We start from the raw sequence: 57,671 nt of genomic DNA, 5'->3' as shown, positions 1-57,671 counted from the left end.
ATCACCTGGATCTCGATGTGGCGCGGATCGGTGATGAACTTCTCCACGAACACCCGGTCGTCGCCGAAGGACGAGGCGGCCTCGGACTTGGCGCGGGCGAAGCCCTCGGCGACCTCGTCGGAGGAATACGCGATGCGCATGCCCTTGCCGCCGCCGCCGGCCGACGCCTTGATCATCACCGGATAGCCGATCTCGTCCGCGATGGTAACGGCGTGCTCGGGGCTCTCGATCACACCGAGGAAGCCGGGCACCGTCGAGACCTTGGCGGCCGACGCCGCCTTCTTCGACTCGATCTTGTCGCCCATGGCGGCGATGGCATGCGGATTGGGACCGATAAACACGATGCCGGCGGCTTCCAGCGCCCGCGGGAACGCCTCGCGCTCGGAGAGGAAGCCGTAGCCGGGATGCACGGCCTGGGCGCCCGTCTGCTTGCAGGCGTCGATGATCTTGTCGATGAGCAGGTAGGACTGCGCCGCCGGGGCCGGACCGATATGCACGGCCTCGTCCGCCATGGCGACGTGGACGGCGTCGCGGTCGGCATCCGAGTAAACCGCCACGGTCTTGATGCCCATGCGGCGGGCGGTCTTGATGATGCGACAGGCGATCTCGCCTCGGTTCGCGATCAGGATCTTCTCGAACATCGGTCCGGCACTCTGGTCGGTCAGGAAAGGTCGGAGGCGCACGGGACGCCCAAGCTCGTTCCCGTTAAAGCAGTTCTCCGGCTTCGCAAAGCTGACCGCCCCCGTGTGACGGGGTTTCTTCCAAGTCCCGGCGCGATCCGGGACCGATCCGGCCCAGGGCGACGCTCGGAGCCGGTCGCGGGTGTTCAGGCCGCCTTGCGGAACGACACCGGGGCGGTCTCGGCGGCGGGGCGCCGGTTGGCGAACAGCGCGAAGGCGATGAGCGCTTCGTTGCAGGACTGGGCCTCGCGCACCACGGCCTGTGCGATCTGACCGGCGAGGAGCGTCGGACCGATGCCGTTGCGCAGGGAGGCGGCGAGCCAGTGGGCCGTGCCGGCATCGATGGTGCCCGTGGGGCGTTCGCCCCAGACGGTGAAATCGACGATGGCGGCGCTCAGGAACGTGCCGAAGGCAGGATCGATCTCCCGCACGGCCCGGTCCAGGGCGATGAGCATGTCGGCCTCGTCCCGGCTGGTCAGGCCGTCGGGTAGAACCTGCCGGGAGAGAGTCCGCACGTCCTCGACGGTGATACGGCCGGCGGCGACAATACGGTTGCAGAAAACCTGAAGCGAATGGTTGATCATGTCTTGATGCCTCCCCGGCTTCATCTGCGCCGGTCTGTGTCCGTGTCTATGGTTGGACTATGCGAGACGGGAGGCTTCAAGCGGTTAACGGCCAAATCTGAATCGATGTTCAGGTTAAAGCCGGATCACGAATGAGACTTATCGAAAGATGTCCAAGCCCGCCGGCTGTGCGAGCTGGGGCGGGTGCTCGATTCGGTCTCCAGTCGGCGTTCGATGGTGTGAAGGACGGCTATTCAGGTGTGCAGTTCTGCGTGACTGCGCCATGATAGCGAAGGAAGTAGGAGCCCCGCGCCGGGAGGCCGTTAGACGGTTCGAGGTTGGTCCCTCCACCGTCGTGCGGTGGCGCGAAGACTTCGTCCGGGAAGGATGCATATGGGCCAAGCCGACGGGCGGCGATCAGCGCTGGCACGCTATCGAGGCTCAGGTCGACCCGATCCAGCAGTTGTCCGCGGCCAAACCCGAACGGTTTCCACACACGTTGCGCGCCCGACTGGCCGAACGTAATAAGCTTGTCGCGGCGAGCAGCTTGGCCTCATTCTTCAAGCGCCACGCCTGCCCCTGTACGATCACCGGCCACCCCTGCACGGGCCGGGCGACGCCTCGTCCGGATTGCCGGATGTCACGAGGTTCCAGCCCGCACGTCCCTTCGAGATGTGGGCGAGGGAGGCGAACCGGCGGACGACGTGATAGGGCTCGTTGCAGGTGGTCGATGCGGTTGCGATCAGGCCGATGCGCTCGGTCAGTACGGCGAGCGCTGGCCGGAGCGTCAGGGGATCGAACGAGGTGACGGTGGCCGAGCGGCGCAGGGCGAAAGTGGCGAGGCGCTCGAAGTGGAAGTTCGCGTCCGGCCAGCCGCCGGAATGGCGCCACCACGCCGTGTGGATGCCGACCGGGCGCATGAAGGCGACCAGATGCAGGCGTCGGTCGCGGCTCATGGATGGCCCTCTCAGGGGTGCTTGTGGATGGGATCGACCCAGTAGACGGTCTCGGGACGCTCGGCCGCCGCGACGTCGGGCAGATTGACCACCACCGCCTCGTTGTCGGAGCGCACCAGCACGCAATGCAGCGGCTCGTCCGTCGAGGCGTTGATCTCCTGGTGCGGCACGTAAGGGGGCACGAAGATAAAATCGCCGGGTCCCGCTTCCGCCACGTATTCGAGCCGCTCGCCCCAGCGCATTCGGGCACGGCCGGAGACGACGTAGATTACGCTTTCCAGGGCGCCGTGATGGTGCACGCCGGTCTTGGCGTCGGGCTCGATCGCCACCGTGCCGGCCCAGATCCTCTGCGCGCCGACGCGGGCGGCGTTGACCGCCGCTTGCCGGAACATGCCGGGCGTCTGGGCGGTGTTCGGATCGAGCCGGTCGCCGGGGATCACCCGCACGCCATCGTGCTTCCAGCGTTCGCTCCCCGCGTCGTATCCGTGCGAAGAGTCATGATCGTGCGAAGGGTCATGATCATGGCCCCCGTGAGGGTGGGTGTGGCCGTCGCCGATATCATGCATCTCGCGTTCTCCCGCCGCATCATCGCACGGCCGCCGTCGCTTCAGAAAACGAGGGATCGAGGATCGCCTCCGCCTGGGGAGCTCGCGCCCGGGGGATCAGCCCGGCGCGGACGTAAAGATCGATGATACGCTGCTCGTCGGCGATCACCGCATCGTCGATGGGAACGGTGCGGTATTGCGCCCGCCCGAACCAGCGCAGGGGCACGGCTTCCGGTAGGCCGATCAGCTTCGACCAGACCTTGGCGTAGGGCGCCGGATCCGTCAGAGCCCAGGCCCGCGCCCGGGCGAGGCGGGCCGCGTAATCGGTCAGGAGCGCCCGCTTCGTCCCGAGCGCCGCCTCGCTCGCCACCGCGTAGCTCAGGCCCGGCGTGATGCCGTTGCCGTCGCGTACCACGCGGACGAGGCCGGCGAGTTCGGCCGTTGAGGTGTAGGGCTCCCAGGTCGCCCAGGCATCGACCGCCTCGGAGGCGAGGGCGAGCTTGGCGTCGGCGGGCGGCAGGAACCGGAATTGCACGCTGTCGGCCGGCAGCCCCGCCTCCTCCAGGGCGGCGAGCACGACCTGATGGCCGATGGAGCCGCGGTTGGTGGCGATGCGCTTGCCTTTCAGGTCCGCCACGGCGCCGACCGGCGAGTCCGACCGGACCAGGATCGCGAGGCCGTCCTGCCGGTTGCGGAAGGCGAGGAAGGCCTTCACGGGCACCCCGGCCGCCGCCGCGAAGGTGAAGGGCGCGTCGCCCACCCCGCCCGCATCGATGGCGCCGGCGTTGAGCGCCTCCAGCAGCGGCGCAGCGGCTGGAAACTCGCTCCATTCGAGCCGGTAGGGCAGCCCGTCGAGGACGCCGGCGGCCTCCATCAGGGCCCGCGCGTTGCCGCGCTGATCCCCGACGCGCAGCACCTCTTCGGCGCGGGCCGGCGCGAGGGCAAGGAACGCCAGAAGCCCCGTGAGGGCGAGAACGAGGCTGCGCATCAGGCGGCCTCCACGGTGGTGCGGCGGCGGGCGAGCAGATCCTTGAAGGCGGGCAGCAGTGTCCGCCCGTACTGCAGCGCGTCTTCCAGGGGATCGAAGCCGCGGATCAGGACGGTGCGCACCCCGAGGTCGTGGTAGTCGAGGAGCGCCTCGGCCACCTGCTCGGGTGTGCCGACGAGGGCCGTGGAATTGCCCGCGGCGCCGGTCTCGGCGGCGATCGCCGTGTAGAGGCGCTTGTCGAGACGGGGGCCCGAAGCCGCCGCCGCGAGCAATCGCCGCGAGCCCTCGTTTTGGGGCGGCGACGCCGATCCGAGCCCCCTCGCCGCGCGCAGGGCCCGGGTCCGCGCGAGGATGTCCTCCGCCCGTGCCCAGGCCCGCGCCTCGGTCTCGGCAAGGATCGGCCGCACCGAGAGGCTGAAACGGGGCGCCCGCCCGTGGCGCGCGGCCTCGGCGCGCACGCGCGCGATGAGTTCGCGCACCTGCTCCTGAGTCTCGCCCCAGAGGGCATAGGTATCGGCATGGCGCCCTGCCACCGCGAGGGCGGCGGCCGAAGCGCCTCCGAAATAAACCGGGATCTGCCCGGCCGGCTTCACCTCAGAGAATCCGCCCTCGACCCTGTAGTGGGCGCCGGCGTAGTCGAACGGTTCCTGCGAGGTTCAGGAGAGGCGCACGATGTCGAGGAACTCGCCGGTGCGGGCGTAGCGCGCGTCCTTGGTGAGGTGGTCTCCATCCTTGGCGAGGTCGCGATCTTCGCCGCCGCTGATCGCGTGGATCGCGACGCGCCCGCCCGTGATCTGGTCGAGGGTCGCGAACTGCCGCGCGGCGACGGTGGGCGCGACGAAGCCGGTGCGGTGGGCGATCATAAGGCCGATCCGCTCCGTCACGGCCGCGACCTGCGCGGCGATCAGCAGGGGATCGGGCGCTGTGGAATAAGCGGCGACGAGGACGCGGTCGAAGCCGCCCCACTCGTGGGCCTGGGCCAGCAGCCTGAGGTAGTCCCGGTCGATGACCGGCCCCTCCGGCCCGCGCGTCTCCGAGACCTCTCGGGGCGCGACGAAACCGATGAATTCGGTCGGCTCGGGGGGCAGCAAGCTCATGACACGCTCGTGAGTCGATGGATCGGAGACCGAGGGCGGCGCGGCCCGCAGGGATTGAGCGCTCCTGCGCCCGTGGAGAAGATTTTACGGCCCATGACCCGCCAGCCATCGCCGTCTCGCCGTGCGCACGTGGCGGGCAGCCCGCCACGTGCGGGCGTGCCGAATTCCGGTTCGACCCGCAGGGCGTTGATGAGGGCGAACCGCGCCTCCGCGTCCCAGCCCACCGCATCCGGGACGGTACGCGGCCAGGGCGCTCCGTCCCGGTGGATCAGCTCGTGCTGAAGCAGCGTTATCGCGTGGACGAGGCCCGTTGCCGGATCGCCCCGACCGACCGTGACGACGACGGCCGTGGCACGCGCGAGCGTCAAGCCGCCACCGAGCCGGCGCGGCATCGTCAGGGCCACGAGCCCGGTCTCGCGCAGGGCCGCGATATTCTCATGCGCGAGCCGGCCGCTGCGATCGTGCTCGGCGGCACGGGCGGTGCAACGCTCGGCGAGCGCGGCAGGGTTGGGCGGCGGAACGGCGAAGGTCATCTGAAATCGAGGGCTGCTGCCGCGAAGGTCGCGAGCAAGAGCCTCAGGGTCGGACTGGACCATTGGATCGTCAACGGAGCAGAATTCCAAAGATTCCAGGAACGAAAGGATATCTTTTACGATCTAAGGGGCTTTGTCAGAAAGAATATAATACACACGGCCGACGGTGCGTGATTAGTCCCTCCCTCGTCTCCGACGTCTTTCCGTCGAAGACGATGATGCCACGGGGGGCGATGGCAGGGGCTGATCCGGGGGGCGTCGATCCCCGCCAGCTCTCGGGCGGCATGGCCCGGCCCGCCGCCCTCGCCCGGGCACTCGTTAACGAACCGCGCCTCCTCTTCCTCGACGCCCCCCTGAGCAAGCTCGACGCGGTGACCCGGCTCGCGATGCAGGCCGAGACCTGTGGCTCTGGCAGGAGGCGCTGGTCATGGCCGAATGGGCGAACCTGTTGTCCGACCGGCCGACCGCGATCCGCGCCGACATGACGGTCGGGCTGTCCTATCTGCGCGACTGCAACGATCCCGAACTCGTACACCTGCGCCTCGAGATCCTCGGCATCCTCGGCCCGCCTGCACCAAAGGTCGTCATCTGCCCAACGGAACCCGGTATCTCCAACGCCGCTCGCTTATCCTGCCATCGTTACGTGACTCGAGGGGGAACATCTGCGGCAGCGCTTGTTACCCCCATGGGCGGGCGCTTGTGGGTATGCAGGAGGTTGCGAAGACCAGGGTCTTGGTTAAAGCACGTCGGGAAAACATTTCTTACTTACCGCCTCTCCCGGGGAATGTTCGTTCTTACAGGTATGATCATAGGGATAGTCCTTCCAAATAAATGCGCTCGACCATAATTTCTTCGGCGAAGACTTGAGTTTCAAACAATAATATCTGATTCCAGCAGCATGCTGCCAAAGATGCTCAGCCGGCTCAGGCTTGGGCGGACCCAGCTCAAGCCGGGATTGCACGATCATGTCGCAAACAGATGCGGGCTGGGGTGCCGGTCCGAGTGATCGCTACGAGGACCTCGCCGCGCGCTTCCGCCCGGTCTTCGCCGAAATCCGCGCCACCGCCGTGGCACGGGACGGTACGCGTCGCCTGCCGCATGCCGAGATCGGCTGGCTCAAGGAGGCGGGCTTCACCACCCTGCGCCTGGCCGAGGCGGCGGGCGGGCACGGGGCGAGCCTGCCCGAACTGTTCAACCTGCTGATCGAGCTGTCGCAGGGGGATTCCAACGTCACCAACGCGCTGCGTGCCCATTTCGGCTTCACCGAGGACGTGCTGTGCTCGGGCTGCCCCGAATGGCGGGCGCGCTGGACCGAGCGGATCGCCGCCGGCCAGACCATCGGCAGCGGTGTCTCCGAAACCGGCGAGGCCAAGGTCGGCCAATTCGACACCATCCTCCGCCGGCGCGGGGCCGCGCGGGTCGTCGACGGCAAAAAGTTCTACACCACCGGCTCGCTGTTCGCCGATTGGATCCACCTCTCGGCCCAGGACGAGGACGGTGCGCCCGTGGTCGCAGCGGTCTCGACCCGGGCGCCGGGCGTCGTCATCGACGACGACTGGGACGGGTTCGGGCAAGCGCTGACCGCGAGCGGCACCGCGCATTTCACCGGGGTCGTGGTCGAGCCCGAGTGGATCAAGCCGGACCCGGTGCGCTTCCCCTACGCCATGGCGTTCTTCCAGCTCGTGCATCTCGCCACGCTGGCTGGCATCGGCCGGGCGGCGGCCGAGGATGTTGCCCGGCTGGTGGCCGAGCGCAGGCGCGTCTACAGCCACGGCAATGCCGGGCGCACCGGCGACGACCCGCAGATCCAGGCGGTGGTCGGCCGTGTCCGGGGCAACGCATATGCGGCGGGTGCCATCGTGCTGAAGGCGGCCGAGGCGCTGCAGCGGGTGTTCGAGGCCCGCCGCGCCGGGGTCGACGCGACGGGCCCGGCGCGGCTCGCCGACGTGGAGGTCAACCAGGCGGTCACGGTGGTGACGAACCTCGTGCTCGAGGCCACCACCGGCCTGTTCGACGCGCTGGGCGCCTCGGCCGTCAAGGAAGGCCTGGGCCTCGACCGTTACTGGCGCAACGCCCGCACCATCGCCTCCCACAATCCGCGGATCTACCGCGACCGCATCGTCGGCGCCTTCGCGGTCAACGGCACGGCTCCGCCCCGCGAGTACCGCGTCGGCTCGGCCTGACGCGGAAGACGATACCGGCTCGCACTGCGACCCGTCGCTCCGCCCCCGGCCAAATCCCACACCAAGTCTGACGCTAAGTCTCGAGCCAGGAACCCAGCCCATGACGATCCGCCTGCGGCGCCGCCTCGCGTCCCCGTCCCGCCGCGCCCTCCTCGCCCTCGCCTGCGCGGTCCTCCTGCCGCTGGGCACGGCCCGGCGGAGCGAGGCCGCCGAGGTGACGGAGGTCCGCCTGGACTGGGCGACCTACAACCCGGTGAGCCTCGTCCTCAAGGACAAGGGCTTCCTCGAATCCGCCCTGAAGGCGCGTGGTATCGCCGTGCGGTGGACGCAGTCGCTCGGATCGAACAAGGCGCTGGAATTCCTCAACGGCGGAGCCATCGACTTCGGCTCCTCGGCCGGCGCGGCCGCCCTGCTGGCGCGCATCAACGGCAACCCCGTCAAGGCGATCTACGCCTACTCTCAGCCCGAATGGACGGCTCTCGTAACCGCCAAGGACAGCGGCATCCGAACGCCGGCGGACCTCAAGGGCAAGCGGATCGCGGTGACGCGGGGCACCGATCCGCACATCTTCCTCATCCGCGCCCTGCAGGGCGCCGGGCTCACCGAGAAGGACGCCAAGCTCGTCCTGCTCCAGCACGCCGACGGTCGCACCGCCCTGGAGCGCGGCGACGTCGATGCCTGGGCCGGCCTCGACCCGATGATGGCGGCCTCCGAGATCGAGGGCGGCACCCGTCTGTTCTTCCGGGACCCGGCCGCCAACACCTGGGGCGTCCTCGACGTGCGCGAGGATTTCGCCAAGGCGCATCCGGACCTCGTCCGCACGGTGATCGCCGCCTACGAGCAGGCGCGCACCTACGCGATCGCCAACCCGGAGGCCGTGACGCGCGCCCTCGTCGCCGCGACGAAGCTGCCGGAACCCGTGATCGCACGCCAGCTCGCCCGAACCGACCTGACCCGGCCCGAAATCGGTCGCGCCCAGGCCGACAGCATCCGGGCGGCGGGCCTCGCCCTGCAGCAGGCCGGGGTGATCCCGGCGGACACCGATGTGGCCGCGGCCGTCGACGGGCTAATCGACCCCCGCTTCGCCGCCGGGTCCGAACGGTGAGCGTCGGTACCGCCCCGCCGCTCCTCGTCTCCGAGGCGCGGAGCCGCAGGGCCCCCCGTTCGGCGCCCTGGCGCCGGGCTGGCTGGCGTGCGGGTGGGCGCCTCGTCCTCGGTGTCCTGATTCCCGTCGCCCTCGCCCTGGGCTGGGAGCTCGCGATCCGGTCCGGCCTCGCCCAGGGGCGGCTGCTACCGCCGCCGAGCCGGGTCCTCGGCACGCTCCTGGCGCTGGCGCAATCCGGTGATCTCGGGCTGCATGTCCAGGCGACGCTCCTGCGCGTCGCCCTCGGCTTCGCATCCGGTGCGACAGCCGGCATCCTCGTCGGGGCTCTGACCGGCACGCTGCCCCTCGGCCGCCACCTCCTTGATCCCAGCCTGCAGGCCCTGCGGGCGGTGCCGTCCCTCGCCTGGGTGCCGCTCTTCATCCTGTGGCTCGGCATCCTCGAAACGCCGAAGGTGGTGCTGATCGCCGTCGGGGTGTTCTTCCCGGTCTATATCGGAGTCTCGGGCGCCATCGCATCGGTGGATCGCAAGCTCGTGGAAGTCGGGCGCATCTTCCGCCTGTCGCGCCCGGCGCTCGCCGGCCGGATCCTCCTGCCGGCTGTCTTGCCTGGCACCGTCGTAGCGCTCCGCACCGGCCTCGGCCTCGGCTTCCTGTTCGTCGTCGCGGCCGAACTCATGGGCGCCTCGGAGGGGCTTGGCTACCTCCTCGTGGACGGTCAGCAATTCGGGAAGCCGGACCAGATCCTGGCGGCCATCCTGGCGTTTGCCGGTCTGGGCAAGCTCGCCGACGGTCTCCTCGTTCTGGCGACCCGCCCGCTGCTGCGCTGGCAGGATGTCAGCCGCGGCGTCCTTTAGAGTGTCTTTCTGGACCGACCACATGCTGACGATCCAGGACCTTTCGAAGACCTACGCGGACGGGACGCAGGCGCTCGCCGGCCTGACCCTGTCCCTCGCGCCGGGCGAGATCGTCGCCGTGGTCGGCGGCTCGGGCTGTGGCAAGACCACCCTCCTGCGCCTCGTCGCCGGCCTCGATACCGTGACGACGGGCTTGATCCGGCTCGATGGCGCGACCATCGACGGCCCGCATTCCGGCCTCGGCCTGGTCTTCCAGGAGCCGCGCCTGCTGCCCTGGCTCAGCATCGCCGAGAATGTCGGCTTTGGCCTCGCGCATCGGCCGGCGGCCGAGCGCCGAACCCGCGTCGCACGGGCCCTCGACCGCGTCGGCCTCACCGACCATGCGCGGCGCTGGCCGCGCGAACTCTCCGGCGGCCAGCAGCAGCGCGTCGCCATCGCCCGGGCCTTCGTGGCCGACCCCCAGGTTCTCCTCCTCGACGAGCCGTTCTCCGCCCTCGACGCCGTCACCCGCGAGGACCTGCATCGCCACCTCCTCACCCTCTGGGCCGAGACGCGGCCGACCATCGTCCTCGTCACCCACGACGTCGCCGAGGCCGCCGCCCTCGCGGACCGTGTCGTCGTCATGCGTCCCCATCCGGGCTGCATCCACGCGACGATCGCCATCGACGCGCCCCGGTCCGGGGATGCCGCGGGCCAGCTCCGGACGACGGGCGCCCTTCGTGCGCTGCTGGACCAATCGCTTGCCACGGTGACGCGGCGGCCTGCGCCGGCCCTCTGAGACCGACGCGCGGGCGGGCAAACCTCGCGGTGAGTCGGATGGGTCCGAGGGCGAAGTCATCCCCCACGCCGAGATATCGCAAGATGAAGGAAGGAATCACCCGTAAGTCGCACAAAATCGAAAAACCATTTCCTTGCGAGAGCTTTGGGTTAATTTGTAAATTACAACACAGGATCGTGATCCCACGGGCTCTTCACCGGCGATCATCGATCAAGTCCACGGACCGTCAGGTGCGCGGCACGAGACGAACCACCCCGCTACATCCATTCGGAGACGATCCATGACCGACGATAGGCCGCGTGGGGCAGCGCCCTCGCGCCGGACGATTCTGCGCGCCGGTCTCGGCGCCGCCGCGCTGGCGCCCCTCGGGATGAGGACGGCCCGGGCGGTGGAGCGGACCGTTCGCCTGAGCTACCAGCGCTCCTCGACCCTGCTCACGGTTCTGAAGGCGAAGGGCACCCTGGACGAGCGCCTGAAGCCCCTGGGTTTCGCGCCCTCCTGGCACCTGTTCACCAGCGTGATCGAGCCCATGAATGCCGGGGCCGTCGATCTCCACGCTGATGTCGCCGACGCGGTGCCGATCTTCACCCAAGCCGCCGATGCGCCCCTCACCTTCTATGCCCGCGAAGTCGGCGCCCCCTCGGCCGAGGCGATCATTGTGCCCGAGGGCTCGCCGATCCGCACCGTCGCCGACCTCAAGGGCCGTACGGTCGGCGTCTCGCGCGGGTCGGGTTGCCACTTCATTCTAGCCGCTGCCCTGAAGAAGGCGGGCCTTGGCTTCTCCGACATCAAGCCGGCCTATCTCCAGGCGCCGGAGGGTCTCGCCACCTTTGGCCAGGGCAGCCTCGATGCCTGGGTAATCTGGGATCCGTTCCTCGCCATCGCCCAGGCGAAGCGGCCGGTGCGGGTGCTGGCCGATGCCACGGGCCTGTCGAGCTACCACCGCTACTACCTCGTCAACGACCGCTTCGTGGCCGAGAACCCGCGCGTGGTCGGGGTCGTCTACGACGCGCTCCGCGAAGCGGGCCGCTGGGTCAAGGCGGAGCCCGATGCGGCGGTGGCGCTCCTCGCGCCGATCTGGGGCGACCTCGCCCCCGAGGTCGTCGCCACGGTGAACCGGCGCCGGACCTACGACGTCACCCCGGTGGTGCGGACCGAGCTCGGCGAGCAGCAGGCCATCGCCGACACCTTCCGCGAGGCGAAGCTGATTCCGCGCGATATCGACGCGACGGCGGTCCGGATCTGGCAACCGCCGGCCGAGCGGGGCTGAAGCGCATGACCCACCCGCTCCGCTTCGGAATCTGGGCCGCTGTCCACGGCTCGCGTGCCGCCCACCACGATCCGGACGAGCCGGACGACGCCAGTTGGGACCGTAACCGTGCCCTCGTGCTGGAGGCCGAAGCCCTCGGCTTCGATGCCGTGCTCGTCGCCCAGCACACGGCCAATCCCTACGACGATGAACGCGACCAACTCGAGGCCTGGACGGCTTGCGCCGCGCTCGCCGCCCTGACCCGGCGCATCGAGATCATCGCGGCGATCAAACCCGGGCTCTACCACCCCGTGGTGCTGGCCAAGATGGCCCTGCAGATCGAGCACATCGCGCGCGGACGCTTCGCCCTCAATCTCGTGAATGCCTGGAACCGGGCCGAATTCGAGCGGGCCGGTTTGCCGTTCCCCGCCCATGACGATCGCTACGCCTACGGCGCCGAGTGGATCGGCCTCGTCGACCGGCTGATGCGGGGCGAGCGCGTCACCCAGACCGGGCCGCATTTCCAGGTGACGGATTACCAGCTGCGCCCGGCCGGCAGCTTCCGGCCACGCCCGACGATCTATCTCGGCGGCGAATCCGAGCCGGCCCGCGCCCTCGCGGCGGAGCAGGCCGACGTCTGGTTCATCAACGGCCAGCCCCTCGACGACGTCGCGGCTCTGATCGCCGACGTCGCCGGACGGCCAGCCGCCAACGCGCCCCTGCGCTACGGCCTTTCGGCTTTCGTCATCGCCCGCGAGACCGATGCGGCGGCGAAAGACGAGCACGCGCGCCTGCTGGCCCTGGCCGACCGCGACGCGGGGTTGCGGGCCGACACCCGGGCGCGCACCGACGCGGCAAGCGTGATGTTCGCCAAGACCGACGCGGCGGCTTCCCGGCATGTCGGGACCAACGGCGGCACCGCCGCCGGCCTCGTGGGCAGCTACGACACCGTGGCGGCCCGTATCCGTGCCTTCCACGCCGCCGGAATCGAGCTGTTCATGCTGCAGTTCCAGCCGTTCGAGGCCGAGATGCGGCGCTTCGCCGAGCAGGTCCTGCCCCGGGTGCGCTGACGCTCAGGCGCGGGCGGCGAACCGATGGTGGGCCATCATACCCACCAGCATGGCGGCGACGAAGACCGCCACGGGCAGCGCGCCCGTCGACAGCGCCGCCACGGCTGGCCCGGGGCAGAGGCCCGACAGGCCCCAGCCGATCCCGAACAGGGCCGCGCCGCCGATCAGCGGCCGGTCGATCCGGCGGTTCGTCGGCAGGTCGAAGGCGGGCGCGAAGGCTGGGCGCGGCAGGCGCCGGGCCAGGGCGTAGCCGAGGCCGGCGACGCTCACAGCCCCGCCGAGGACGAAGGCGAGGGTCGGGTCCCATGCCTCTCGCCCGTCGAAGGCGCCGGTCACGTCGAGAAAGCCCTGGACCCGGGCCGGGTCGAGCATGCCCGAGAGCGACAGGCCGAGCCCGAAGGTCAGCCCAGCGGCAAGGGCGGCAAGGAGGCGAAGCGCGGTGGTCATACCAGCGCCCGCAGCAGGGCGACGGTGAGCATGCCGGACCCTAGGAAGGTCAGGACTGCCGCCAGCGAGCGCGGCGAGAGCCGGGCGAGGCCGGCAACGCCGTGGCCGCTGGTGCAGCCCGAGCCGAGGCGGGTGCCGAACCCGACGAGGAGGCCGGCAACCACGAGTATCGGCAGCCCGGCGACGAATCGCATCGTCGGCCAAGCGCCGGTGATGAGGGCGAAGACCGCCGGGCCGGCGATCAGGCCGGCGACGAAGGCGGTATCGACCCACCGGCGGAGGCCGCGATCCCGGCCGAGGCCGGCCACGAGCCCACTGATCCCGGCGATGCGCCCATTGAGGAGCATCAGGAGCGCCACTGACAGGCCGATCAGCGCGCCGCCTGCGAGGCCGGACGCATAAGTGTTCATGGGAATCGATCCTGCTCCATCACGGCGTGGCGCCCCCTAAGCGCGCCATCTCTCCCCGGGCCATGTTCCAGCGCCGCACCGTGAGATGTTCGAACGCCGCGATCGCGAGCGTCAGGCGAGGCCCTGCGAGAACCTGGTGCGACCGAACACGTTGTCGATACGGACAGGTCGCGACGGGATGGGTGTTCGCGCGTATGCCGGCAGGCACTGTGCAGCCGTCCTCTGAGGGCGCCTCCACCTCACGTTGGCCCGCTGACCTTCCGAACTGTTTTTGAAACCAGGCGTTTCGCATCCGACCCAACCGGGCGCGCGGCACCCCATCTGCGTCCTCCCCGGCATCGGACACTCGGAAGTCCTAGAATCGACCCGCTAGGGTCAGCCTTACCGCTGTCGGCTCGACCGGATGGAAGTGCCGGTCGGCGACGCCCTCCGCCGCCTCGCCGGGCAGACGCGAGGTGTAAAAGTAGGTGATCTGGTCGGCCCTGGCGTTGGTCATGTTGAGGACATCGAGGGACAGGCTGATCCCGTTCTCGAATTGATAGCCGACTCGGCCGTTCAGCAGCGCGGTCGGCTTGGAGCGGACGGAGTTGTCCTCGATCAGGGGTCGTGGCCCGAAGTAGCGAAAGCGCATCGAACCGAACCAGCCCAGGCCCTCGCCGAAGGTGAACCCAGCCGAGGCGATGGTGGTCGGGGCCTCGGGGACCCGGTTGCCGGCAGGGTCGCGGTCCGCGAACCGAGCGTTGGTCATCGTCAGGTCCCCCTCCAGGGAGAGCCAGGGCGTCACTGCGTAGCGGTTGGTCCACTCGACGCCGAAGCGCCGCGTGGGACGGCTCGGCTCGGTTGTACCGCTGTCGCCCTGGAACAGGTTCTCGGAGGCGAAATCGAGCTGGAACAGCGTCACTGCCGTCTCAAGGCCACTGAGGCTGCGGTTGCGCAGGCCGATCTCCGAGCCGGTCGAAGGCACGAGGAAGGGTGACCGGGAGATGTTGAACAGCGGGCTCGTCGGGTCGACGGTGGCGGTGACGCCGCGGGCATCGTTCGAGTGGAAGCCGCCGCCGTAGTTGACGAATAACTCGGTATCGAACCAGGGACCCAGCACGAGGCCGAGCTTCGGGTTGACGATGCTGTCGCGCGCCTTGCCGGAGTTTGCCGCCGTATCGGACACGACATCGGCGTAATAGGTATCCGCCCGGAAGCCGATGCTGGTGCGAAGCCAGTCGGTCCAGCGTAGCCGGTTCTCGTAGTAGAACGCCCCGCTCGCCTCCAGCACCCGGTCGTCGAGAACGGTCGAGCGGTATTGCCGGTTCGTGGTGTTGAACAGGCCCACCCGGATCGAGTCCGTGCGGGTCTGGACGCCGATCTCGTTCTCCATCGGCATCCCGAACAGGTCGCCCTGGAAAGTATGGCCGACCTCGCCGCCTCCGAGCACCCGGCTGTCACGCTGACGGAACTGATCGCCGCTAATGGGATCGTTGAGGAAGTAGGTGAAGTCGTTGAACAGGTTCATCCCGTAGCGGATGACGTAGGCGTTCGCCCGCGTGATCCCAGTCTCGCTGGTCTGGCTCCAACGTCCGGACAGCGAGAAGCGGCCGGTATCGCCGCCATCGGTCGGGTTCAGGGTGCCGAAGCGCCCGATGATGCCTTCGGAGACCGCGCGTTCGGGGATCTGATTGGTGGCGTTCCACTTCGCCCAATAGGCCATGCCGGTGAGCGAGAACCCGTCGAGCGCCGTGCCCTGGCTGTAGCGGACGACCCCGTTGAGCTTGGCCAACCGATCCGGCACGTCCCAGGGACCGTCATAGGTCTGAGCCTCGCCGGCCACGAGAAGAATACCTTGGCCGAGGGGCGCGGAGGCGATGGTCAAGGCCCGCTTGAAGCCGAATGAGCCGAACGAGACCAGCGCCAGATTCCGGTCGGTCTTGTCGAGATAGTCGATCCGCACCGAGCCGGCCGAGGCGAAGTCGCCGTCGCGGACGAAGTAAGGCCCCTTGTGAAACTCAACGGCGCCGCCGAGTTCGGGGATGAGGAAGTTCAGGTCGGCGTAGCCCTGTCCATGGGCATGGGTCCGCATGTTCACCGGCATGCCGTCCACCGAGATGGCAATGTCGGTGCCGTGGTCGAGGTTGAAGCCGCGCAGGAAGAACTGGTTGGCCTTCCCCTCCCCAGAATGTTGGGTGACGATGAGGCCCGGCACGCTCTCCAGCACCTCGCCGGGCCGGGTGATCGGCCGGCTGTTCAGGGCCGCGCCGGAGATGATCCCGGCGCTCGCCGCATCGACGTTCCGCAGGCTGCCGCCGATGCCGGTGACACCGCCGACGTACCCGGCGTTCGCCGTAGGGCCTGTCGCATTGGCGGCTGGCGCCTCCGCCGTCACCGAGAGTTCGGCGAGATCGGCTTCTGTTGGCTGAGAAGAGGCTCGTTGAACCTGAGCGCCGTAGGGCACGAGGCTGGCGCAGGATGCGAGCACAAGGGTTCGGTAGGCTGGCCGTGAACGAACGGGCGACATAGGACCTCGGGCGACGTCTGTGGCACGTCACCGCGAAAACGCCGGTGCGCCCGCGACACGCGAACGCCCCGACACCCACCAGGACACCCCGCCCGATGCGTTTCGCGTGTGACCACGACTGACGGCAGGTCTCCTGGCTCGCGGGTCACCGCCCTCTCATCGTCTTCCCAGGCCCGAAGACCCAGTGACGTGTTGATGATGGGCTCGCCGCTTACAGTTGCGGGGGCAGCCACGGCCTCGGGCAGGAGCCCTCACCGCGTTCCCTTTTGATCCTCCGGGGAGGAACCGTCAGGCACAAGGAGCCTCATCGGGTGACACAGCGTCAATGCGGGTTCAAGACTTTCCGGACGTGTGTGCTTGGAAGGTGACAAGTTCGGCCTCGGGCCTGCTCGCTCGGTGACCTGACCGATCTTTCGGACCAAGCCAAGAGAGACGCTATTGCAGGGTGGCGGCCATGAGTAGCCGGAAAGCCAGATCCGGGAGGTGGGAGGCGCAGGCGGCCGGGAGCGCAAGCAGGAGTACGGCCGGACGGGGCTTCTGGTGTTCTGGGATCGCCCCACTCGTGCGGACGATCAGAGGATCTGCCTGGGTAGATGCTTGTTAGCAGTTCTGACCCGGTCGTCTGCTCGTGGACGACGGGCGATCGGTAGCCGAGCGCCGAGTGGCGGAGCAGCGGATTGTAAAAGGTCTCAATGTAGCTGAAGCAGTGGTCCGAACGGTACCGCCAAGCGGCAACGTTCGCCGCACGGCGCTCGCCCGTAACACCGCGCCATCTTCAACGCGGCTGCCGTCTCGCCGAGGAACTCAAGTCGGTCTGGATCGATGTCGAGCTGCCCCACGAAAGAAGCCCGCCGAACCGCCTTCACATCTTCCCGATGCTGCTCGCCCGCGTGGCCGGTGTTTTAGCGCGTGATACCGTGGCGCTTGAAGAAGCGGGACAGGTTGCTCACCCCGACCCGCAGGCCACGTCCCGCCAGCCGGGCACGCAATCTGTGCCGGAACAGCCCGGGCTGCGCTTCGATGGCGTACGAGTGTTGAGCGCCGCGCATCGGCTCGGCCGACCGCGAAGGGCCGCGCGGGTTCCCGACGCGAGGCTCCCGCGTCGATGGCCGTGACGACGCGTTCACGCAGATCGACGGGCAGAGCAGATGGCATTCTGCCCTCCGAATCAGAAAGCTGCGGATCGAATCACATCGCCGTCCCCGTCGAAACCCCAGACGATCCAACCCGATCGGATCGCGGACTGGGGGGGGCATCCTCGGTCTCGGGCGGGGGCGTCGTGGAGCATCCGCCGAGAAACGTCTCGATATCGCGCCGACACACCACTCTCTCCCGCCAACAAACTTCCTGCGCTCGCACAGCTCAGCGCACCACGACCTTGGATCCGATGGGAACGCGGTCGTAGAGGTCGATCACGTCGGCATTGAGCATGCGGATGCAGCCGGAGGACACCGCCTGGCCGATCTTCTCCGGCTCGTTGGTCCCGTGGATCCGGAACAGTGTGTCCTTCTTGCCTTCCGCGAGGTAGAGGGCGCGCGCTCCGATAGGGCTTGTTGGACCGCCTTCGAGGCGCTTCGGCAGGTCCGGCCGACGCGCCAGCATCTCGGGCGGCGGATTCCAGTCCGGCCATTCACCCTTGCGATCGACTTCCGCCGTGCCGGCCCAGGCCATGCCGGCATGGCCGACGGCGACGGGATAGCGCACGGCCTTGCCGTCGGGCAGCACGAAGTACAGCCGGCGCTCCTTGGTGACCACGATGACGGTGCCGGGGGCCTCGCGGGTCGGATAGTCGACCGTGGCGCGGGCGATCTTGGGATCGACGACGGCGTCCGGCGCGAGCTTCATCCACGCCTTATCGCGGGCCTCGCCCGTGAGGGGCGCGGGCGCCGCGAGGGCCGTCTGCGTCACGGCCGGGGGCGTCACGCTCGCCGTCTGCGTGTTGCAGGCGGCGAGGGGCAGCGCCCCCGCGAGGGCGGCGAGAAGCAGGACGCGCATGGGACGGGCCTATGGGGATCGCCGCGTCGAAGCCGACGCGCGGTTTGAAGGCAAAGTTGGTTGCCGAGGTCTTGCGTAACCTAACCCGAGCGCGCATCCCGGCGTAGTGTATCGTGCCACGGCGTGGCGCATTTGCATCGTCTGTTGTCTCGACGCAACGATAAGGACGAGCATCGATTTGGGAGGACTGCGATGACGACGCTGTACGTGAGCCATCCGTCCGCCCTCGACCACGCCATGCCGGCGGGCCATCCCGAATGTCCCGACCGGATCCGGGCCGTGGAGCGGGTTCTGGAGGACGAGCGGTTTGCGGGCCTGGTGCGCGGGCTAGCCCCCCTCGCCGACCCCTCTGTCGCGACCCTGGTCCATCCGGTGCCCTACGTGCAGGCCCTCATTGAGGCGGCGCCGCGCGAGGGGTTCGTCCAGATCGACGGGGATACGCTCCTGTCACCGGGAACCATCGAGGCGGCCCTGCGCGGCGTCGGCGGCGCGGTCCATGCCGTCGATGCGGTGATGAAGGGCGAGTGCCGCAACGCCTTCGTGGCCATGCGGCCGCCGGGACACCACGCTGAGCGCATGCAGGCCATGGGCTTCTGCGTGTTCAACCACGCCGCCATCGCGGCCCGCCACGCCCGGGAGACCCACGGGGCCACCCGCGTCGCCCTGGTCGATTGGGACGTCCATCACGGCAACGGCTCTCAGGACATCTTCTGGGACGACGCGAGCGTGCTCTACGCCTCGACCCACGAGATGCCGCTCTATCCCGGTACGGGGGCGGCGTCGGAGCGCGGCAACCACGACACCATCGTCAACGTCCCCCTGCGGGCCGGCGACGGCAGCGAGCGGTTCCGCGAGGTGTTCGAGGCCGGTATCCTGCGCCGGCTCGAGGCCTTCGCGCCCGACCTCATCGTGATCTCGGCAGGCTTCGACGCCCATCGCCTCGATCCCCTGGCCCATATCCAGCTCGACGAAGCTGATTTCGGCTGGGCCACGCGCCGCGTGATGGAGGTGGCCGAGAAGCACGCGGGCGGGCGCGTCGTTTCGGTGCTGGAGGGGGGCTACAGTCTCAAGGGGCTGGGATTGTCCGTGTCCGCCCACATGGACGCGTTGATGGGGCGGTGAACGCCCGAAGAGGCGGCGATACGCGAGGCTGCCGGGCAGCCTCGCGCCTATCCTAGCCCTCCAGCCGCTCATCTCCCAAAAACTCGATCCCGAAGCCCGACAGGCCGACATAGGCTCGCGACGAGGTCGCGAGGTTGCGGATCGAGACCACGCCGAGGTCGCGCAGGATCTGGGCGCCGAGGCCGACCTCGCGCCAGGCCTGCACCCGCTGGGCCTCCGCACCCTCCTCGGCGTAGGACTGGAGAGGCACGCCCGCCGTCCCGTCGCGGAGGTAGACGAGGATGCCGCGCCCCTCGCGGGCGAAGCGGCGCATCACCGCCTCGATCTGCTTTCCGCCCTCGATGACGTCGGCGACCACGTTGGAGCGGTGCAGGCGCACCAGCACGTTCCGTCCGTCGCCGATGTCGCCGTGCACGAAGGCGAATTGCTGCACGGTTTCGAACGGCGTCGTGTAGGCGTAGCCCGTCATCGCCCCCGTCTCGGCCTGAACCGGGAAGGTCCCGACACGCTCCACGAGCTTTTCGCGCGACTGGCGAAAGGCGATGAGATCGGCGACCGAGACGCGCTTGAGGTTGTGCTGCTCGGCGAAGGCGGTGATCTGCGGCCCCTTCATCACCGTGCCGTCGTCGTTGGCGAGTTCGCAGATCACGCCCACGGGGGGCAAGCCGGCGAGCTTGCACAGGTCGACGGCGGCCTCCGTGTGGCCCGAGCGCATGAGCACGCCGCCGTCCTTGGCGATGAGGGGAAAGACGTGGCCCGGACGGACGAAGTCCGTCTCCCCCATGTTGCCGTTGGCGAGCGCCCGCACGGTGTTGCAGCGCTGCTCCGCCGAGATGCCGGTGGTGAGGCCGTGCTTGACGTCCACCGTCACGGTGAAGGCGGTGCCGAGCGGCGCGTCGTTGGCGGCCACCATGGGGTCTAGGCGCAGGCGCCGGGCTTCGGCCCGGGTGACGGGCGCGCAGACGATGCCGCAGGTGTTGCGGATGATGAACGCCATCTTCTCCGGCGTGCAGAGGGACGCCGCGACGACGAGATCGCCCTCGTTCTCGCGATCGTCGTCGTCGGTGACGACGACGATCTCGCCGCGGGCATAGGCTTCGATGGCCTGGATCACATGGGTGTGGGGCACGGGAATTCTCTCAAGCCTTGCGGAGCGGATGGCGGGCGGTGCGGAGACCGATTGTTTTGCATCATCTTTGCCCGAAAGCCGGAAACCGCCTTTCGGGACGATGCTTTATCTCCGTTCGCCCACCTGCCCCCGGTGGCGCAGATAGTGATCCGCGAGCACGCATGCCATCATGGCCTCGGCCACCGGCACGGCGCGGATGCCGACGCAGGGGTCGTGGCGGCCCTTGGTGACGAGATCGACGTCGCGGTTGTCTTGGGTCACGCTCATGCGCGGAGTCAGGATCGACGAGGTCGGCTTGACCGCGAAGCGGCAGATCACGGGTTGGCCGGTGGAGATGCCTCCCAGCACGCCGCCCGCGTGGTTCGCCAGGAAGGTGGGCGCGCCCGCATTGCCCGAACGCATCTCGTCGGCATTGTCCTCGCCGCGCAGGGCCGCCGAGGCGAAGCCGTCGCCGATCTCGACGCCCTTCACCGCATTAATCGACATCATCGCGGCGGCCAGATCCGCGTCGAGCTTGCCGTAGATCGGGGCGCCGAGGCCCGGCGGCACGCCCTCGGCCACCACCTCGATCACCGCGCCGATGGACGAGCCGTCTTTTCGGATGCCGTCGAGATAGGTCTCGTAGAAGGCGGCCATCGCGGCGTCGGGGCAGAAGAACGGGTTGTTGGCGACCTCATTCCAATCCCACCGGGCGCGATCGACGGCGTGCGGCCCCATCTGCACCAGGGCGGCCCGGATGGTGACGCCCTCCGGCAGGATCCGGCGGGCGATGGCGCCGGCCGCCACCCGCGCGGCGGTCTCGCGCGCCGAGGAGCGCCCGCCGCCGCGATAGTCCCGGATGCCGTACTTGGCGTCGTAGGCGTAGTCGGCGTGACCCGGGCGGTAACTGTCGCGGATCTCGGAATAGTCCTTCGAGCGCTGGTCGGTGTTCTCGATCTCGAGGGCGATGGGTGTGCCGGTGGTGAGCTGGCGCCCCTCCGTGCGGTCGTCCGAGAACACGCCCGAGAGGATGCGGACCTGATCCGGCTCGCGCCGCTGGGTGGTGAACCGCGACTGGCCGGGTTTCCGCCGGTCCAGTTCCGCCTGGATGTCGGCTGCCGCGATGGGAATTCCCGGGGGGCACCCATCGACGACGCAGCCGAGGGCGACCCCGTGGCTCTCGCCGAAGGTGGTGACGCGGAAGAGATGGCCGAAGGTGTTGTGGGACATGGTGCCCTCGCTCTAACGCGGGTTTTCGCGAGTCACAAATGCCGGCCCGTTCGATGCGGTCACCCGCTGGGGCGGGATCAATCGTCCGGCTGGGCCAGGACGCCGCCGGTCAAAGCCTCGCGCACGCCCGTGGTCGACGGGAAGGTGATCGGCAGGCCCTTCAATGACCGCACCGCGAGGTGCGCGAAGGCCTGCGCCTCGAGGTAGGCCGAGGACCAGCCGATGGCGTCGGCCGTCGTGATCTCGGCGCGCAGGTGGTAGTTCAGCAGGCGCACGAGCTCGCCGTTGCGCGCACCCCCGCCCGCCACGATCCAGCGGGCCGGGATCTCGGGGGCATGGTCGAGGGCCCGCGCCACGGCTCGCGCCGTGAAGGCGGTGAGCGTCGCCGCCCCGTCCTCCGTCGAGAGCTGGCCGGCGAGCTTGTGCGAGAACCAGTTCCGGTCGAGGGATTTCGGCGGCCTGCGGGCGAAGAACGGGTGGATGAGAAGCCACGCCAGCAGCGGTTCGTCGGGGCGTCCCCGTGCCGCCGTACGGCCGCCATCGTCGAGGGGGCGGCCCGTGCGCTCGCGCATCCAGTCGTCGATGAGGGCGTTGCCCGGCCCGGTGTCGAAGGCGATGACGTCGCCGTTCGAGGCGATGAGCGTCGCGTTGGCCACGCCACCGATATTGAGGATGCCGAGCGCGCCCTCGAAACCGGAGGCGCGGGCAAGCGCCTGATGGAACACCGGCACCAGAGGGGCGCCCTGCCCGCCCGCCGCGATGTCGGCGTGGCGCAGGTCCGACACCACGGGAATGCCGAGGCGGCGGCTGAGGGCGGCGCCGTCGCCGATCTGCACGCTCATGCGCTGGTCCGGCCGGTGCACCACGGTCTGGCCGTGGAACCCGATCACGTCGATGTCGGCCGGTGTCAGGCCGTTGTCGGCGAGGAAACTCTCCACGGCTTCCGCATGGGCGGCCGTGACGAAGGCTTCGGCTTCGGGCAGGCATCCCGGCCGGTCCTCACGCGCGATGACGGCCTCCGAATCGGCGAGCGCACGGCGAAGCAGATCGCGATCCTCGTCCGAGTAGCCGCGATAGCCCGTTGGGCCGAGGGGTTCGAGGTAGCCGTTGTGGCTCTGCACCACCCGGACGTCATGCCCGTCGGTCTCGATGAGGGCGACGTCGACGCCGTCGAGGGACGTGCCGCTCATCAGGCCGATCGCGCGCAGCATGGTCATGGTCGTGCCTTCCTCGGTCAGCCCTGCTAAGTGTCTCTCACGGAACTCCCGCGGCGCGGTCGGCTTCACGGCGAGAGCCCGGCGCGCCCGGGAGTTTCGTGAGGCCCTCCCAAGAGCCGGCGCAATGTCCGCGTGGTGCTATCACGCCGCGCCTCGCCCTGTCCCGATCCGCCCTCCTCTGACACCGGAACCGTCCATGTCCACCGCGTCCGACGCCTTCGCTCCGAAATCCGATTTCCTCCGGGTCCTGTCCGAACGCGGCTTCATCCATCAGGGCTCGGATCTGGCTGGTATCGACGCGGCGGCCCTGGAGGGGCGGCTCACCACCTATGTCGGGTACGATTGCACGGCGGCGTCGCTCCATGTCGGCCACCTCCTGTCGATCATGATGCTGCACTGGCTCCAGGCCACGGGCGGCACGCCCATCACCCTCATGGGCGGCGGCACGACCCGTGTCGGCGATCCGTCCGGCCGCGACGAATCGCGAAAGATCCTCACCCTGGAGCAGATCGAGGAGAACAAGGCCGGGATCCAGAAGACCTTCGCCCGGTTCCTCAGCTTCGAGGGCGGCGGCAACGCCGCCACCATGGTCGATAACGCCGAATGGCTGACCAAGCTCAACTACATCGAGATGCTGCGCGACATCGGCCGGCACTTCTCCGTCAACCGAATGATGTCCATGGACAGCGTCCGCATGCGGCTGGAGCGCGACCAGGAGCTGTCGTTCCTCGAATTCAACTACATGATCCTGCAATCCTACGACTTCGTCGAGCTGAACCGCCGATACGGTTGCGTGCTGCAGATGGGCGGCTCGGATCAGTGGGGCAACATCGTCAACGGCATCGATCTCGGGCGCCGCATGGGCACGCCCCAGCTCTACGGGCTCACCTGTCCGCTCCTCACCACGGCGTCGGGCGCCAAGATGGGCAAGACGGCGGCAGGCGCGGTTTGGCTCGATGCCGGCATGCTGTCGCCGTACGATTACTGGCAGTTTTGGCGCAACACCGAGGACGCCGATATCGGCCGGTTCCTTAAGCTGTTCACCCTGCTGCCGATGGAGGAGATCGCCCGGCTGTCGGCCCTCCAGGGCGCCGAGATCAATGAGGCGAAGAAGGTGCTGGCAAGCGAGGCCACGGCCCTGATGCATGGACGCGAGGCGGCGGACAGCGCCGCCGAGACCGCGCGGAAAACCTTCGTCGAGGGGAGCGTCGCCCAGGACCTGCCCACCGTGTTCGTCTCCGGCGACCTCCTCGAAGCCGGCCTCGGCGTGCTCTCGGCCTTCGGGCCCGATTACGCGAAGCTAGTGCCCTCCACGAGCGAGGCCCGGCGCCAGATCAAGGGCGGCGGCCTGCGGGTTAACGACGTGGCGCTGACCGACGAGCGCGCGGTCCTGCGGACGGGCGACGTGACGGCGGACGGCGTGATCAAGCTCTCCTTCGGCCGCAAGAAGCACGTGCTCCTGAAGGTCGGCTGAGGCCAGGAGATACCCCGGCCCGGTCGCCCCGGGCCGGTTCCTACCGCTCGGTCTCGCCCATGGGCGCGGCCCCCGCGATCCCGTCGTTGCCGCCCCCGGCGCTGAAGAGCTTGCGCAGGATGCCGGGCGCCAGGGCCGAGAGCGGGTTGACGCTGACATCGGGCTTGGACAGGCGTCCGGACACGCGGAAGTTGAGGGCGAACAGGCCCTCGTTGTGACCGCCGCCGAGGAGCTGGCCCAGGATCGGCAACTGCGAGACGACGTTGTTGAGGCCATAGAGCGGCACGAAGGTGCCGTTGATGTCCGTGCGCTCTTTGGCGGTGTCGAGGTAGCCGTTCAGGGTGAAGCCCATGGCGGCGTTGGAGATCGCCGCGTCGCTGAAATCGACCCGGGCGCCCGTGCGGACGAAGTTGGCGCGCAGGCGGTCGAAGGTCACGTCGTTGCCGGTGTTCTGTACGATCTGCTTGCGGCCGCGTGCGTCCACCACCTCGCTGCTCGCGGGGCCCTGCGCCATGATGCTCGACAGAGCCGGCTCGTTGCGCAGGACGAAGTTGCGGATCTGGACGACGCCCTGTTGCGGCCCATCGTTGAGGCCCGTGCTCATGACGAGCCGGCCGCCGTACATCCGCTTGTAGATGTCGGCGAAGCGCAGGGTGGCGCCGGCATCCTGGCTGTCCACCGTGAGGGCCGGCCCCTGCTCGGTGCGGCTGATCTGCGCGCTGAACGGCGCACCCCCGAAACGGCCCTGGATACGGCCGGTCCGCACGTCCTTGCCCTTCAGGGCGAGCTTGACGGTAGCGTTGGTGAGGGCCTCGCCGTTGAAGCCCGTGAGGATGGCGAGCGACACGTCGGCATCGATGTCCTTCGGGGCGGCGTCGGCCTTGCCCTTGCCCTCCGGGGCGGTGAGCCCGCGCAGGATCGGGCGGGCATCGGCCACGGCGCCCTTGACGGCGATGCGGTAGGCATTCCCCGTGCGGTCGAGCTGCAACCGCATGTCGTCGCCGGGCGAGAGCTTCAGGCTCGACAAGTCGGCCCGTTCGACCTGACCGTCGGCTCCAAGGGTCGCCGTGCCTCGCGCTAGGGCGGGCGCGGCGTCGAGGGCGATGTCGCGCAGGTCGAACGATCCGCCGGCCGCGCTCTCCGTCAGGGTGAAGGCGAGGCGCCCCGGTTTTCCCGGCGCCTTGGTGAAACCCGGGACAATGCCGTCGATGCCGGCACGAACGAGATCCGCCTCGATCCGGATCGGCGGCTTGCCGGAGCCCGAGCGCCCGATGGGCAGGGCGATCTTCACCGGGATCGAGCCGGTGAGCTGGGGCGAGACAGGCATGCCCTTCTTCGCCCGCAGGGCTTCGTCGAGGCTGAGATTGACGGTGACTTCGCCCGGCGCGCCGGGCTTGGGCTGGCGCAGGTCCACGGTGAGGGGCGATCCGAGTACCTTGGCGTCGCCCTTGAGGGCGAAGGCGCCACGATCGTACGACACCGTGAAGCGCCCGGCGTCGAGGCGTTCCTTGCCGAACGCCTTGTCGACGCCGATCTCGGCGAGCGTGCCCGCGATGGTCACCGGCAGGTCCGCCAAGTCGGGAATGTGCTTGAGGTTGAGCGGAAAATCGATCCGGAGATCGGCCGCCCCCTTCACGCTGGCCGGATCGATGTCGACGCCCGTCAGGCTCTTGAACATCCGGGTCTGCATCAGGGATACCAAGGCATCGGCCCCGCCGCCGAGGCGCAGGCCGATCTGCGCCACCACCGCGTCCGGGCTGATCTTCGGAATCACGAACGATCCGTCGGTGATCGACAGGGCGCGGTTGTCCGCCATGCGCAGGTCCGCGGTCACGTTCCGGATGGTGGTGGTCAGGCCGGTGATGACACCGGTGACGCGGCCGCGGCTCAGGGGCGGCGCATCGTCCGAGACGGCCAGCGTCGCGTCGGAGACGGCGAACGCGATGTGGACTGCGTTGTCGGGCATGGGCTCGCCCCGCGTCGCGGCGGCGAGTTCGGGCCCGCTCATGTCGATGGTGATGTCGACGTTGTCGACCCGGCCCCCGCGCAGGTTGTCCACGAGGTAGTTGCGGGCCGGCGGGGCCACGTGCTCGGGCCAGAGACGCAGGGCCATGCGCCCGTCGGTGTTGGCGGCGGTGATGTGCAGGGTCAACCCGTCGTCGTCGGCGGTCGTGCCGAGGGTCCCGGTGATCCGCCCGCTCGCCGCCCCAGCCCGGACGGTGAAATCGTCGATGGCGATGCCGCCGGCCCGCCCCGTCAGATGGGTGGACAGGCTGTCGAGGGTGACGGGTCGGTCCTGGGCATTGGCGCCCCGCAGGACGGCATCGCGGCCCTCGAGGTTCATGGTCCAGCTGATATCGGAATCCGGCGCGCCCGCCGTCCAGGCACCGGTCAGGTGGGCGGTGTTGCCGGCGCCGCGATAGTCGAGGGCGTCGAGCTTCATGGCGCGTGCCGTCTCGTCCCAGCTCACCCGGGCGGCGAGGCTCTCGATGGTGACGGGGTTGAAGTCCTTTTCCTCGATGAGGAAGTTGCCGTCGCTGGTCCGGATGTCGGCGGTCATCGTCTCGATGCGGCCGGTGTCGAGGGCGATGTCGGCCTTGGCCGAGAGCTTGAGGTCGGTCGCCACCGGCAGCTTCGACTGGCCCGACAGGAGCAGAAGGTCGGTGATCGGCAGGTCGTCGAGGGTGATGATGCCCGTGCGGCGGGTGCCGCCGGCTTCCTGCAGATCGCCGCCGAAGCGCCATTCTCCGTGCGGCCCGTCGATGCGCAGCTCGAACACCCGGGCGTTGCGGGTGGCGTCGCGCCGGAACAGGCCGTTGACGTGCTCGAACACCGCGCGCTGGCGGGCGTCGTCGTCGATGAGGGTGAGGCGGCCGTTGGTGATCCGTGCCCGGTCCAGGGCCCCGACGATGCCGGCGCGATCCAGCACCACCCCGAAGATCGAGGCCATCGTGGCGGAGATCGGCGAGACCTTGCCCAGCACCGCGTCCACGCTGGGCAGGGTATGGGGTTCGACGGCTCCGGCCTGCGACGTGTCGGAGGCCGCAAAGGCGATGCTGCCGTCGCGGTGCACGAGGGCCGTCATCTGCAGATCGCGAAACTCGATGGCCCGGGGCTGGACCGAGAGGCGCAGGAGGCTCCAAGTGTCGAGGCTCACGACGGCATGCGGCGCCCGCACCACCAGGGCGCCCTCGGAATTGTAGATGTCGAGGCCGCCGACACGCAGGGCCAGGGAGTTCTCGGAATCGAGTTCGAGGGCGCTGTCGCGTAGGGACACGCGCCAGCCCGCGCCGATGCTCCCGGCGATGGCCGAGGCGACGCGTTCCGACATGCCGTCGATGCGCAGGGGACCGCTCGACAGGCGCCAGACGAGCCCGGCGAGACCCGCTCCGAGAGCGAGCACGAGAATCACCGCCGGCCAAAGCAGCCAGCGCCGGCGCCGCCGTCCGCCCGCGCGTCCCGGCCGCGCATCCGTGACCGTGTCCTGAACCATCAATCCTTGAGCCGCTGGATCGGAACGCACCCTCGGGCTATCGAGCTGCGGTCCGGGAAGGAAAGGCTTCTCGGGCATCCGGCCCGGGCCTCGGCGTCGGCTCCAGGCATACCATTAATCGGCCGAAAGGAAGGCATCATGCCCCTCGATACCGGAGATCAGGCTCCCGACTTCGACCTGCCGGGCGCGGGAGGCGGCGCCGTGCGCCTCGCGGACCTCGCGGGCCGCAAGGCTGTCCTCTATTTCTACCCGAAGGACGACACCAGCGGATGTACCTTGGAGGCGCAGGAGTTCAACACCCTGCGAGAGGCTTTTGCCGCAGCCGACACGATCGTGATCGGAGTCTCACCTGACTCCGTCAAGAGCCACGACAAGTTCAGGGCGAAATACGATCTCGCCTTTCCCCTCGCGTCGGACGAGACCAAGGCCATGCTCGAAGCCTATGGTGTCTGGGTCGAGAAGAGCATGTACGGCCGAAAATACATGGGCGTCGAGCGCACCACGATGCTCCTCGATCGCACGGGGGGGATCGTCCGGATCTGGCGGAAGGTGAAGGTTCCGGGGCACGCCAAGGAGGTGCTGGCGGCGGCGCAGGCCCAGGCCTGATCCGAAGACGGAGCGGGTGGCGGGCGCCTGCGACAGTGAAGCTTCATTAACCGTGTTCGGGCCAAATGATGGGCACTGAATCAGGTTTGCGTCGATGTTCCTCACCCCCCGTCAGCCCCGCGAAAAGGCACGCCCCAGAGCGCGGGGACCGGTCGGCCGGGCGAGGCTGATCGAGAGCCCCCTCGGCGTCCGGGTCCTCGGTACGGTGCTCGCCCTCACCACGATTTGGGCCGGGGGCGCGACCTACTATCTCGTCTTTCACGACGAGGTGCTCGCCCGTTTCGTCTCCCAGCAGAGCACGATGCAGTACGGCTATGAGGCTCGCATCGCCGCGTTGAAGCTGGAACTCGAGCGCACGAGTTTGGATCAGGCGACGGCCCGCGACGAACTCGCCGCGCGGCTGGCCGACTTGTCCCGGCGCCAGAAGACCCTGGAATCGCGCCAGGGCACCCTCTCGGCCCTGGCCGGCGACACCCTCGGACGCCGCCTGCCGGAGGCGACTGTCGAGGACGAGCCGGTCACCGCCGCCGAGCGCCGTCCGGTCGGGACGGCCAAGCCGTTTCCGATCCCCGACCCCCCCGACCAGCCCCTCGGCCTTCGCGGCGCCCGCGAGAGCGCCCGCCACACCGGCATCATGGTGGCGAGCCTGGAGCAACGCCTGGACGGCCTTGCCGAAGCGCAGTCGCGGATCGTCGCCGGGATCGGCGCCAGGGCCGATCGTACGGCTCAGCGCCTGCGCGGCCTGTTCGCGCGGGTCGGGCTCGATCCGACGCGCTTCGCGCCCCGCCCCGAACCTGGCGTCGGCGGTCCCCTGGTTCCCTTGGGCGATGATCCGTTCGGAGTGGCCGCGGCGCAGGCCCAGCGCGCCGTCGCGGAGGCTGCCGGCCTGCGCCGCCTCGCCGAGGCCCTGCCCCTGCGTCGACCCATCCTCGGCGAGGCATCCGTCTCGAGCACCTTCGGGGCTCGTCTCGATCCGTTCACGCGGGGCTATGCCCTGCATACGGGCCTCGACCTTCGCGCCGAGACCGGCGAGCCGGCCCGCACCACGGCGGCCGGGCGTGTCACCCTGGCCGAGTACAGGGGCGGCTACGGCAACATGGTCGAAGTCGATCACGGCCACGGGCTGGCGACGCGCTACGCCCATCTATCCGCCTACGACGTGACGCCGGGCCAATGGGTCGCGGCCGGCGCCATCGTCGGCCGTGTCGGGTCTACGGGCCGCTCGACGGGAAGCCACCTCCACTATGAGACCCGGATCGACGGCGAGCCCGTCGATCCGCAGCGGTTCCTGCGCCTGGCCGATGCCCTCGATCCGATTTCGAGCGCGACGCCCTGAAGCATCGTCCCGAAAGGTAGCCTCCGGCTTTCGGGACGATGCTCTAGCGTTGACCGGCGTTCAGTCCAGATCCTCGACCGCGTCGGCGCCACCATAGACTCGCTGGGCCAGGGACGCCTCCATGAACGGGTCGAGGGCCCCATCCAGCACCGCGTCCGGGTCCGTCGATTGGGTGCCCGTCCGCAGGTCCTTCACGAGCTGGTACGGCTGGAGGACGTAGGATCGAATCTGGTGGCCCCAGCCGATATCCGTCTTCGCGGCGGCCTCGGCGTTGGCCTTCTCCTCGCGCTTCTTCAGCTCGGCCTCGTACATGCGGGCACGCAGCATGTTCCAGGCGGTCGCCCGGTTCTTGTGCTGCGAACGCTCCTGCTGACACGCCACGACGATGCCGGTCGGGTTGTGGGTGATGCGCACGGCCGAGTCCGTGGTGTTCACGTGCTGGCCGCCGGCGCCCGACGAGCGGTAGGTGTCGATGCGGCAGTCGGATTCCTTGATCTCGATGACGATGCGGTCGTCGATCACCGGATAGACCCATACGGAGGCGAAGCTCGTGTGCCGGCGCGCACTCGAATCGTAGGGCGAGATGCGGACCAGCCGGTGCACGCCCGACTCGGTCTTGAGCCAGCCATAGGCGTTGTGACCCTTGATCAGGAGCGTGGCGCCCTTGATCCCGGCCTCGTCGCCGTCCGACCACTCGACGATCTCGACCTTGTATTTCCGGCGCTCGGCCCAGCGGGCGTACATGCGCTGAAGCATGTTGGCCCAGTCCTGGCTCTCGGTGCCGCCGGCGCCCGAATGGACTTCGAGGTAGGTGTCGAAGCCGTCGGCCTCGCCGGACAGGAGGGTCTCGATCTGGCGGCGCGCGGCTTCGGCCTCGACGGCGCGGACCGCGTTCTCCCCCTCAAGGACGATCTCCTGATCACCCTCCATCTCGCCGAGCTCGATGAGCGTCGCGGCATCCTCGAGATCCTGCGACAGGCGCTTGATGGAGGTGACGGCCTCGTCGAGCTGCGTGCGGTCGCGCATGACGGTCTGCGCGGCCTCAGCGTCGTTCCACAGGGCAGGGTCCTCGGAGGCGGCGTTCAGCTCCGCGAGGCGTTTTTCGACGGTATCCCAGTCAAAGATGCCTCCTCAGCAGTCCGATCGACTGCTTGGCGGCATCCGAGAGTTGTTCGATCTCGGCGCGCATCTGGTGTTTCGGACTCGTGTGCGAGGTGTGAGGGCGGGTGATACCGAGCCGCCCGTCCAGTGTAAACGCCGGAACGTCACGATGCGAAAGCCTGCCCCATGAGCCAAGGTCCCAGCCCGTTCGGCGAAAGGCTGCGCCTCCTCGCCGTCACGCTCGTCGTCGTTCTGGCGGGGATCAGCCTGCGCCTCGTGCCCATGGGCTTGCCGGCGGGTGTGGTGAAATACGGCGGTTCGACCCTGTGGGGGGCCATGGTCTACGGCCTCGTGGCCGCGTTTGCGTTGCGCCCCCGAGGTCGCATCGTCGTCCTGGCCGCCCTCGTGGCACTGGGCGTCGAACTCGTCCGCCTCGTCCACGCGCCCGGGCTCGATGCCTTCCGGTCGACCCTGGCGGGCCAGCTTCTCCTCGGGCGGATCTTCTCGCTCTGGAACCTCGTCGCGTATGCCGTCGGCATCGCGGTCGCGGCACTGCTGGATTCCAGCGCGCGTCCCAGGCCGAGATGACTCCGGCGCCGTGCCGACGCCCGAGGAATCAGCGGCGAAAATCCTGCGGACCGATCCGGGCCGGGTTCAGCACGAACTCGCGCTGGCGGGTGGAGCCGTCGAGGCGGCCCTCGCTGCGACTGTCGGTGAAGTAATCGGTGCCCGTGAGGCCAAAGCCGCCGCCGTTCATCACGCTCGGGACCGGGATGGCGCGCGGGTCATCGGGGAGCGGCCGCCCCGTGGCATCGTCGGTCGGCAGGACGACCGGACCGGAAGCGCCGAGGTAGTGCATCTCGGCGAGCGCCGGCCCGGTGAGCCCGAGGGCGACGAGACCGGCGGCGAGGGCGGTGCGGGAGATCGGCGACACGGGCAGCTCCGGGGCGGACGGGATCGATGGGACGCTTCGGAGCACCATGGCGCAAACGGACCGGCTTGTCCGCGGCGTCCGGGTGTCGCCGGGCGATTCCCACCCGGTTGTCGACAAGGCGCGGGCCCGCGACCGGTCAACCCTTCGAGCGGATCACCACGTCGGACTCGCGCTGAACCGGGGTGCAGGTGGTGTAGAAGGCGTTGAGCACCGTGGGACGGGAGTCGCAGGCATAGCCGAGGCCGGGGGGCGGGGGCGGCACCGGGTCGCGGGCCACGATCGGCTTCGGGGCGCAGGCGCCGGCCGAGGCGGCAAGCGCCAACGCGGCCAGGAGGGTCAATCGGCGCATGCGTTCCTCTGCGAATGAACTCGCCACAACCCGGCGACCCTGCGGATGCCGGGCCGGGGTGACAAGCCGCGCCGGCCGCTCCGCTTCCGCTTTGCCGCGCCCTGTCGCCGCCGCGCAACAGGACGCGGCCGTGCACCAAGGCGCGGCGAGGCGGGTTCAGCCGGCCTTTGCGAGGTTCGTCGAGCCGGCCGGCGGCTCGGTGGGCGGCACCACGTTGTGGAGCGTGCGGTCGGAAGTTTCGAAGAACCGCCGGATGTTGCGCGCGGCTTGCCGGATGCGCTGCTCATTCTCGACGAGGGCGATGCGCACGAAATTGTCGCCGTGCTCGCCGAACCCGACACCGGGGGCCACGGCCACGTCCGATTTCTCGAGGAGGAGCTTCGAGAATTCGAGGCTGCCGAGCGCCTGGTACTTCTCCGGGATCGGCACCCAGGCGAACATCGAGGCCGAGGGGCTCGGGATCTTCCAGCCCGTCTTGTCGAAGGACTCGATGAGGGCATCGCGGCGCTTCTTGTAGATCGCGCGCATCTCCGCGATGCAATCCTCCGGCCCGTTCAGGGCGGCGGTGGCGGCGACCTGGATCGGCGTGAAGGCGCCGTAATCGAGGTAGGACTTCACCCGCGTGAGCGCCGCGAGCAGGCGCTCGTTGCCCACGGCAAAGCCCATGCGCCAGCCGGCCATGGAGAAGGTCTTCGACAGGGAGGTGAACTCCACCGTGCAGTCGATGGCGCCCGGAATCTGCAGCACGGAGGGCGGCGGTTCGCCGTCGAAATAGACCTCGGCATAGGCCAGATCCGACAGGATGATGATCTCGTGGCGCTTGGCGAAGGCGACGAGGTCCCGGTAGAAATCGAGGCTCGCCACGTAAGCCGTCGGGTTCGAGGGATAGCAGACCACGATCGCCACGGGCTTGGGGATCGAGTGCTGCATCGCCTTCTCGACGGCGGGGAAGAAGGCGGGCGTCGGCTCGGCCGGCACGGAGCGGATGACGCCGCCGGCCATGAGGAAGCCGAAGGCGTGGATCGGGTAGCTCGGGTTGGGTACCAGCACCACGTCGCCCGGCGCCGTGATCGCCTGGGCCATGTTGGCGAAGCCTTCCTTCGAGCCCAAGGTCGCTACCACCTGAGTGTCGGGGTTCAGGCTCACGCCGAAGCGGCGCTTGTAGTAGTTCGCCTGGGCGCGGCGCAGGCCCGCGATGCCTTTCGAGGAGGAGTAGCGATCCGTGCGCGGGCGCCCGGCGGTCTCCACCAGCTTGGCGATGACGTGCTTGGGGGCATCGAGATCGGGATTGCCCATGCCGAGATCGATGATGTCGGCGCCGTTGGCGCGGGCCTGGGCCTTGATCCGGTTCACCTGCTCGAAGACGTAGGGGGGCAGGCGCTTGATGCGGTGGAAGTCGGTCATGGCCTTCACGGTGTCCATGGGCGCGGATCGGGACCGAGGCGCGCGAAACGGCAGAGGGCGGGAGGAAGACGGGTCGTCCCCCGAAGAATCCGGGGTGGTCTATCACTTCGTGGGTTTGGCGCCGACCGTTATCTTTTTGGGTCGGCGGCCACGGAAAGTTCGGTGGACCGCTTCAGGGCGTCGCCGAGGCCGGCCTGGTCGCGCGACCCGCGCTCTCGGCCGAACGGCCCTGCGCCTCGTTGCGCCCGCGTGCACCCACGAGTTCGGCCTCCAACGCCTTCGTGCCCTCGGCCGACTTCGCCCGGATCGGACGGGCCGGCGCCGAGACACCGACGGGCAGGAAGTCGCCACCTTCTCTCCGCGACTCGGCCACGAAGGCGGGCGCAGCCGGTCCGGGCTGATAGGCAGCCTTCAGGGGATTGAGGTCGCTGGAGCACGCACCGGCGAGGCCCGCCACGGCCAAGAGGACGGCCGGGAGGCAGGCGGCACGGCCCAGCGGACGGGCTTGGACGGAGGGCCGGGGCATGACGGATGAGGGCCGATGAAATGCGATGCGATCTGGCGTAAGTTCGCGATGCCGCGTTAATTTGTCGGAAACGAGGCCCCGCGCTGCCGTCGCCCGCTCGCGGTGCCGGTCTCCCGCGAAGGCGTCTTCGACGAGGGAGAGTAGCTGCGTGACGACCGAACGGACGACGCCCCTGCCCGACATCGACGCCCTGTCGCGCAACGCCAGCCGGCTCATGGAGGAATTCGGACGTGCCGCCGCCGTCTACATGAAGCCCGTCGCGGAGGGCGAGGGCCTGCCGACGGCGCATGAGCCGCCCGAGGAGGTCAACGACGTGGTCCGGACGCTGGGCACCGTCGCCGAACGTTGGCTCGTCGATCCGCAGAAGACCGTGGAGGCGCAGGCCCGGCTCAGCGAGGCCTTCATCAGCCTGTGGGGCTCGACCTGGCACCGGTTCCAGGGCGAGCCGGCCCAGCCCGTGGCCGTTCCGGAGGCCAGGGACACCCGCTTCGCCCATGCCGAATGGTCGACGAACCCGCTCTTCGACTTCATCAAGCAGAGCTACCTCATCACCTCGCGCTGGGCCGAAGGGCTGGTGGACGAGGCCGAGGGGATCGACGAGCACACCCGGCACAAGGCGCAATTCTATCTGCGCCAGATCGTCGGCGCCCTCTCGCCCTCGAACTTCGTCCTGACGAACCCCGAGCTCATCCGTCACACCCTCGAAGAGAACGGCGCCAACTTGGTCCGCGGCATGAAGATGCTCGCCGAGGACATTGAGGCCGGCAAGGGGCAGCTACGCGTGCGCCAGACCGACCCGTCGGCGGGCTTCGAGGTCGGCGTCAACGTCGCCGTGACGCCCGGCGAGGTGGTGTTCCGCAACGACCTGATGGAGCTGATCCAGTACGCACCGACCACCGAAACGGTGATCAAGCGTCCGTTCCTCATCGTGCCGCCGTGGATTAACAAGTTCTACATCCTGGATCTCAACCCGGCGAAAAGCCTCATCGCCTGGATGGTCTCGCAGGGTCTGACGGTGTTCTGCATCTCGTGGGTGAACCCCGACGCGCGCCACGCCGACAAGGATTTCGAGAGCTACATGCGCGAGGGCATCGAGGCGGCCATCGACGCCATCGGGGTCGCCACGGGCGAAAGCGAGGTCGCGGCGGCGGGCTACTGCGTCGGCGGCACTCTGCTCGCCGTCACTCTCGCGATGCAGGCCGCCACCGGCAACAAGCGGATCAAGAGCGCCACCTTCCTCACCACCCAGGTCGACTTCACCCATGCGGGCGACCTCAAGGTGTTCGCCGACGAGGAGCAGATCCGCCTCATTGAGGCGCGTATGAAGAAGCGCGGTTACCTCGAGGGCACCGGCATGGCCACGGCGTTCAACATGCTGCGGCCCAACGATCTCATCTGGTCCTACGTCGTGAACAACTACGTGAAGGGTAAGACGCCGATGCCCTTCGACCTCCTGTACTGGAACGCCGACGCGACCCGGATGCCGGCGGCCAACCATTCGTTCTACCTGCGCAACTGCTACCTCGAGAACACCCTGGCGCAGGGCAGGATGATGCTCGGCAACGTGCGTCTCGACCTGAAGAAGGTCACCGTGCCGGTCTTCAACCTCGCCACCCGCGAGGACCACATCGCCCCGGCCCTGTCGGTGTTCGAGGGCTCGACCAAGTTTGGCGGCCCCGTCGATTACGTGCTCGCCGGGTCCGGCCACATCGCCGGGGTGGTGAATCCGCCATCCAAACCGAAATACGGTTTCTGGACCGGTGGTCCCGTGAGCGGCACCCTGGACGCGTGGATCGCGGCCGCGACGGAGACCAAGGGGTCGTGGTGGCCGTACTGGTTCTCGTGGCTCGAGCGCCAGGCCCCTGCGCGTGTCCCGGCGCGGGTGCCGGGCGAGGCCGGCCTGCCCTCGCTCGGTCCGGCGCCGGGCACCTATGTGCGGATGAAGGCCTGAACACCGATCCCCGTGCCCGGGGGCGGTCCATGGTCGATTGCCCGATTTCGCCGAGAGGAAGCCGGCGCCCTCCACGACATTTGCGGATCCGGCCCCTCCCCCGCCATGGGGGAGGATCTGCGCCGGCGTTCCGCGTGCTGATTAGTACTTTCGTACGACAGGGGCGCCGACCGGCGCGACGACGTCTCCGAACACATAGCGGAAGCCCACCGAAACCAGGTCGGCGCTACCCTCGGCCACGCCCGCGAAGGCGATGTTCTGGACGTTGTAGTCGCGGCCAACGCCCGCAAGGATGCGGCCCTTGTCGAGGAACAGGTGCGAATAGGCGGCGTGCAGGGTGAGCTTCTCGTTCCAGCGGTAGCTCGCGCCAACGGAGACGTTGACGCGGTCGCTGTCCGGAAGGCGCACGGACCGGTTCGAGAAGTCGATGGGCGATTCCTCGTAGGCCACGCCCGCCCGCAGGGTGAGGGCCGGCGACCAGTCGTACTCGCCGCCCACGGAGTAGGTGAAGCCGTCCTTGTAGTTCAGGGGCAGGACGTTCACCGGCACGCCGCGCGTCTTCGAAACGATGCCGATGGTGCCGAGCCGGGTCCAGTTGTCCCACTCGAAACCGAGGCTGACGCGGGCCACGGGCGAGATCGCCTGGGTGAGGCCGACGCTGAGCTTCTCAGGAGTGTTGAGCTTGGCGGTGACCTGCCCGCCCAGCGGCGCCAGGGCGAGGAGCGGGACGCCGATGGAGCCATCGATGTCGTGATGGACCGAGGAGCGGTAGCCGATACCCAGGGCGGTGCCCGCCCAAGGCGTGATGAGGGCGCCCGCCGTGAAGCCGACGCCCCACGAATCGCCCTTGAGGAACGCGCTCGGTAGCGCCGCCGGGTTGATGGGAAGCGGTACGGCCTGTCGCAGGGTGAGGCGGAAATACTCGATGTTCGGCCCGGCCGCGACGGACAGCCACTCGTTGACCTTGAAGCCGATGACCGGATTGAAGGCGAGGGTGAAGATCCGGTTCGAGCGGCCGTAGAGTTCGCCGGCCCAGACGTTGCGGGCCTTGGTGACGAGGCCGAACGGGGCGCCCGTCTGCAGGCCGATCCAGAGCCGTTCGTTGATCTGGTACGAGGTGGCGCCGGCCGGCACGATCGCGCCCTGGCCGATGTCGTTGCTGCCGCCCAGGGGCAGGAAGGCCGGGTTGGTCCCCGCCTGCGGAGTGATCCGCCCCGACAGGCCGATGAAGCTCAGGTTTTCTTCCTTGACGAAGCCGGGCCGCATGGTCACGACGGCCGGGTTCCAGAACATCGACGAGATGCCGCCCGAGCCGGACGCGGCTCCGGCGAAGGCCTCGCCCTGGGCCTCTGCGCTCTGCTCGCGGATGCCGAAGGCTCCGGCGGAGGCCCCGGCGATTCCCCCCAGCAGGATTGCCGTCGAGACGCCCGCGCGAGCGATGGACCGAATCGTACCTGACATGGCTCTGCTCCCCCATCCCTTGGAACGATGCTCGAAATCGGCATCTTGAGTTTGAGAGTGGCGGACTTGGTGCGACTTCGCAAACGGCGGAATATCAATTCTTCTATATTGATATATTCAGCAAATGAAGAAACGAGCGAGTAATCGACTTTTCTTCCATGTAACCGCGCTGCACGGGTCGATTTTGGTTTAGATGTAAACCTTCTCGGGTACGCACCATTGTTCCGCACAAAAGTGATCGCTTCCTGCTTTCCGTTGAGGGGTGTCGCATTCCGGAGACACTTGTCTGGGCCGGGCATTCCACGTCGTGCCCGCGACCCTTTCTGCATCCACCCTTGCGGCCGCGGCTCGGGTGAGCGATGCCGTGCCGGAACCTGTGCGGACAGGACGTGTGCGGAGGAGTGCGCGATGAAGCTGATGCGGCATGGGGCGAGCGGCGACGAGCGGCCGGGGCTCGTGGATGCGCAGGGCGGCCTGCGCGACCTGTCGGGTCACGTGCGCGATATCGCAGGGCTCGCCCTCTCGCGGGACGGGCTTGCCCGCCTGCGGGCCATCGATCCGACGAGCCTCCCTCTCCTCGCTCCCGACACCCGCCTCGGCCCATGCGTCGGCGGCACCGGCAACTTCATCGCCATCGGCCTCAACTACGCCGACCACGCCGCCGAGATCGGCGCCGACATCCCGGCCGAGCCGATCGTCTTCAACAAGGCGCCGTCCTGCATCGTCGGCCCGAACGACCGGATGATCCTGCCGAAAGGCTCGGCGAAATCCGATTGGGAGGTGGAGCTCGCCATCGTGATCGGAGCACGCGCCTCCTACGTCCACGCCAACGAGGCGCTCAACTACGTGGCCGGCGTTTGTCTCTGTAACGATCTGTCCGAGCGTGAATTCCAGATGGAGCGTGGCGGAACCTGGACCAAGGGCAAGGGCTGCCCGACCTTCGGCCCCATCGGCCCCTGGCTCGTCACCCTCGACGAGATCCCCCGGCTCGACGATCTCGGCCTTTGGCTCGACGTGAACGGCGAGCGGATGCAGACGGGCTCGACGCGCACGATGATCTTCGATGTCGCCCAGATCGTCGCCTACCTGTCCCACTTCATGATGCTGATGCCGGGCGACATCATCACCACGGGCACGCCCCCCGGCGTCGGCATGGGCATGAAGCCGCCACGCTACCTGAAGAACGGCGACGTGATCACGCTGGGGATCGACGGACTCGGCACCCAGCGCCAGGAGGTGGTGGCCTTCGACGACTGGACCGCCAAGGTGGCAGCCGGCGAGCCGACCCACTGAACCGGTCCCGGCCTTGATTTTTCGGGTGGAATTCGCCTTGTGGAGCCATGATCGAGACGATGACTGAGACTTCGGCCGCCCGCCCCGTCCTGGCGACTTCCGCGATCCGGCATGACTGGACCGTGCCGGAGATCCAGGCGATCCACGACCTGCCGCTCCTCGACCTCGTCTACCGGGCGGCGGAGGTGCACCGCGCCCACAACGACCCGGCCGACATCCAGCGGGCGAGCCTTCTGTCGATCAAGACCGGCGGCTGTCCCGAGGATTGCGCCTATTGTCCGCAATCGGCCCACCACAAGGAAGCCGGCGTGCCGCGCGAGCGGCTGATGCCCGTGGACGCCGTGCTGAAGGAGGCCGCCGCCGCCAAGGCATCGGGCGCGCACCGCTTCTGCATGGGGGCCGCTTGGCGCCAGCCCAAGGATGGCCCCGAATTCGATGCCGTGCTCGCCATGGTGCGCGGCGTGCGCAACCTCGGCATGGAAGCCTGCGTGACCCTGGGGATGCTCAATCCCTCGCAGGCGGCGCGCCTCGCCGAGGCGGGACTCACCTCCTACAACCACAACCTCGACACGGGCCCAGAATTCTACGGCGACATCATCTCGACGCGGACCTACGAGGACCGGCTGACCACCCTTCAGAACGTGCGCGATGCCGGCATCGGCGTCTGCTGCGGGGGCATCGTCGGCATGGGCGAGGGCGTGACGGACCGGGCCTCCATGCTGCAGGTGCTGGCCAACCACGCGCCTCACCCCGAGAGCGTGCCGATCAATGCCCTCGTGGCCGTGGCCGGTACCCCCCTGGCGGAGCGCCCCGCCGTCGATCCCCTCGACCTCGTGCGCATGTGCGCCACCGCCCGCATCGTGATGCCGCGCGCCCGCGTGCGCCTCAGCGCCGGGCGCAAGGACCTCACCCGCGAGGCGCAGATCCTGTGCTTCCTGGCCGGCGCCAACTCGATCTTCTACGGCGAGCGCCTGCTGACCACGGAGAACAACGAAACCGACGCCGACGCTGAACTCCTGCGCGACCTCGGCATTACCGTGCCGGGCCTGACCCTCGCGGCGGCCGAGTAACCGGCCGTAAGCGAAACGGGCGGGGTTGCGAAGCGATCCTCCCTTGGGCGTCGGACAAGGCCAGACGCCTTGTTGGGGCCGCCGACCCGCGCCGCTCGCCCGGACCCGCCACGGGTTCGGCCTAAGGAATCCATCCTCCCTGGAGCCGGGGGGTGGATCAGGACCGTTTCCCGGCCGGCAGCGTGATGCGGAACTGCACGCTGGACTGGGTATGGTCGAGGGAGATGATGCCGCCGTTGAGGGCGATGAGTTCGGCCGCGATGGAGAGGCCGAGGCCGGTTCCCCCCGGCCGGGTCGAACCCTTGAATGGCGCGAACAGGTGTTCACGCGCCCGCGCCGGTAGGCCCGGCCCGTTATCTGTCACCAGGATCGTCACCCTGTCGCCTGTCCGGCCGGCCTCGAGGGTAACAAGGGGCGTGGACGACGGTTCGGCCTGCATGGCCTCCACGGCATTGCGCACGAGGTTGGCCAGGGCCCGGGAGAGCTGCTCTGGATCGGCGTGGACTGTGATGTCGGGCGCGCAGATCTCCCGAAAGACGACGGGGCAGTTCGGCCCGCGACCGGACATGTCGGCCTGATCCGCCAGGAGTGGAGCCAGGAGGAACGTCCGCTTCTGGGGGTGGCGCTCCGTCGCCCGGCCGTAGGCCAGCGTCTCCTCGCAGAACCGGATCGCCCGGCCGAGGGTCGCCACCAGGCGAGGCGCAACGCGCTGCACCACCGGATCGGTTACCCCTTCCAGACGGTCTCCGAGAAGCTGGGCCGTGGTGAGTAGGTTACGCATCTCATGGTTGATCTTGCTGACCGAGAGGCCGAGATCGGCCAAGTGCCGCTTGGCCCGCAACTCCTCCGCCAACGCCATCTCCATCTGCGCCAGAGCCACCTCGGCATCCCCGACCTCGTCGTTGCGCCCCGACGGGACGATGACGCGATTCGTCGCCTCTGGATCGCCTGCGAACGCGGTGATGTTCGAGACGAGGAGCCGCACGGGCCGGACGATGACACGCTGCAGGACGAGGAACACGAGGCCGGCGACCACGGCGGCGACGATCATGGACGTGCCGAGCAGGCGCAGGCAGAACTTCACCATGGCTCGGCGCAGGGGTGTTTCGTCGAGAATGATCTCCACGGGAGCGAACCCGTCTCGACGCTTGCCGATGACCCGAATGGGCCCCTGCGCCGGCTGAAACAGGGTCGACCAGGCCCCAGCGATGGAGTGCGTCCAGCCGTTGGACTGGAGGTCGACAACGTGGGACACGGTATCGGGTGGCGTCTCGCGGGCGATCACCTTACGGGTCTCGCCGGAGACGATGACGGCACTGGCGCCGACGCCCGTCAGCAGCCTGTCGATGAAGTCGTTCGGGGCGGTTTGACCTGGTGAGGCATCGACCACGAGGGCGGCCACATAGGCGGCCGCGATCCGGTCCGAGAGCCACATCACCCGGTAGTTCGCCACGGTAGGCACGTAGATTAGAATTTCGCACAGGCCGACGAGCGCGACTGTGAGGAGGAACACCCGGCCGGATAGGCCGAGCCTCGGTAGGGACGCCCGCCTCGCCGCCGCGTGGACAAGCGGTGTCGAGCCCGCCGAAAAAGCCTCGTGTTCGGAGCCGCGGGACCTCATGGAGACGTTCAACCTCGGTCGCCCTACGGCGCTGGCTCGTGACGGATGCTAGCGACGAACGGTCCGCGCGGGACGGTGTTCGAAGGTGGGCCGCCGAGGCGAGGCGATGCGGCCCCGTCTTGAAACGGTGGCGGATCGCCCCGGCCCGCGCGGCGGTCGAGCGAAGCTCGTACCGATCGTCGCGGAGAGATCGACGGAGACGGTTCGTCACCGTCCGTGAAAACCAACCTGTGATAGTCTAATACAGATCCGCGCGGACGAAAATGGTCCCGTGTCCTCGGGTAACGCTTATATCTGCGTCTGCCACTTCGGCCTGAAGGGGGGCGATCTGGACACGCCACGGCCTACGCGTGCTCTCTCGCAAGGCGGCGGCGCAGGAGCACGGACAGGAGGGCGAAGGCCGCGAGGGCAGCGAGGCCGGCGAGCATCGTCGGGGTGATGAGGCTGCGCAGGGTCAGAGCCTGCCCACAGCGCGTGCCGTCGCCGAGGGCACAGGCGGCCAGCGCGGCCTCGTGCGTGGCCACCACCTCCTCGATGGCGGCGCCCGTGGTGGCGTAGACGAGGGCGCCGGGCGTGAGGCCTAGGATCGTCGCGAGGAAGAAGGTCCGCAACGACACGCCGAAGGCCGCCGGCGCGAGATTGGTCAGCCAGAACGGGAAGATCGGCAATAGACGCAGGAAGGTGATGTATCCGAACGCATCCCGCCGAAACCCTTCGGCGAGGCCTGCGAGGCGGGGGCCGGCCCGGCGCCGGAGCAGCTCCGAGGCCGGCCCCCGTCCAATGGAGAACACGATGGCCGCCCCCATGCTCGCGGAGGCTACGGCGATGAGAGCGCCTGGAACGATGCCGAACAGGAAGCCGCACAAGACCGTGAGAAACAGGGTCGCCGGCACGGAGACCACGACGGCGCCGACATAGGCCAAGATTGCCGCCGCCATGGCCCCGGTGGGGTTGCGGGCCACTGCGTCGCTCAGCCATGCGCGTGAGGCGAGGAGCGTGTCCAGGTCGAGGAGACGGGTGATACCTGAAGCGAGGATCGCGAGGGACGTGGCGATCATCGCTGCGATAGGCAGCCAGCGTAGGACCCGGCGCCACCGTGCGCGCGGCGCATCCGCACCGTCCGTTTCATCTGACGTCATCGGGCCCGTCTGCTCGGCGTACGAAGTTGCGGTGTTGTAACGGTGACGCGTCGCGAATTCGACTCCCCTTCGACCGACGAAAAAAAGCGCCGCCCCGAGGGGCGACGCCTTTTTTCGTTCCCTGATACCAGGTCGATCTTAGTAGCGATTCGCCAGGGGCGAAGTTGGATCGAGGATCGGGTCGAGGCCGGAAAAATCGATGTTGCGGATCGCGCTCGACCGCGCACCGATGAACGGCCCATTGGTAATGGGATCGGGCAGGATGCCCGTGCCGAAGCGGTCGTTGCGGCCGTAGGGCGGGGAGTTCAGGTAGCTCGCCGCGATGAGCTGCGGGTTCGTAGCCGGGTTGCTCACGGAGCCGTTGTTGGCTTCGACAACGTTGCCGGCATCGAGCCAGGAGCGCGGGCGAATACGGATCGGCAGCGGCTGACTCACCCGCACACCAGCGGGAGCGTAGCGGCCCTGGGCCTCGGCGGCCGTGTTGAGTCCGACGCCGGCGAGGGTCAGGGCGCCCATCAGGGCAATCGTAGCAGAGCGCATGATGCACCTTGTTCAAATCTGGAGAGGATGTGTAGGCCGAACCTCTTAAGAAACTCAGCCGTCCTGTTGTGGTGTTGACGTTCGAGGCGCCGCCTTAGTTCCCAGATTATGGCCGCGCTTGCACGATTCGCCGCAATCTGGCCTCAATTTTTCGCGGGGCCGCCGGTGTCAGGGAGCCAGTGCGCGTGTCGGGTGCCGGCCGGCAGGCCGGATCGCGTCGGCCCGCGAAGCCGGGTGGTTCGAGCCCCGCGGGCACGAGGGCATCGAGGGCGCAGGCCACGGCGCGGGGCTCCGGGGCTTGGCCGAGGGGGGCGCAGAGCCATCCCTCGAAGCGGAAGGCGTCCCCGGCCGATCCGGAGAAACCGGTGCAGACGCGGTCGAGGGAGCCGCTGAAGGTCGCTTCCAGGGTCTCGACGGCACCGAACTTGGTTTCGATGCGTCCGCGCTCGCCCGTGCGGATCACCGAGAGGCCGGGGCCGTCGGCGGCACGCCGCGCCAGGGCAACGAACAGGGTGCGGGCCGGCGCGCCCGGTCCGGCCTCACCGACAATGAGGCGCAGGTGGGGCGCCTCGAGGGTCGGGAAGGCGCCTTGGCTGAAGGTCTCCTCGCGCCGGCCACCGGCATCGATGCGGACGCCCTCGGCCCGCGCCGGCTCCAAGCTGTCCGAAGCGTCGAGGCGGAATCGCGGTGCCGTGACGACGGTCGGTATGGCCGCACGGACCACGGGACCGATGCTCGGCACGAACGGCGTCAGGGCCTCGGAAACGGGCGTGGCGTCAGTGCCCCGGCGTTCACCCGGTTGGCGGGCCTCTCGGGCGAACAGGCTGAGGCCGGCGATGGCGGCGGCGGCGCAGGCGAGGCGGGTGAACAGGCGCAGCCCGGAAGAGGGCTGCCTTCGGAGGGCCGTCCGGTCCGCTTCGTCGTCGCTCGTTACCCACTGCCGCAAACCGTATCCCTCCAGCCGTTCTCGGAGGCGATCCTCGGCGGCCGGGCGATACGATCCGGTTTCGACCGTGCGCGGCGGCGCGGGTTTCGGTCGTCGCGGTGAATCGCGTCTTAAGGACGGCAGGGCCGGGTCAGAGCCCTCGGCGAAAGGGTTCACGCGGTGACGGCATGACGCGGTGCGCTTGCGCCCCCGCCCCTGCGTTGCGATCTCCGGTGAGGGGCATCACGATCCATCGCTAGGGATCGACAGGGACAGCCGCAGATGATTCCGCTTTCCGTTCTCGATCTGGCGCCGGTGCCCGACGGTTCGACGCCGGGCGACGCCCTGCGCAACGCTCGTGCCCTCGCCCGTCACGCCGAGGATCTCGGCTATCGGCGCTACTGGGTGGCCGAGCACCACAACATGATCGGGATCGCCAGCGCGGCGACGGCGGTGGTGGTCGGCTACATTGCCGAGGGCACGCGCCGCATCCGCGTCGGGGCCGGCGGCGTCATGCTGCCGAACCATTCGCCCCTCGTCATCGCCGAACAGTTCGGCACCCTGGAGGCCCTGTATCCGGGCCGGATCGACCTCGGCCTCGGCCGGGCGCCCGGCACCGATCCGCGCACCACGCGGGCCCTGCGCCGGTCGCCGGAGGCGGCCGACACCTTCCCTCAGGACGTTCGCGAGCTCCAGGCCCTGTTCGGTGACCTCCAGCCCGGACAGGCGGTGCAGGCCGTACCCGGCACCGGCCTGAAGGTGCCCCTGTGGATTCTCGGGTCAAGCCTGTTCGGCGCGCAGCTCGCCGCCGCCTTCGGCCTACCTTACGCCTTCGCATCGCATTTCGCCCCCGACGCCCTGCTGCCGGCTCTCGCGACCTACCGGGCGAATTTCGTCCCCTCCCCCCAACTCGCGGCCCCGCACGCGATGATCGGCGTCAACGTCGTCGCCGCCCCCACCGACGCCGAGGCGCGCCACCTGTTCACCTCGGCCCAGCAGCAATTCACTCACCTTCTGCGCGGCACGCGCGGCCTGCTGCGGCCGCCGATCCCGGATATCGAGGCGTACTGGTCCGCACCCGAGAAGGCGCAGGCGTCGCGGATGCTCGCCCGCTCCCTCGTTGGCTCGCCCGACACCATCGCGCGGGGGCTTGCCGATCTCGTGGCCGAGACGGGCGCCGACGAACTCATGGTCGCGAGTGCGATCCACGATCCCGCCGCGCGCCACCGGTCCTACGCGATCCTGGTGGAGGTGCGCGACGGCCTGGAGCGGCGCCCGGCCCGGGTGGCGTGACGCGGGAGGGGCGGCATCGCCCCTTGGCCCCCTGAAACCGGGGTCGAACCCTTGACAGCCTCGGGTGCGAGGCGTCTTGCTCCCGCCCTTGTCGAATCATGCCGCGATGCGGTGTGACCTCTGCGGCCGGCAGGCCGCCGTCCTCCTCAGTCCGGGAGGGCGGCGCACGGTGAGGAGGATTTCGTCGAGATCGGCGCCCGAACCCGAACGTTGCCGCTTCGCACCGCGCCGAGCGCCGTCCCGGATCCGGGCGTCTTGAGGAACAGGGTGAGGATCATGGGTTACAAGGTCGCCGTCGTCGGTGCCACGGGCAATGTGGGCCGCGAGATGCTGGATATCCTGTCCGAGCGGGCGTTCCCCGCCGACGAGGTGGTGGCCATCGCCTCGCGCCGCTCCATGGGACAGGAGGTCTCCTTCGGCGACAAGATCCTGAAGGTGCAGGCGCTGGATTCCTACGACTTCTCCGACACGGACATCTGCCTGATGTCGGCGGGGGGCGAGACCTCGAAGGAATGGTCGCCGCGTATCGGCCAGGCCGGCTGCGTCGTCATCGATAACTCGTCGGCGTTCCGCTACCATCAGGACGTCCCGCTCATCGTGCCGGAGGTGAATCCGGACGCGATCACGGGCTTCTCCAAGCTCAACATCATCGCCAACCCGAACTGCTCGACGGCCCAGCTCGTCGTCGCCCTGAAGCCCCTGCACGATGTCGCCAGGATCACCCGCGTGGTGGTCTCGACCTACCAGTCGGTCTCGGGTGCCGGCAAGGACGCCATGGACGAGCTGTTCCAGCAGACCCGCTCGGTCTTCACCGCCGGCCAGATGGTGCAGGAGAAGTTTCCGAAGCGCATCGCCTTCAACGTCATCCCTCAGATCGACGTCTTCATGGAAGACGGCTTCACGAAGGAAGAGTGGAAGATGATGGCCGAGACGAAGAAGATGCTCGACCCGAAGATCAAGCTCACGGCCACCTGCGTGCGCGTGCCGGTGTTCATCGGCCACGCCGAGGCGGTCAACGTCGAGTTCGAGAGCCCGATGTCGGCCGAGCAGGCCACCGCGATCCTGCGCTCGGCGCCCGGCATCCTCGTGGTCGATAAGCGCGAGCCCGGCGGCTACATGACCCCGCACGAGGCGGCGGGTGAGGACGCCACCTACATCTCGCGCATCCGTGAGGACGCCACCGTGGAGAACGGCCTCGCTTTCTGGTGCGTGTCGGACAACCTGCGCAAGGGTGCCGCCCTCAACACCGTGCAGATCGCCGAGATGCTGGTGAACCGGAAATTGCTGCCGCGCCATCAGGCGGCCTGAAGCCCCTCCCCCGGTCTCTCGTGGACCGGGTCTTTCGCTGGTCTCTCGGAAACGCCGTCCCGTTCGCGGGGCGGCGTTTTCTCGTTCGGGGTGCCCGGGGCCGATCCGAACAGATCCGAATTTTCTTGAATAATTTCCTATTTTGTGCAGCTTGAAATGGAACATTTCATGAACAAAGGTGTTCTCCATGGCAGCGCGCGACCGGAACGCCCCTTCCCGCACGACGGATGAGTTGGACGAGCTGCGGCTTCGCCTCGCCCTCCTGACCACGGAGATGAAGCTGCTCCGCGTCCGCCATCTGTTGCGGAAGTACGACCCGAACCAGCCGCGCGTTCCGACGGGCCAGGGTGGCGGTGGGCAGTGGAGCCCGTCCGGAGGCGGGAGCGGTTCGCCGTCGCAGACGCAGCAGCGGACGCTGCTCGATGGCGGCGGCGAGATTCTGACCCTCCGCATCCGCTCCCGCCGCGACGTGGACGACGAACAGCATCGGGTCATCACGCCTGATGGCGACAGCCGCCTGTTCGAAAACGAGGGCGACGTCCAGACCATCCGTGACGGGCAGTCCGGCGAGGTTCTCTCGCGTGGGACGTTTTCGGGATCGGGGACCCCGCCCGAAGCGACGATCCGGCCGGTGTTCCTGCCGCTCGTTGCCGCCCCCGCCGTCGCGACCACGCTCGAGGCGGCGGCGCTTTTGTTCACCTACCTCCTGGCGCGGGGGCCGAGTTTTGGGAAGGCACCCGGTACGACGGCCCTGCGCTATGATTTCGAACCGGACGCGGGGAAGAAGTTTCCGTTGATCTGGGTCGGCCCGATCCACCAAACGACACTCAATCAGGCGTGTCCCCTCAATGAAGAGGTGCAGTCGGTGACGAACGAGGCGGCAAAGCGACTGCGCGCGCTAAACCCCAAATTAGACAATGCGAGGCTTGGAAATCTGATTCATTACGATATTGCAAATACATTCGATCAACTGAATTATCCTAATGTTCGTGTTGAGCTTTCTCTCGATAGTGTTGGAAAAGAGACGGGGTACGGAGAAAATAATTCCGTTCGCCTCGATCTCTACGAGCTAAGCCCGAGCAACAAAGTCTGTGTCTATGATTACAAGACCGGAAGTAAAGGGCTTAGTGGGAGTCGTGCGATGCGGTTGGCGCGAACTGCAAAGTATCACTATCCTCAATCGGACGGCATCATCGTGATTCAAGTGAGGCCCGAGCCATGACGACGAAACGGCAGATCAAGGATCTCGTACAGCCACTTTTGGAGAGAAACGCGGATCTCGTTCTAGTCGGCCATCAAAGAGTCTGGCTACGCGACGTCGGGTCGGTCGGGCGGATGATCCGGATCGATCGAACCAGCAGGGCACATTGCTGTATCGTGGATTGGAGAATTCCGATATTTTTCATGCCGGAGGCTTACTCCTGGGAGTGTCTTGGGCGCTGTCACGATCGCTTGTTTCGATCCAAGAGTTCAGGTGGTGGTCAGGGCTGGTATTGGTCCGATCCGACCATGGCGGCGGATTTCGTCACACGCGTCGAAGCCGATGTGATTCCACTTCTCCGGCCCTTGGATACGGTGCGCAAGCGGCTCGATTTCGTCCGGACGCGTCCACAATTCCAGGGTTATCTTGCATCAACATGGCACCTTATCGCCGCCATCGCCGCGGGAGACCTCGACGCGGCGCGGGCGATTTGGGCGAAGACCGACGGGTGGTATCGCCCAGGCCGTATCATGGACGAGCCATACCACCAATTGGAGTATGACCGCCTCTGCCTGATCGATGAACCGCTGATGGCCGACGACCGGGCGGGGCTAGCCGCCCTCCTGCACCGGTGGGAAGCGGAGAACATCGTCGGCAGTCCCCTCGAACCCTATTGGGTCGCCGAGCGGTTTCCCCTGGAGGATGGCTGAGGCACGTGAGCCCACGAAAAAGCCGGCGGCGTCGCGAGGACACTGCCGGCTTCGTCATGGCACCCGAATAAAATCCGGCTTAGTCCTCGCGCACGAAAATCGTCGTGGCGAGGGGCGGGATCGTCAGGCTGATCGAGTGGCTCTGGCCGTGGCTCGGCACTGCCTCGGCCCGAACCCCGCCCATGTTGCCGACGTTGGAGCCGCCGTAGCGCTCGGCGTCCGAGTTGATGGCCTCGCGATAGAAGCCCGCCTCCGGCACGCCGATGCGGTAGCCCTCGCGGACCACGGGGGTGAAGTTCGAGACCACAATGGCGACCTCGCCGGCCCCCCTACCCTTGCGCGCCCACGCGATGACGCTGTTGTCCTGATCGTCCGCCACCAGCCACTGGAAGCCGGCGGCCTCGGTGTCGCGGCTGTGGAGGGCCGGGACGGCGGCGTAGAGGTGGTTGAGGTCGCGGATCAGATCCTTGACGCCGCGGTGGTGGGCATCGTCGAGGAGGTGCCAGTCGAGGGACTGGTTGTGGTTCCACTCCTTCACCTGGCCGAACTCGCAGCCCATGAAGAGCAGCTTCTTGCCCGGATGCCCCCACATGAAGCCGTAATAGGCCCGGAGATTGGCAAACTTCTGCCAGCGGTCGCCCGGCATCTTGCCGAGGAGCGAGCCCTTCCCGTGCACCACCTCGTCGTGGGATAGGGGCAGGATGAAGTTCTCGGAGAAGGCGTAGAGCAGGCCGAAGGTCAGGTCGTGGTGGTGGTAGCGGCGGTGGATCGTCTCTTTCGAGACGAAGTTCAGGGTGTCGTGCATCCACCCCATGTTCCACTTGAAGCCGAAGCCGAGACCGCCCGTGTAGGTCGGGTGCGAGACGCCGGGCCAGGAGGTCGACTCCTCCGCCACCGTCAGGGTGCCGGGGGCGTGACTGTAGGTCGCCTCGTTGGTCTTGCGCAGGAACTCGATGGCGTCGAGGTTCTCGTTGCCACCGTAGCGGTTCGGGATCCACTCGCCCTGCCGGCGCGAATAGTCGAGGTAGAGCATCGACGCCACGGCATCCACGCGCAGGCCGTCGAGGTGATAGTGCTCGAGCCAGAACCGGGCGTTGGCGGCGAGGAAGCTCGACACCTCCGTGCGGCCGAAATTGTAGATGTAGGTACCCCAATCCTGATGGAAGCCCTGGCGCGGATCGGCGTGCTCGTAGAGATGCGTGCCGTCGAACTGGCCGAGGCCGTGGGCGTCGAGGGGGAAGTGCCCCGGCACCCAGTCGAGCATCACGCCGATGCCGGCCGCGTGGGCGGCGTCCACGAAGGCGGCAAAATCGTCGGGCGTGCCGAAGCGGCTCGTCGGCGCGAACAGCGAAACCGGCTGGTAGCCCCATGAGCCGTCGAACGGGAACTCCGTGATCGGCAGCATCTCGATATGGGTGAAGCCCATCTCCTTGACGTAGGGGATCAGGCGATCGGCGAGTTCCTTGTAGGTGAGGTAGCGGTTGCCCTCCTCGGCCACGCGGGCCCACGAGCCGAGATGGACCTCGTAGATCGAGATCGGCACGTGGCGCGGGTCCTTCTCCCCGCGCGTCGCCATCCATTTCTCGTCGGCCCAGGCGGGATCGTTCGTGCCCTGGAGGACGGAGGCCGTCTCGGGCGGCTGCTGGGCCGCGAACGCAACGGGGTCGGCCTTGAGAGGCAGGAGCGTGCCGTCGGGGCCGCGCAGCTCGAACTTGTAGTGCGCGCCGGCCTTCAGGCCGGGGATGAACAGCTCCCAGACGCCGCCGTTCTGCCAGAGGCGCATGGGATGGCGCCGGCCGTCCCAGGCGTTGAAGTCGCCGACCACGCTGACGCGGCGGGCGTTGGGTGCCCATACGGCGAAGCGGAAGCCCTGGATGCCGTCGACCTCCCGCGCCTGGGCGCCGAGGATGCGATAGGTGACGTTGCTGCCCACCTCGCGCAGGTTGTCGATGTCGTGCTGCTCCAGGGACGAGCCGAAGCCGTAGGGGTCATGGCGGGTGCGCTCGTTGCCGTCCCAGTCCTCGACGGCGATCTCGTAGAGGGGGCGGCCCTGGCTCTCGACCTTCGCGACGAAGAAGCCGTCCGGATGCCGACGCTCGAACGGGATGCGCTTGCCCCCCGTCAGGAGGGTGGCGGCCTTCGCCTCGGGCAGGACGGCCCGGACCTCCCAGGCGCTTGGGCCTACCTCATGGGGGCCGAGCACCGAGAACGGGTCGCCGTGGTTAGCCGCCATGAGGGCGGCCACCGCGTCGGGATGCACGCCCCGCATCTCGGGAGCCCGCGCCCCCGTGGCAACAGGCGGTACGTTCGCGGCTCCCGTGGTGGCCGATGCGTGCCCGCTGCGGCCCGCGAACGTCTCGTCGATGCCCGTCATTCAAACGCCTCTCTTGATGTCGTCCAGAATGGTCAGAACCCCACGTGCGGGGATTTCGATCCAATCGGGTCGGTTGTTCGCCTCGTAGTCGACCTCGTAGAGGGCCTTCGTCAGGAGCGAGAGCTTCAGGAGCCGGCTCTCGGTCTCAGGGTCGGTCACGGCTGCGCGGCTGTCTCCGACGGCCTGGCGGTAGCCGTCGAGGAAGGCCGCATCGATCATGCCACGCCAGGCGGTGGAGGCCCGGCGTGCCCGCTCCTCGGAATCAGCGAAGCGCGTGGCGATCTCGCGGGTAACCGTCTCGGCACCGTAGGCGAAGGACCGCAGCATGCCGGCGACGTCCCGCAGGGGCGTCGACTTCAGGCGGCGCTCATCGGCCGGTCGCGAGGGCTCGCCCTCGAAATCGACGATGATGAGGTCGTCCTCGGCCGCCAGAACCTGACCGAGGTGATAGTCGCCGTGGATGCGGGTCTTCATGGCCCCGAGCGGCGCACGGGCCGTGAGCGCCTCGATGGCATCCTCGACCTCGCGGCGTCGCCCGGCGAGTTCCGTGCTCGCCGCGTTGGCCGTGCGGCCGGCGAGCGCGTCGAGCCCCCGGAACGCGCGCTCGGCCTGCCGGCGGGTGTCGTCGCCCAGGAGATGGAGATCGGCATGCTCGAACGGTTCGGCCGCGAAGGCCGGATCGTCGGTCTCCACCGCGAAGGCGTTGTGCATCTCGGCGGTGCGGCGCCCGAGCAGGACGGCCCAGCGCAGGTGGGACTCGAACGCCTCCTCCGGCGTCGGCGCTTCGCTCTCGGGGGCGAGCACCACCGTGTCGAAGTCGCGGCGCAGGCCCTCGAGCATCAGGGTCCAGGCGTCGCCCTGGTTGAGGACGAACTTCTGCAGCACGGCGATGGCCGTGCGAACGCCCTCGGCATCGACGTGCTCGACCACGCCGAGAAGCGCCGGGGTGTTGGCGAAATGCGCCGTCTCTGTGAGGAAGCGCCCGACCTCGATCTCGGGATGCGTGCCGGTCTGGAGCCGCCGCAGCAGCTTCAGCATCATCTTCGAACCGATGGCGACGGAGGTGTTGCTCTGCTCGGCCGAGAGGCGGCGAACCTCACCGGGCTCGAACGTCACGTCGGGGTCGAAGGCCGAGGTCGTGGAGAACACGAGCTTGCCCGTCTCGGTCTCCAACTCGCGGCCTTCGCGCATGCCTTCCACCATGGCGACGGCGAAGGCCGGCGCGGCGGCGGCGCCGAACAGCAGGCCCGTGCGCGGACCACGCCGGACGCGGGCCACGGCGAAGGGCATCAGGGCCTCGTCCTCGCGGCCCTCGTCGACGGCGACGGGCACGAAGTAATCCTGGCGCTCGCCGTTGGCGAGGTGGACGGCCACCCGCGGCAGCAGGAAGCGGGCCTCGCCGGAGGCGTCCTTGAGGGTCGCGCTGTCCGTCACGTTCACGGACTTGATGCGCGAGCCCTTGGCGCCGAACCAGCGCCGGGTGGCGATGAAGCGCGGCGCCACCGTGCGCTCGAAGGCGATGCGCTCGCGCCCCGCCATGAGGGTCTCGATGCCGCCGGTGAGCACGAGGGTGAACAGCTCCGGTGTCTCCGGCTGCGGGCCGATGGTGCCGGTGTTGGCCGCACTCAGGGAGAACCAGTAAAAGCCGTAGCTCGGCAGCGTCAGGAGGTACGGCAGCTCGCCGATGGCCGGGAATTCCGAGCCGCCGGTGAGTTCGATCGGCACGGCGTTGCGCAGTTCCGACAGATCGAGCTGCACGGCCTGGGGGGCGCGCGACAGGTTGGCGACGCACAGCACCCGCTCGCCCTCGAACTCGCGGATCCAGGCCAGGACCTTGCGGTTCGAGGGATACAGGAACTGCATCCCGCCGCGCCCGAGCGCGACCGAGTTGTTGCGGATGGCGATCATGCGCCGGGTCCAGTTCAGCAGGCTCGTCTGCGACTGGGTCTGCGCCTCGACGTTGATAGCGTCGAAGCCGTAGATCGGGTCCTGCACGGAGGGCAGGAACAGCTTTGCCGGATTGGCGCGGGAGAAGCCGCCGTTGCGGTCGGGCGACCATTGCATCGGGGTGCGCACGCCGTCGCGGTCGCCGAGATAGATGTTGTCGCCCATGCCGATCTCGTCGCCGTAATAGAGCACCGGCGTGCCGGGCATCGACAGGACGAGGGACTTCATGAGTTCGATCTTGCGCCGGTCGTTCTCGAGGAGCGGCGCGAGACGGCGGCGGATGCCGAGGTTGATGCGGGCGCGGCGCTCGGCGGCATAGAACGACCAGAGGTAATCACGTTCCTCGGCGGTGACCATTTCCAGGGTCAGCTCGTCGTGATTCCGCAAAAAGATCGCCCACTGACAGCCCTCGGGGATTTCCGGGGTCTGGCGCATGATGTCGGTGATCGGGTGCCGGTCCTCGCGGGCGATGGCCATGTACATGCGCGGCATCAGCGGGAAGTGGAACGCCATGTGGCATTCGTCGCCGTCGCCGAAATACTGCGCCGTCTCCTCCGGCCACTGGTTGGCTTCCGCCAGGAGCATCCGGTCGGGATAGCTCGCGTCCAGCGCCGCGCGGATCGCCTTGATGACCGTATGGGTCTCGGGCAGGTTCTCGCAGTTCGTGCCGTCGCGCTCGATCAGGTACGGGATCGCGTCGAGACGCAGGCCGTCGACGCCCATGTCGAGCCAGTAGCGCATCACCTCGATGACGGCTTCGAGCACGGCCGGATTGTCGAAGTTCAGGTCGGGCTGGTGGCTGTAGAACCGATGCCAGAAGTACTGCTTGGCGACGGGGTCCCAGGTCCAGTTCGAGGTCTCGGTGTCGAGGAAGATGATGCGCGTGTCGGAATACGGCGTGTCGGTGTCCGACCAGACGTAGAAGTCGCGCTCAGGGCTTCCGGCCGGTGCCTCACGGGCACGCTGGAACCAGGGATGCTGGTCGCTGGTGTGGTTGATCACGAGTTCGGTGATGACGCGAAGGCCGCGCTCGTGCGCCGCCTCCACGAACTTCCGAAACTCCTCCATCGTCCCGTAGGAGGGGTTCACCTCGCGGTAGTCGCCGATATCGTAGCCGTCGTCGCGCAGGGGCGAGGGATAGAACGGCATGAGCCAGATCGCCGTGACCCCGAGGTCGCGGACGTAATCGAGCTTCTGCGTCAGGCCCTCGAAATCGCCGATCCCGTCGTTGTTCGAGTCGAAGAACGATTTGACGTGAATCTGGTAGATGATGGCGTCACGGTACCATTGCGGATCGCTGCGATCGATCATCGCGTCGTTGCCTCATGCATCGAGTTCAAGGGCGTGGTCGGACGTGGGCGCCGGGTCCCGGACGGGAAGGCGCCGTGTGTGGCGTCCGTCCGTGGGATAGGCGCCGACACTGAGGCGACACCGCGACGATCGAGTCCGATCGCCGGGTTTTGTGCTGACATGGGTGACCTCAAGGCGCAACCCGGCGCGGCGCGCGCAGGCGCCAGACGATGGCCGAACGCTCGGCGGGGTCGAAGGCGATGCGGTGCGATTTGCCGCGCAACTCGAATTTATAGCCGAGGAGCAGGTCCTCCACCTCCACGGCACCGTCATCGGGCTGGCCCAGCAGCCACAGGGGTACTTCGTAGGTGCATTCCTGGCGGTTCTTCGGGTCGACGTTGACCATGGTGAAGACGCAGTTGTCGCCCTCCGGCGTGGTCTTGGCGTAGGCGATGATCGCGTCGTTGTAGGCCGCCGTGAACACCACGTTGCGGAAGTCCCACAGGGCAGGGTTGTCCTGCCGGATGCGGTTGAGCTTGACGATGTGCTCGCGGATGTTGCCCGGCCGATCGTAGTCCCAGGCCTTCAGCTCGTACTTCTCGGAGTTCAGGTACTCTTCCTTACCCGGATAGGGCGCGGCCTCGCACAGTTCGAAGCCATTGTAGATGCCCCATACGCTCGACAGGGTAGCCGCCAGAGTGGCGCGCACCACGAAGCCAGCCCGGCCGCTGGTCTGGAGATAGACCGGGTTGATGTCCGGCGTGTTCGCGAAAAAGTTCGGACGATAATATTCGCCCATCTCACCGGCAAGTTCGGTGCTGTAGTCGATGAGTTCCTGCTTCGTGTTGCGCCAGGTGAAGTAGGTGTAGCTCTGCTGGTAGCCGGCCTTGGCGAGCTTCTTCATCATCTTCGGCCGGGTGAAGGCCTCGGCGAGGAAGATCACGTCCGGATAGCGGCCGTTCACCTCGGCGATCATCCATTCCCAGAACGGGATCGGCTTCGTGTGCGGGTTGTCGACCCGGAAGATGCGGGCGCCGAGGGCGGCCCAGCCGAGCACGATGTCGCGCAGCTCGATCCATAGGGAGGGGAGCGCGCCGCCGTAGAAGTGGACGTTGGAGATGTCCTCGTACTTCTTGGGCGGATTCTCGGCGAATTTCAGCGTCCCGTCGGGGCGCCACTCGAACCACTCGGGATGGTTCTTGATCCAGGGGTGATCGGGCGAGCACTGGATGGCGAAATCGAGGGCGATCTCCATGCCGTAGGCGTGGCTCGCCGCGACCAGCCGGCGGAAATCATCCAGCGTGCCGAGGTCGGGGTGAACCGCCTCGTGGCCGCCGGCGTCCGAGCCCACGGCGTAGACCGAGCCGACATCGCCTTCCAGCGCCTTGAGGGTGTTGTTCTTGCCCTTGCGGTTGGTCTTACCGATGGGGTGGATGGGGGTGAAGTAGAGGACGTCGAAGCCGAGCTCGCGGATCTCGGGCAGGCGCCGGATCACGTCGTTGAAGGTGCCGTGGCGGTTGACGTCCATGGATTGCGAGCGCGGAAAGATCTCGTACCAGGCCGAGAACCGGGCCGCGAGGCGGTCGGCGATGACCGGCACCGTGACGGGATAGCGCGAGAGGTTCACCCGGGTGGCGTAGCGCCGGATCAGGCGAGCGTTCTCGGGCCGCAGCATGAGGTCGAGCTGGGCGGCCGAGCCCGTGGCTTCGGCTTCAAGAGCACTGGCCAAGGCCTTCAGGCGGTCGCGGTCAGCGCCCTTTGCCGCGTCGACGCCGTCGACCACGAAGGCGATGCCCTCGACCGTCTCCAGGCTGACATCGACCCCGGCGTCGCGCTTCTTCACGGTGTCGCGCATCCAGGACGCGAAGGCGTCGCGCCAGGCCTGGATCGTGAATTCGTAGCGGGCATTCCGTTCGAGGGGGAAGTGCCCGCCCCAGCGGTCGTTCTCGATGAATGCCATGGGGTTGGCGGCCCAGTCCTCCTCGCCGACGATGCGGGACAGGATCTCGGCGTCGATGATCTCGTGGCCGTCGCTGAAGATGTCGGCTGTGACATGGACGCTCTCGCCGACCACGCGCTTGGCCGCCGAGCGGCCGCCATCGATCTCGGGTGCCACGGCTTCGATGACGACGCGGCCCTCGCCCGTCGGCGTGGTGAGGGGCGGCGCTTTCGCGACGGTGTCACGGGCGGCGCTGAGAATGCGGACCTCGCCCGGCTGCAGGTCGATGCTACCGCCCGGGGTGAAGGTGATGGGTGCGGCATCCGGTGTCCGGTCCGTGAACGCCCCGAGCATGCCGCCTGCGCGGGCGACGAGGGGTGCGGCCTCCACGCTCACGGCCGTCGTGCCGGGATTGTGGAGCACCAGCACGGCGTTGCGGGCCGAGGCGCCGTGACCGGTGTCGAAGCGCAGGAGGGCGACGAAATCCGCGTCGGGCGACGAGATCCGGGCCTGGGCACCCTCGACATTGGCGGCCGGAAGTTCGGCCCGCAGAGCGTTGATGGCGGTGACGTAGGCCGAGATGTCGATGCCGGTGTCGGATTCACGCGCCTCGGGCGTGGTCTCGACGACGTGCAGGCTCTTCGCGTAGCCCCACTCGTACCCGATCGGCATGAGTACGCCGGCCGAGAAGAAGGCGGCCAGCGCGTAGCGCGCCTTGAGCTGGCGGCCGAGCGCCTCCGCATCGCCATCGAGGTCCGCCGCGAGGCGGGCCATGTCGTGGTTTTCGGGGAAGGCGATGGAGGGGGCGACGACGCGCAGGCGGTCGTATTGCTCCAGGGCCCAGGGGGCCTTCAGGTCCCACCAGGCGAAGCTGTTGAACAGGTAGTCGAAGCCGGCGCCCGCCGTGGCCTGCGCTTCCTCGAAGGTGCAGCCCAGGGTCTCGGCGGCGAACAGGCAACCGGGCTCCACGGCCTTGGCCGCGCCGATGAGATCGCGCCAGACGGCCGCCGGCACCTTGTAGGCGGCGTCGCAGCGAAAGCCCGCCACGCCGAGATCCTGCAGGCGGTTGACGTAGCCCGACCACAGGGCGGTGAGTTCCGCGCGGCTCTTCTCCGAATGGTAATCGAGTTCGGCGAGGTCACCCCAGACCGTGCGTTTCGTCGGATCAACAGGATCAACGGCGTAGGGGCTCTCGATCTCGCCGTCGGCGTCGCGCAGGAACAGGTCGGGCCGTTCGCGTGCCAGTGCGCCGTCGCGGGCGGTGTGGTTCACCACGAGATCGGTCATCACCGAGAGGCCCTGGGCGCGGGCGGCGGCGCAGAACCGGCGGATCTGCTCATCGTCCGAGGTGCCGTCGTGGTCGCGGAAGCGTTCGTCCAGGCGGTCGGTATCCGCCACGGCGTAGAGGCTGCGCGAGCCGCCGGTCTGGTGAAACGGGTTGAGGTAGACCCAGTCAAACCCGAGGGCGGCGATGCGCGGGAGTTCGGCGGTCCAGGCCGAGACCCGGCCGACCAGGAGGGGGAACAGATTGTAGATGCGCGGCCCCTCTGCGCGGGGCGCGAGGTTGGCGGCAAGCGGCACCGGGCCGGCGTCGGTCCGCTGGGCGGTACGCGTTGCGGGGCTCAGTGCGTTCATGCGTTCTCCATCGGGTTTTTATGTCTGCGCTTTCCCTCTCCCCTCTGCGGGAGAGGGTGGCCCGCAGAGGGGAGAGGGAAAGCGCAGACATAAAAACCCGATGGAGAACGCATGA

General features: G+C 68.3%; 44 protein-coding genes, 4 pseudogenes and 1 riboswitch (1 of these 49 running past the window's edge). Of the genes and pseudogenes, 19 read left to right on the top strand and 29 right to left on the bottom strand.

Annotated elements, in window-relative coordinates; translation table 11 throughout:
• The 7 genes and pseudogenes from MFF01_RS10570 to MFF01_RS10540 all read right to left on the bottom strand — a co-directional run.
• On the bottom strand, positions 1-641 hold the start of the coding sequence (locus MFF01_RS10570; RefSeq protein WP_238225039.1) for an acetyl-CoA carboxylase biotin carboxylase subunit. It extends 1,363 nt beyond the left edge of the window; only the first 641 of its 2,004 coding nucleotides appear in the window; its start codon is at positions 639-641; its stop codon lies beyond the left edge, outside the window.
• A 185-nt stretch (positions 642-826) separates the two neighbouring features.
• Positions 827-1,264: a hypothetical protein gene (locus MFF01_RS10565; protein ID WP_238224985.1), complete on the bottom strand. Its 438-nt coding sequence runs from the start codon at positions 1,262-1,264 to the stop codon at positions 827-829.
• A gap of 596 nt (positions 1,265-1,860) precedes the next feature.
• Positions 1,861-2,199, bottom strand: a pseudogene (locus MFF01_RS10560) (LLM class flavin-dependent oxidoreductase); the annotation flags it as partial.
• A gap of 11 nt (positions 2,200-2,210) precedes the next feature.
• Entirely contained in the window at positions 2,211-2,765 is a 555-nt protein-coding gene (locus MFF01_RS10555) for a cupin domain-containing protein (RefSeq protein WP_238224983.1), read from the bottom strand.
• 19 nt (positions 2,766-2,784) lie between these two features.
• A complete protein-coding gene (locus MFF01_RS10550) occupies positions 2,785-3,732 on the bottom strand; it encodes an ABC transporter substrate-binding protein (RefSeq protein ID WP_238224980.1) in 948 nt (315 codons plus the stop codon).
• Positions 3,732-4,829, bottom strand: a pseudogene (locus tag MFF01_RS10545) (LLM class flavin-dependent oxidoreductase). Before MFF01_RS10545 ends, MFF01_RS10550 begins: the two are co-directional and overlap by 1 nt.
• Positions 4,826-5,362: an acyl-CoA dehydrogenase family protein gene (locus MFF01_RS10540; RefSeq protein WP_238224978.1), complete on the bottom strand. Its 537-nt coding sequence runs from the start codon at positions 5,360-5,362 to the stop codon at positions 4,826-4,828. Before MFF01_RS10540 ends, MFF01_RS10545 begins: the two are co-directional and overlap by 4 nt.
• Positions 5,363-5,619: 257 nt before the next feature.
• Here MFF01_RS10540 and MFF01_RS10535 point away from each other — a divergent pair.
• From MFF01_RS10535 to MFF01_RS10505, 7 genes and pseudogenes are all read left to right on the top strand, one after another.
• Positions 5,620-5,927: pseudogene (locus MFF01_RS10535) on the top strand (ATP-binding cassette domain-containing protein); the annotation flags it as partial.
• 400 nt (positions 5,928-6,327) lie between these two features.
• Positions 6,328-7,545, top strand: a complete 1,218-nt coding sequence (locus MFF01_RS10530; RefSeq protein ID WP_238224976.1) for an acyl-CoA dehydrogenase family protein — start codon at positions 6,328-6,330, stop codon at positions 7,543-7,545.
• Between the two features lie 100 nt (positions 7,546-7,645).
• Positions 7,646-8,650, top strand: coding sequence for an aliphatic sulfonate ABC transporter substrate-binding protein (locus tag MFF01_RS10525; RefSeq protein WP_238224974.1), 1,005 nt, complete (start codon positions 7,646-7,648; stop codon positions 8,648-8,650).
• Positions 8,647-9,504, top strand: coding sequence for an ABC transporter permease (locus MFF01_RS10520; protein ID WP_238224971.1), 858 nt, complete (start codon positions 8,647-8,649; stop codon positions 9,502-9,504). Before MFF01_RS10525 ends, MFF01_RS10520 begins: the two co-directional genes overlap by 4 nt.
• A gap of 22 nt (positions 9,505-9,526) precedes the next feature.
• The gene (locus MFF01_RS10515) at positions 9,527-10,282 is read left to right on the top strand and encodes an ABC transporter ATP-binding protein (protein WP_238224969.1); all 756 of its coding nucleotides are present in this window, start codon (positions 9,527-9,529) and stop codon (positions 10,280-10,282) included.
• A gap of 280 nt (positions 10,283-10,562) precedes the next feature.
• Positions 10,563-11,552, top strand: a complete 990-nt coding sequence (locus MFF01_RS10510; protein ID WP_238224967.1) for an ABC transporter substrate-binding protein — start codon at positions 10,563-10,565, stop codon at positions 11,550-11,552.
• 5 nt (positions 11,553-11,557) lie between these two features.
• Entirely contained in the window at positions 11,558-12,601 is a 1,044-nt protein-coding gene (locus MFF01_RS10505) for an LLM class flavin-dependent oxidoreductase (RefSeq protein ID WP_238224964.1), read from the top strand.
• 3 nt (positions 12,602-12,604) lie between these two features.
• On the opposite strand, the gene MFF01_RS10500 is transcribed toward MFF01_RS10505, so the two are convergent.
• The 5 genes and pseudogenes from MFF01_RS10500 to MFF01_RS10480 form a co-directional block, all read right to left on the bottom strand.
• Positions 12,605-13,048, bottom strand: a complete 444-nt coding sequence (locus tag MFF01_RS10500; protein ID WP_238224959.1) for a YeeE/YedE family protein — start codon at positions 13,046-13,048, stop codon at positions 12,605-12,607.
• Positions 13,045-13,458, bottom strand: coding sequence for a YeeE/YedE family protein (locus tag MFF01_RS10495; RefSeq protein WP_238224957.1), 414 nt, complete (start codon positions 13,456-13,458; stop codon positions 13,045-13,047). The genes MFF01_RS10500 and MFF01_RS10495 overlap by 4 nt, the downstream gene beginning before the upstream one ends.
• Before the next feature lie 355 nt (positions 13,459-13,813).
• Positions 13,814-15,964: a TonB-dependent receptor gene (locus MFF01_RS10490; RefSeq protein ID WP_373319723.1), complete on the bottom strand. Its 2,151-nt coding sequence runs from the start codon at positions 15,962-15,964 to the stop codon at positions 13,814-13,816.
• 106 nt (positions 15,965-16,070) lie between these two features.
• Positions 16,071-16,269: riboswitch (cobalamin riboswitch) on the bottom strand.
• Between the two features lie 405 nt (positions 16,270-16,674).
• Positions 16,675-17,119 (bottom strand): annotated as a pseudogene (locus tag MFF01_RS10485) (transposase); the annotation flags it as partial.
• Positions 17,120-17,326: 207 nt separating this feature from the next.
• The gene (locus MFF01_RS10480) at positions 17,327-17,959 is read right to left on the bottom strand and encodes a L,D-transpeptidase (RefSeq protein WP_238224940.1); all 633 of its coding nucleotides are present in this window, start codon (positions 17,957-17,959) and stop codon (positions 17,327-17,329) included.
• Positions 17,960-18,151: 192 nt separating this feature from the next.
• On the opposite strand from MFF01_RS10480, the gene MFF01_RS10475 reads away from it, so the two are divergent.
• Positions 18,152-19,081, top strand: coding sequence for a histone deacetylase family protein (locus tag MFF01_RS10475; protein ID WP_238224938.1), 930 nt, complete (start codon positions 18,152-18,154; stop codon positions 19,079-19,081).
• A 52-nt stretch (positions 19,082-19,133) separates the two neighbouring features.
• Here MFF01_RS10475 and ribB read toward each other — a convergent pair whose 3' ends face one another.
• From ribB to MFF01_RS10460, 3 genes are all read right to left on the bottom strand, one after another.
• Entirely contained in the window at positions 19,134-20,210 is a 1,077-nt protein-coding gene (gene ribB / locus MFF01_RS10470) for a 3,4-dihydroxy-2-butanone-4-phosphate synthase (protein ID WP_238224937.1), read from the bottom strand.
• 105 nt (positions 20,211-20,315) lie between these two features.
• Complete coding sequence (aroC, locus tag MFF01_RS10465; protein ID WP_238224935.1) at positions 20,316-21,419, bottom strand: chorismate synthase; 1,104 nt, start codon at positions 21,417-21,419, stop codon at positions 20,316-20,318.
• Positions 21,420-21,496: 77 nt separating this feature from the next.
• Positions 21,497-22,636: an anhydro-N-acetylmuramic acid kinase gene (locus tag MFF01_RS10460; RefSeq protein WP_238224933.1), complete on the bottom strand. Its 1,140-nt coding sequence runs from the start codon at positions 22,634-22,636 to the stop codon at positions 21,497-21,499.
• A gap of 196 nt (positions 22,637-22,832) precedes the next feature.
• On the opposite strand from MFF01_RS10460, the gene tyrS reads away from it, so the two are divergent.
• Positions 22,833-24,110, top strand: a complete 1,278-nt coding sequence (tyrS, locus tag MFF01_RS10455) for a tyrosine--tRNA ligase (protein ID WP_238224932.1) — start codon at positions 22,833-22,835, stop codon at positions 24,108-24,110.
• Between the two features lie 40 nt (positions 24,111-24,150).
• On the opposite strand, the gene MFF01_RS10450 is transcribed toward tyrS, so the two are convergent.
• On the bottom strand, positions 24,151-27,603 hold the full coding sequence (locus MFF01_RS10450) for a YhdP family protein (protein ID WP_238224931.1): 3,453 nt from the start codon (positions 27,601-27,603) through the stop codon (positions 24,151-24,153).
• A 138-nt stretch (positions 27,604-27,741) separates the two neighbouring features.
• Here MFF01_RS10450 and MFF01_RS10445 point away from each other — a divergent pair, with 138 nt between their 5' ends.
• Together MFF01_RS10445 and MFF01_RS22050 are read left to right on the top strand one after the other, a co-directional pair.
• Complete coding sequence (locus MFF01_RS10445; RefSeq protein WP_238224930.1) at positions 27,742-28,209, top strand: peroxiredoxin; 468 nt, start codon at positions 27,742-27,744, stop codon at positions 28,207-28,209.
• Positions 28,210-28,303: 94 nt separating this feature from the next.
• Positions 28,304-29,545, top strand: a complete 1,242-nt coding sequence (locus tag MFF01_RS22050; RefSeq protein ID WP_283207177.1) for a M23 family metallopeptidase — start codon at positions 28,304-28,306, stop codon at positions 29,543-29,545.
• A gap of 60 nt (positions 29,546-29,605) precedes the next feature.
• On the opposite strand, the gene prfB is transcribed toward MFF01_RS22050, so the two are convergent.
• A protein-coding gene (gene prfB, locus MFF01_RS10435) for a peptide chain release factor 2 (RefSeq protein WP_238224929.1) occupies positions 29,606-30,734 on the bottom strand; the annotation gives its coding sequence in 2 pieces (ribosomal slippage) (positions 29,606-30,664 and positions 30,666-30,734; 1,128 coding nt in all).
• A 98-nt stretch (positions 30,735-30,832) separates the two neighbouring features.
• On the opposite strand from prfB, the gene MFF01_RS10430 reads away from it, so the two are divergent.
• Positions 30,833-31,234: a ribosomal maturation YjgA family protein gene (locus tag MFF01_RS10430; RefSeq protein ID WP_238224927.1), complete on the top strand. Its 402-nt coding sequence runs from the start codon at positions 30,833-30,835 to the stop codon at positions 31,232-31,234.
• A 28-nt stretch (positions 31,235-31,262) separates the two neighbouring features.
• Here the strand turns inward: MFF01_RS10430 and MFF01_RS10425 are convergent, their stop codons facing one another.
• The 4 genes from MFF01_RS10425 to MFF01_RS10410 form a co-directional block, all read right to left on the bottom strand.
• Complete coding sequence (locus MFF01_RS10425) at positions 31,263-31,580, bottom strand: hypothetical protein (RefSeq protein WP_238224925.1); 318 nt, start codon at positions 31,578-31,580, stop codon at positions 31,263-31,265.
• 136 nt (positions 31,581-31,716) lie between these two features.
• Positions 31,717-31,929 carry a hypothetical protein gene (locus tag MFF01_RS10420; protein ID WP_238224924.1) on the bottom strand — a complete coding sequence of 71 codons (213 nt, stop codon included), beginning with the start codon at positions 31,927-31,929 and terminating at the stop codon, positions 31,717-31,719.
• Between the two features lie 156 nt (positions 31,930-32,085).
• Entirely contained in the window at positions 32,086-33,333 is a 1,248-nt protein-coding gene (locus MFF01_RS10415) for an LL-diaminopimelate aminotransferase (RefSeq protein WP_238225037.1), read from the bottom strand.
• Between the two features lie 172 nt (positions 33,334-33,505).
• A complete protein-coding gene (locus tag MFF01_RS10410; protein WP_238224922.1) occupies positions 33,506-33,859 on the bottom strand; it encodes a hypothetical protein in 354 nt (117 codons plus the stop codon).
• 148 nt (positions 33,860-34,007) lie between these two features.
• On the opposite strand from MFF01_RS10410, the gene MFF01_RS10405 reads away from it, so the two are divergent.
• Positions 34,008-35,810, top strand: coding sequence for a PHA/PHB synthase family protein (locus tag MFF01_RS10405; RefSeq protein WP_238224914.1), 1,803 nt, complete (start codon positions 34,008-34,010; stop codon positions 35,808-35,810).
• 141 nt (positions 35,811-35,951) lie between these two features.
• Here the strand turns inward: MFF01_RS10405 and MFF01_RS10400 are convergent, their stop codons facing one another.
• Positions 35,952-37,271 (bottom strand): OmpP1/FadL family transporter, encoded by a 1,320-nt coding sequence (locus tag MFF01_RS10400; RefSeq protein WP_238224912.1) that lies wholly within the window; start codon positions 37,269-37,271, stop codon positions 35,952-35,954.
• A 408-nt stretch (positions 37,272-37,679) separates the two neighbouring features.
• On the opposite strand from MFF01_RS10400, the gene MFF01_RS10395 reads away from it, so the two are divergent.
• Both MFF01_RS10395 and bioB read left to right on the top strand, forming a co-directional pair.
• Positions 37,680-38,564 carry a fumarylacetoacetate hydrolase family protein gene (locus MFF01_RS10395; RefSeq protein WP_238224909.1) on the top strand — a complete coding sequence of 295 codons (885 nt, stop codon included), beginning with the start codon at positions 37,680-37,682 and terminating at the stop codon, positions 38,562-38,564.
• Positions 38,565-38,623: 59 nt separating this feature from the next.
• Positions 38,624-39,634 carry a biotin synthase BioB gene (gene bioB / locus MFF01_RS10390; protein WP_373319722.1) on the top strand — a complete coding sequence of 337 codons (1,011 nt, stop codon included), beginning with the start codon at positions 38,624-38,626 and terminating at the stop codon, positions 39,632-39,634.
• A 157-nt stretch (positions 39,635-39,791) separates the two neighbouring features.
• Here the strand turns inward: bioB and MFF01_RS10385 are convergent, their stop codons facing one another.
• The 4 genes from MFF01_RS10385 to MFF01_RS10370 form a co-directional block, all read right to left on the bottom strand.
• Entirely contained in the window at positions 39,792-41,147 is a 1,356-nt protein-coding gene (locus MFF01_RS10385) for a sensor histidine kinase (protein ID WP_238224905.1), read from the bottom strand.
• Positions 41,148-41,599: 452 nt separating this feature from the next.
• Entirely contained in the window at positions 41,600-42,394 is a 795-nt protein-coding gene (locus MFF01_RS10380) for a TVP38/TMEM64 family protein (protein WP_238224903.1), read from the bottom strand.
• 138 nt (positions 42,395-42,532) lie between these two features.
• Complete coding sequence (locus tag MFF01_RS10375; RefSeq protein WP_238224901.1) at positions 42,533-42,934, bottom strand: hypothetical protein; 402 nt, start codon at positions 42,932-42,934, stop codon at positions 42,533-42,535.
• 106 nt (positions 42,935-43,040) lie between these two features.
• A complete protein-coding gene (locus tag MFF01_RS10370) occupies positions 43,041-43,880 on the bottom strand; it encodes a hypothetical protein (RefSeq protein ID WP_238224900.1) in 840 nt (279 codons plus the stop codon).
• A 261-nt stretch (positions 43,881-44,141) separates the two neighbouring features.
• Between MFF01_RS10370 and MFF01_RS10365 the strand changes: the two genes are divergently transcribed.
• From MFF01_RS10365 to MFF01_RS10350, 4 genes are all read left to right on the top strand, one after another.
• Complete coding sequence (locus MFF01_RS10365; RefSeq protein ID WP_238224890.1) at positions 44,142-45,152, top strand: LLM class flavin-dependent oxidoreductase; 1,011 nt, start codon at positions 44,142-44,144, stop codon at positions 45,150-45,152.
• 276 nt (positions 45,153-45,428) lie between these two features.
• Positions 45,429-46,460, top strand: a complete 1,032-nt coding sequence (locus MFF01_RS10360) for an aspartate-semialdehyde dehydrogenase (protein WP_238224883.1) — start codon at positions 45,429-45,431, stop codon at positions 46,458-46,460.
• 187 nt (positions 46,461-46,647) lie between these two features.
• Positions 46,648-47,682: a hypothetical protein gene (locus tag MFF01_RS10355; protein WP_238224876.1), complete on the top strand. Its 1,035-nt coding sequence runs from the start codon at positions 46,648-46,650 to the stop codon at positions 47,680-47,682.
• Positions 47,679-48,371: a hypothetical protein gene (locus MFF01_RS10350; RefSeq protein WP_238224873.1), complete on the top strand. Its 693-nt coding sequence runs from the start codon at positions 47,679-47,681 to the stop codon at positions 48,369-48,371. Before MFF01_RS10355 ends, MFF01_RS10350 begins: the two co-directional genes overlap by 4 nt.
• A 79-nt stretch (positions 48,372-48,450) precedes the next feature.
• Here MFF01_RS10350 and glgB read toward each other — a convergent pair whose 3' ends face one another.
• From glgB to MFF01_RS10335, 3 genes are all read right to left on the bottom strand, one after another.
• Complete coding sequence (gene glgB / locus MFF01_RS10345) at positions 48,451-50,745, bottom strand: 1,4-alpha-glucan branching protein GlgB (protein ID WP_238224871.1); 2,295 nt, start codon at positions 50,743-50,745, stop codon at positions 48,451-48,453.
• Positions 50,746-54,003 carry a maltose alpha-D-glucosyltransferase gene (gene treS, locus MFF01_RS10340; protein WP_238224863.1) on the bottom strand — a complete coding sequence of 1,086 codons (3,258 nt, stop codon included), beginning with the start codon at positions 54,001-54,003 and terminating at the stop codon, positions 50,746-50,748.
• A 169-nt stretch (positions 54,004-54,172) separates the two neighbouring features.
• On the bottom strand, positions 54,173-57,556 hold the full coding sequence (locus MFF01_RS10335; protein WP_238224854.1) for a maltotransferase domain-containing protein: 3,384 nt from the start codon (positions 57,554-57,556) through the stop codon (positions 54,173-54,175).
• Positions 57,557-57,671 lie beyond the last annotated feature (115 nt).

The organism is Methylobacterium adhaesivum (assembly GCF_022179065.1).
GTDB classification, from domain to species: Bacteria; Pseudomonadota; Alphaproteobacteria; order Rhizobiales; family Beijerinckiaceae; genus Methylobacterium; species Methylobacterium adhaesivum.
This window is presented reverse-complemented; position numbering and strand designations above follow the sequence as displayed.

Coding starts and splice junctions, on each gene's coding strand:
- MFF01_RS10565 (WP_238224985.1), bottom strand. CDS start 1,264: ATGATCAACCATTCGCTTCAGGTTTTCTGCAACCGTATTGTCGCCGCC.
- MFF01_RS10555 (WP_238224983.1), bottom strand. CDS start 2,765: ATGCATGATATCGGCGACGGCCACACCCACCCTCACGGGGGCCATGAT.
- MFF01_RS10550 (WP_238224980.1), bottom strand. CDS start 3,732: ATGCGCAGCCTCGTTCTCGCCCTCACGGGGCTTCTGGCGTTCCTTGCC.
- MFF01_RS10540 (WP_238224978.1), bottom strand. CDS start 5,362: ATGACCTTCGCCGTTCCGCCGCCCAACCCTGCCGCGCTCGCCGAGCGT.
- MFF01_RS10530 (WP_238224976.1), top strand. CDS start 6,328: ATGTCGCAAACAGATGCGGGCTGGGGTGCCGGTCCGAGTGATCGCTAC.
- MFF01_RS10525 (WP_238224974.1), top strand. CDS start 7,646: ATGACGATCCGCCTGCGGCGCCGCCTCGCGTCCCCGTCCCGCCGCGCC.
- MFF01_RS10515 (WP_238224969.1), top strand. CDS start 9,527: ATGCTGACGATCCAGGACCTTTCGAAGACCTACGCGGACGGGACGCAG.
- MFF01_RS10510 (WP_238224967.1), top strand. CDS start 10,563: ATGACCGACGATAGGCCGCGTGGGGCAGCGCCCTCGCGCCGGACGATT.
- MFF01_RS10505 (WP_238224964.1), top strand. CDS start 11,558: ATGACCCACCCGCTCCGCTTCGGAATCTGGGCCGCTGTCCACGGCTCG.
- MFF01_RS10500 (WP_238224959.1), bottom strand. CDS start 13,048: ATGACCACCGCGCTTCGCCTCCTTGCCGCCCTTGCCGCTGGGCTGACC.
- MFF01_RS10495 (WP_238224957.1), bottom strand. CDS start 13,458: ATGAACACTTATGCGTCCGGCCTCGCAGGCGGCGCGCTGATCGGCCTG.
- MFF01_RS10490 (WP_373319723.1), bottom strand. CDS start 15,964: ATGTCGCCCGTTCGTTCACGGCCAGCCTACCGAACCCTTGTGCTCGCA.
- MFF01_RS10480 (WP_238224940.1), bottom strand. CDS start 17,959: ATGCGCGTCCTGCTTCTCGCCGCCCTCGCGGGGGCGCTGCCCCTCGCC.
- MFF01_RS10475 (WP_238224938.1), top strand. CDS start 18,152: ATGACGACGCTGTACGTGAGCCATCCGTCCGCCCTCGACCACGCCATG.
- aroC (WP_238224935.1), bottom strand. CDS start 21,419: ATGTCCCACAACACCTTCGGCCATCTCTTCCGCGTCACCACCTTCGGC.
- MFF01_RS10460 (WP_238224933.1), bottom strand. CDS start 22,636: ATGACCATGCTGCGCGCGATCGGCCTGATGAGCGGCACGTCCCTCGAC.
- tyrS (WP_238224932.1), top strand. CDS start 22,833: ATGTCCACCGCGTCCGACGCCTTCGCTCCGAAATCCGATTTCCTCCGG.
- MFF01_RS10450 (WP_238224931.1), bottom strand. CDS start 27,603: ATGGTTCAGGACACGGTCACGGATGCGCGGCCGGGACGCGCGGGCGGA.
- MFF01_RS10445 (WP_238224930.1), top strand. CDS start 27,742: ATGCCCCTCGATACCGGAGATCAGGCTCCCGACTTCGACCTGCCGGGC.
- MFF01_RS22050 (WP_283207177.1), top strand. CDS start 28,304: ATGTTCCTCACCCCCCGTCAGCCCCGCGAAAAGGCACGCCCCAGAGCG.
- MFF01_RS10430 (WP_238224927.1), top strand. CDS start 30,833: ATGAGCCAAGGTCCCAGCCCGTTCGGCGAAAGGCTGCGCCTCCTCGCC.
- MFF01_RS10420 (WP_238224924.1), bottom strand. CDS start 31,929: ATGCGCCGATTGACCCTCCTGGCCGCGTTGGCGCTTGCCGCCTCGGCC.
- MFF01_RS10415 (WP_238225037.1), bottom strand. CDS start 33,333: ATGACCGACTTCCACCGCATCAAGCGCCTGCCCCCCTACGTCTTCGAG.
- MFF01_RS10410 (WP_238224922.1), bottom strand. CDS start 33,859: ATGCCCCGGCCCTCCGTCCAAGCCCGTCCGCTGGGCCGTGCCGCCTGC.
- MFF01_RS10400 (WP_238224912.1), bottom strand. CDS start 37,271: ATGTCAGGTACGATTCGGTCCATCGCTCGCGCGGGCGTCTCGACGGCA.
- MFF01_RS10395 (WP_238224909.1), top strand. CDS start 37,680: ATGAAGCTGATGCGGCATGGGGCGAGCGGCGACGAGCGGCCGGGGCTC.
- bioB (WP_373319722.1), top strand. CDS start 38,624: ATGACTGAGACTTCGGCCGCCCGCCCCGTCCTGGCGACTTCCGCGATC.
- MFF01_RS10380 (WP_238224903.1), bottom strand. CDS start 42,394: ATGACGTCAGATGAAACGGACGGTGCGGATGCGCCGCGCGCACGGTGG.
- MFF01_RS10375 (WP_238224901.1), bottom strand. CDS start 42,934: ATGCGCTCTGCTACGATTGCCCTGATGGGCGCCCTGACCCTCGCCGGC.
- MFF01_RS10365 (WP_238224890.1), top strand. CDS start 44,142: ATGATTCCGCTTTCCGTTCTCGATCTGGCGCCGGTGCCCGACGGTTCG.
- MFF01_RS10360 (WP_238224883.1), top strand. CDS start 45,429: ATGGGTTACAAGGTCGCCGTCGTCGGTGCCACGGGCAATGTGGGCCGC.
- MFF01_RS10355 (WP_238224876.1), top strand. CDS start 46,648: ATGGCAGCGCGCGACCGGAACGCCCCTTCCCGCACGACGGATGAGTTG.
- MFF01_RS10350 (WP_238224873.1), top strand. CDS start 47,679: ATGACGACGAAACGGCAGATCAAGGATCTCGTACAGCCACTTTTGGAG.
- glgB (WP_238224871.1), bottom strand. CDS start 50,745: ATGACGGGCATCGACGAGACGTTCGCGGGCCGCAGCGGGCACGCATCG.
- treS (WP_238224863.1), bottom strand. CDS start 54,003: ATGATCGATCGCAGCGATCCGCAATGGTACCGTGACGCCATCATCTAC.
- MFF01_RS10335 (WP_238224854.1), bottom strand. CDS start 57,556: ATGAACGCACTGAGCCCCGCAACGCGTACCGCCCAGCGGACCGACGCC.